Source organism: Stagnihabitans lacustris, assembly GCF_025950525.1.
Classification (GTDB): Bacteria; Pseudomonadota; Alphaproteobacteria; order Rhodobacterales; family Rhodobacteraceae; genus Stagnihabitans.
The window spans coordinates 1-52,776 of the sequence record NZ_JAPDGS010000009.1 but is presented as its reverse complement, the minus strand read 5'-3'; the positions used below and the strand labels follow the sequence as shown (position 1 = coordinate 52,776).

General features: G+C 63.7%; 67 protein-coding genes and 1 tRNA gene (1 of these 68 only partly in view). 17 read left to right on the top strand and 51 right to left on the bottom strand.

The genetic code is table 11. The features are described from left to right. From NX862_RS17025 to NX862_RS17015, 3 genes are all read left to right on the top strand, one after another. Positions 1-3,240 carry the 3' portion of a DNA translocase FtsK gene (locus tag NX862_RS17025; protein WP_264495135.1) on the top strand. 45 nt of this gene lie to the left of the window's left edge, so only the last 3,240 of its 3,285 coding nucleotides appear in the window; its start codon lies off the left edge, out of view; its stop codon occupies positions 3,238-3,240. Between the two features lie 197 nt (positions 3,241-3,437). Further along, positions 3,438-4,124, top strand: a complete 687-nt coding sequence (locus NX862_RS17020; protein WP_264495134.1) for a VPLPA-CTERM sorting domain-containing protein — start codon at positions 3,438-3,440, stop codon at positions 4,122-4,124. 110 nt (positions 4,125-4,234) lie between these two features. Then, positions 4,235-6,058 carry a heavy metal translocating P-type ATPase gene (locus NX862_RS17015; protein WP_413694584.1) on the top strand — a complete coding sequence of 608 codons (1,824 nt, stop codon included), beginning with the start codon at positions 4,235-4,237 and terminating at the stop codon, positions 6,056-6,058. On the opposite strand, the gene NX862_RS17010 is transcribed toward NX862_RS17015, so the two are convergent. The 7 genes from NX862_RS17010 to NX862_RS16980 all read right to left on the bottom strand — a co-directional run bounded on the left by NX862_RS17010 (position 6,055) and on the right by NX862_RS16980 (position 12,826). Further along, positions 6,055-7,446, bottom strand: coding sequence for a multicopper oxidase family protein (locus tag NX862_RS17010; protein ID WP_264495132.1), 1,392 nt, complete (start codon positions 7,444-7,446; stop codon positions 6,055-6,057). The genes NX862_RS17015 and NX862_RS17010 overlap by 4 nt on opposite strands. A 37-nt stretch (positions 7,447-7,483) precedes the next feature. Further along, positions 7,484-7,810, bottom strand: a complete 327-nt coding sequence (locus NX862_RS17005; protein ID WP_264495131.1) for a hypothetical protein — start codon at positions 7,808-7,810, stop codon at positions 7,484-7,486. A 33-nt stretch (positions 7,811-7,843) separates the two neighbouring features. After that, on the bottom strand, positions 7,844-9,064 hold the full coding sequence (locus NX862_RS17000; RefSeq protein WP_264495130.1) for a sensor domain-containing phosphodiesterase: 1,221 nt from the start codon (positions 9,062-9,064) through the stop codon (positions 7,844-7,846). A 153-nt stretch (positions 9,065-9,217) separates the two neighbouring features. After that, a tRNA-Arg gene (locus tag NX862_RS16995) sits at positions 9,218-9,294 on the bottom strand. Between the two features lie 59 nt (positions 9,295-9,353). Beyond that, complete coding sequence (locus NX862_RS16990; protein ID WP_264495179.1) at positions 9,354-10,706, bottom strand: sensor histidine kinase; 1,353 nt, start codon at positions 10,704-10,706, stop codon at positions 9,354-9,356. A gap of 78 nt (positions 10,707-10,784) precedes the next feature. Next, positions 10,785-12,137, bottom strand: coding sequence for a dihydrolipoyl dehydrogenase family protein (locus NX862_RS16985; RefSeq protein WP_264495129.1), 1,353 nt, complete (start codon positions 12,135-12,137; stop codon positions 10,785-10,787). Continuing rightward, on the bottom strand, positions 12,134-12,826 hold the full coding sequence (locus tag NX862_RS16980; protein ID WP_264495128.1) for a TVP38/TMEM64 family protein: 693 nt from the start codon (positions 12,824-12,826) through the stop codon (positions 12,134-12,136). The genes NX862_RS16985 and NX862_RS16980 overlap by 4 nt, the downstream gene beginning before the upstream one ends. A gap of 171 nt (positions 12,827-12,997) precedes the next feature. Here NX862_RS16980 and rpmH point away from each other — a divergent pair, with 171 nt between their 5' ends. From rpmH to yidD, 3 genes are read left to right on the top strand one after another with little or no spacing between them, the layout of a single operon-like run. Continuing rightward, positions 12,998-13,132 (top strand): 50S ribosomal protein L34, encoded by a 135-nt coding sequence (gene rpmH, locus NX862_RS16975; protein ID WP_168776515.1) that lies wholly within the window; start codon positions 12,998-13,000, stop codon positions 13,130-13,132. A 38-nt stretch (positions 13,133-13,170) separates the two neighbouring features. Beyond that, on the top strand, positions 13,171-13,599 hold the full coding sequence (gene rnpA, locus NX862_RS16970) for a ribonuclease P protein component (protein ID WP_264495127.1): 429 nt from the start codon (positions 13,171-13,173) through the stop codon (positions 13,597-13,599). Then, the gene (gene yidD, locus NX862_RS16965; protein WP_264495126.1) at positions 13,596-13,868 is read left to right on the top strand and encodes a membrane protein insertion efficiency factor YidD; all 273 of its coding nucleotides are present in this window, start codon (positions 13,596-13,598) and stop codon (positions 13,866-13,868) included. Before rnpA ends, yidD begins: the two co-directional genes overlap by 4 nt. Here the strand turns inward: yidD and NX862_RS16960 are convergent. Further along, a complete protein-coding gene (locus NX862_RS16960; RefSeq protein WP_264495125.1) occupies positions 13,849-14,415 on the bottom strand; it encodes a DUF3833 domain-containing protein in 567 nt (188 codons plus the stop codon). The genes yidD and NX862_RS16960 overlap by 20 nt on opposite strands. Before the next feature lie 108 nt (positions 14,416-14,523). On the opposite strand from NX862_RS16960, the gene ttcA reads away from it, so the two are divergent. The 5 genes from ttcA to yihA all read left to right on the top strand — a co-directional run bounded on the left by ttcA (position 14,524) and on the right by yihA (position 20,401). Beyond that, positions 14,524-15,405, top strand: a complete 882-nt coding sequence (gene ttcA / locus NX862_RS16955; RefSeq protein ID WP_264495124.1) for a tRNA 2-thiocytidine(32) synthetase TtcA — start codon at positions 14,524-14,526, stop codon at positions 15,403-15,405. A 151-nt stretch (positions 15,406-15,556) separates the two neighbouring features. Then, entirely contained in the window at positions 15,557-17,029 is a 1,473-nt protein-coding gene (locus NX862_RS16950) for a putative bifunctional diguanylate cyclase/phosphodiesterase (RefSeq protein ID WP_413694585.1), read from the top strand. 134 nt (positions 17,030-17,163) lie between these two features. Next, the gene (gene yidC, locus NX862_RS16945; protein WP_264495123.1) at positions 17,164-19,020 is read left to right on the top strand and encodes a membrane protein insertase YidC; all 1,857 of its coding nucleotides are present in this window, start codon (positions 17,164-17,166) and stop codon (positions 19,018-19,020) included. Further along, positions 19,017-19,754 (top strand): MOSC domain-containing protein, encoded by a 738-nt coding sequence (locus NX862_RS16940; protein WP_264495122.1) that lies wholly within the window; start codon positions 19,017-19,019, stop codon positions 19,752-19,754. The genes yidC and NX862_RS16940 overlap by 4 nt, the downstream gene beginning before the upstream one ends. Continuing rightward, the gene (yihA, locus tag NX862_RS16935) at positions 19,751-20,401 is read left to right on the top strand and encodes a ribosome biogenesis GTP-binding protein YihA/YsxC (RefSeq protein ID WP_264495121.1); all 651 of its coding nucleotides are present in this window, start codon (positions 19,751-19,753) and stop codon (positions 20,399-20,401) included. Before NX862_RS16940 ends, yihA begins: the two co-directional genes overlap by 4 nt. 81 nt (positions 20,402-20,482) lie before the next feature. On the opposite strand, the gene NX862_RS16930 is transcribed toward yihA, so the two are convergent. Further along, positions 20,483-21,214: an SDR family NAD(P)-dependent oxidoreductase gene (locus NX862_RS16930; protein ID WP_264495120.1), complete on the bottom strand. Its 732-nt coding sequence runs from the start codon at positions 21,212-21,214 to the stop codon at positions 20,483-20,485. Between the two features lie 90 nt (positions 21,215-21,304). On the opposite strand from NX862_RS16930, the gene argB reads away from it, so the two are divergent. From argB to NX862_RS16915, 3 genes are read left to right on the top strand one after another with little or no spacing between them, the layout of a single operon-like run. Then, complete coding sequence (gene argB / locus NX862_RS16925) at positions 21,305-22,204, top strand: acetylglutamate kinase (RefSeq protein WP_413694583.1); 900 nt, start codon at positions 21,305-21,307, stop codon at positions 22,202-22,204. 1 nt (position 22,205) lies between these two features. Next, a complete protein-coding gene (locus NX862_RS16920) occupies positions 22,206-22,829 on the top strand; it encodes a ferredoxin (RefSeq protein WP_264495119.1) in 624 nt (207 codons plus the stop codon). A 26-nt stretch (positions 22,830-22,855) separates the two neighbouring features. Then, complete coding sequence (locus NX862_RS16915) at positions 22,856-23,356, top strand: SixA phosphatase family protein (RefSeq protein WP_264495118.1); 501 nt, start codon at positions 22,856-22,858, stop codon at positions 23,354-23,356. Between the two features lie 190 nt (positions 23,357-23,546). Here NX862_RS16915 and NX862_RS16910 read toward each other — a convergent pair whose 3' ends face one another. The 31 genes from NX862_RS16910 to brnA all read right to left on the bottom strand — a co-directional run bounded on the left by NX862_RS16910 (position 23,547) and on the right by brnA (position 44,023). Beyond that, entirely contained in the window at positions 23,547-24,296 is a 750-nt protein-coding gene (locus NX862_RS16910) for an amino acid ABC transporter ATP-binding protein (protein WP_264495117.1), read from the bottom strand. Positions 24,297-24,319: 23 nt separating this feature from the next. Continuing rightward, complete coding sequence (locus NX862_RS16905) at positions 24,320-25,750, bottom strand: amino acid ABC transporter permease (protein WP_264495116.1); 1,431 nt, start codon at positions 25,748-25,750, stop codon at positions 24,320-24,322. Between the two features lies 1 nt (position 25,751). Continuing rightward, positions 25,752-26,996 (bottom strand): amino acid ABC transporter permease, encoded by a 1,245-nt coding sequence (locus NX862_RS16900; RefSeq protein WP_264495115.1) that lies wholly within the window; start codon positions 26,994-26,996, stop codon positions 25,752-25,754. Between the two features lie 96 nt (positions 26,997-27,092). Then, a complete protein-coding gene (locus tag NX862_RS16895) occupies positions 27,093-28,109 on the bottom strand; it encodes an amino acid ABC transporter substrate-binding protein (RefSeq protein ID WP_264495114.1) in 1,017 nt (338 codons plus the stop codon). A 220-nt stretch (positions 28,110-28,329) separates the two neighbouring features. After that, entirely contained in the window at positions 28,330-29,034 is a 705-nt protein-coding gene (locus NX862_RS16890; RefSeq protein ID WP_264495113.1) for an ATP12 family chaperone protein, read from the bottom strand. After that, the gene (locus tag NX862_RS16885) at positions 29,035-30,069 is read right to left on the bottom strand and encodes an RluA family pseudouridine synthase (protein WP_264495112.1); all 1,035 of its coding nucleotides are present in this window, start codon (positions 30,067-30,069) and stop codon (positions 29,035-29,037) included. After that, positions 30,066-30,413: a fluoride efflux transporter FluC gene (locus tag NX862_RS16880; protein WP_319800893.1), complete on the bottom strand. Its 348-nt coding sequence runs from the start codon at positions 30,411-30,413 to the stop codon at positions 30,066-30,068. Before NX862_RS16880 ends, NX862_RS16885 begins: the two co-directional genes overlap by 4 nt. A gap of 136 nt (positions 30,414-30,549) precedes the next feature. Beyond that, complete coding sequence (locus NX862_RS16875) at positions 30,550-31,845, bottom strand: replication-associated recombination protein A (RefSeq protein WP_264495111.1); 1,296 nt, start codon at positions 31,843-31,845, stop codon at positions 30,550-30,552. Between the two features lie 75 nt (positions 31,846-31,920). Next, the gene (gene rplQ, locus NX862_RS16870; RefSeq protein WP_264495110.1) at positions 31,921-32,337 is read right to left on the bottom strand and encodes a 50S ribosomal protein L17; all 417 of its coding nucleotides are present in this window, start codon (positions 32,335-32,337) and stop codon (positions 31,921-31,923) included. A gap of 150 nt (positions 32,338-32,487) precedes the next feature. Next, the gene (locus tag NX862_RS16865; RefSeq protein ID WP_264495109.1) at positions 32,488-33,504 is read right to left on the bottom strand and encodes a DNA-directed RNA polymerase subunit alpha; all 1,017 of its coding nucleotides are present in this window, start codon (positions 33,502-33,504) and stop codon (positions 32,488-32,490) included. Between the two features lie 115 nt (positions 33,505-33,619). Further along, positions 33,620-34,021 carry a 30S ribosomal protein S11 gene (rpsK, locus tag NX862_RS16860; protein WP_168776066.1) on the bottom strand — a complete coding sequence of 134 codons (402 nt, stop codon included), beginning with the start codon at positions 34,019-34,021 and terminating at the stop codon, positions 33,620-33,622. Between the two features lie 12 nt (positions 34,022-34,033). After that, positions 34,034-34,402: a 30S ribosomal protein S13 gene (rpsM, locus tag NX862_RS16855; RefSeq protein ID WP_264495108.1), complete on the bottom strand. Its 369-nt coding sequence runs from the start codon at positions 34,400-34,402 to the stop codon at positions 34,034-34,036. Positions 34,403-34,580: 178 nt separating this feature from the next. Next, complete coding sequence (locus NX862_RS16850) at positions 34,581-35,231, bottom strand: adenylate kinase (protein WP_264495107.1); 651 nt, start codon at positions 35,229-35,231, stop codon at positions 34,581-34,583. 98 nt (positions 35,232-35,329) lie between these two features. Next, on the bottom strand, positions 35,330-36,688 hold the full coding sequence (gene secY / locus NX862_RS16845) for a preprotein translocase subunit SecY (RefSeq protein ID WP_264495106.1): 1,359 nt from the start codon (positions 36,686-36,688) through the stop codon (positions 35,330-35,332). Between the two features lie 101 nt (positions 36,689-36,789). Continuing rightward, positions 36,790-37,263 (bottom strand): 50S ribosomal protein L15, encoded by a 474-nt coding sequence (rplO, locus tag NX862_RS16840; RefSeq protein WP_264495105.1) that lies wholly within the window; start codon positions 37,261-37,263, stop codon positions 36,790-36,792. Between the two features lie 127 nt (positions 37,264-37,390). After that, positions 37,391-37,675, bottom strand: a complete 285-nt coding sequence (locus NX862_RS16835) for a hypothetical protein (RefSeq protein WP_264495104.1) — start codon at positions 37,673-37,675, stop codon at positions 37,391-37,393. Between the two features lie 78 nt (positions 37,676-37,753). Continuing rightward, a complete protein-coding gene (locus NX862_RS16830) occupies positions 37,754-38,191 on the bottom strand; it encodes a GFA family protein (protein WP_264495103.1) in 438 nt (145 codons plus the stop codon). A gap of 71 nt (positions 38,192-38,262) precedes the next feature. After that, positions 38,263-38,802 (bottom strand): hypothetical protein, encoded by a 540-nt coding sequence (locus NX862_RS16825; RefSeq protein WP_264495102.1) that lies wholly within the window; start codon positions 38,800-38,802, stop codon positions 38,263-38,265. Positions 38,803-38,942: 140 nt separating this feature from the next. Further along, positions 38,943-39,134 (bottom strand): 50S ribosomal protein L30, encoded by a 192-nt coding sequence (rpmD, locus tag NX862_RS16820; RefSeq protein WP_264495101.1) that lies wholly within the window; start codon positions 39,132-39,134, stop codon positions 38,943-38,945. Position 39,135: 1 nt separating this feature from the next. Beyond that, on the bottom strand, positions 39,136-39,720 hold the full coding sequence (gene rpsE, locus NX862_RS16815) for a 30S ribosomal protein S5 (protein WP_264495100.1): 585 nt from the start codon (positions 39,718-39,720) through the stop codon (positions 39,136-39,138). Between the two features lie 11 nt (positions 39,721-39,731). Then, positions 39,732-40,091 (bottom strand): 50S ribosomal protein L18, encoded by a 360-nt coding sequence (gene rplR, locus NX862_RS16810; protein ID WP_264495099.1) that lies wholly within the window; start codon positions 40,089-40,091, stop codon positions 39,732-39,734. A gap of 12 nt (positions 40,092-40,103) precedes the next feature. Continuing rightward, positions 40,104-40,637 (bottom strand): 50S ribosomal protein L6, encoded by a 534-nt coding sequence (gene rplF, locus NX862_RS16805; protein WP_264495098.1) that lies wholly within the window; start codon positions 40,635-40,637, stop codon positions 40,104-40,106. Between the two features lie 10 nt (positions 40,638-40,647). Continuing rightward, positions 40,648-41,040 carry a 30S ribosomal protein S8 gene (rpsH, locus tag NX862_RS16800; protein ID WP_264495097.1) on the bottom strand — a complete coding sequence of 131 codons (393 nt, stop codon included), beginning with the start codon at positions 41,038-41,040 and terminating at the stop codon, positions 40,648-40,650. A 16-nt stretch (positions 41,041-41,056) separates the two neighbouring features. Continuing rightward, positions 41,057-41,362 (bottom strand): 30S ribosomal protein S14, encoded by a 306-nt coding sequence (rpsN, locus tag NX862_RS16795; protein ID WP_264495096.1) that lies wholly within the window; start codon positions 41,360-41,362, stop codon positions 41,057-41,059. A 16-nt stretch (positions 41,363-41,378) separates the two neighbouring features. Then, the gene (gene rplE / locus NX862_RS16790) at positions 41,379-41,939 is read right to left on the bottom strand and encodes a 50S ribosomal protein L5 (RefSeq protein WP_264495095.1); all 561 of its coding nucleotides are present in this window, start codon (positions 41,937-41,939) and stop codon (positions 41,379-41,381) included. After that, positions 41,939-42,244, bottom strand: a complete 306-nt coding sequence (rplX, locus tag NX862_RS16785) for a 50S ribosomal protein L24 (RefSeq protein WP_264495094.1) — start codon at positions 42,242-42,244, stop codon at positions 41,939-41,941. The genes rplE and rplX overlap by 1 nt, the downstream gene beginning before the upstream one ends. Beyond that, positions 42,244-42,612 carry a 50S ribosomal protein L14 gene (rplN, locus tag NX862_RS16780; protein WP_168776081.1) on the bottom strand — a complete coding sequence of 123 codons (369 nt, stop codon included), beginning with the start codon at positions 42,610-42,612 and terminating at the stop codon, positions 42,244-42,246. The genes rplX and rplN overlap by 1 nt, the downstream gene beginning before the upstream one ends. A 56-nt stretch (positions 42,613-42,668) precedes the next feature. Next, on the bottom strand, positions 42,669-42,917 hold the full coding sequence (gene rpsQ, locus NX862_RS16775) for a 30S ribosomal protein S17 (RefSeq protein ID WP_168776082.1): 249 nt from the start codon (positions 42,915-42,917) through the stop codon (positions 42,669-42,671). Between the two features lie 10 nt (positions 42,918-42,927). Continuing rightward, a complete protein-coding gene (gene rpmC / locus NX862_RS16770) occupies positions 42,928-43,128 on the bottom strand; it encodes a 50S ribosomal protein L29 (protein ID WP_264495093.1) in 201 nt (66 codons plus the stop codon). A gap of 147 nt (positions 43,129-43,275) precedes the next feature. Further along, a complete protein-coding gene (locus NX862_RS16765) occupies positions 43,276-43,707 on the bottom strand; it encodes a hypothetical protein (protein WP_264495092.1) in 432 nt (143 codons plus the stop codon). A 100-nt stretch (positions 43,708-43,807) separates the two neighbouring features. After that, positions 43,808-44,023 carry a type II toxin-antitoxin system BrnA family antitoxin gene (gene brnA, locus NX862_RS16760; protein ID WP_264495091.1) on the bottom strand — a complete coding sequence of 72 codons (216 nt, stop codon included), beginning with the start codon at positions 44,021-44,023 and terminating at the stop codon, positions 43,808-43,810. Between the two features lie 226 nt (positions 44,024-44,249). On the opposite strand from brnA, the gene NX862_RS16755 reads away from it, so the two are divergent. The 3 genes from NX862_RS16755 (at position 44,250) to NX862_RS16745 (ending at position 45,829) form a co-directional block, all read left to right on the top strand. Continuing rightward, positions 44,250-44,717 carry a hypothetical protein gene (locus NX862_RS16755; protein WP_264495090.1) on the top strand — a complete coding sequence of 156 codons (468 nt, stop codon included), beginning with the start codon at positions 44,250-44,252 and terminating at the stop codon, positions 44,715-44,717. Between the two features lie 78 nt (positions 44,718-44,795). Further along, the gene (locus tag NX862_RS16750; protein WP_264495089.1) at positions 44,796-45,392 is read left to right on the top strand and encodes an acyltransferase family protein; all 597 of its coding nucleotides are present in this window, start codon (positions 44,796-44,798) and stop codon (positions 45,390-45,392) included. Beyond that, the gene (locus NX862_RS16745; RefSeq protein ID WP_264495088.1) at positions 45,365-45,829 is read left to right on the top strand and encodes an acyltransferase; all 465 of its coding nucleotides are present in this window, start codon (positions 45,365-45,367) and stop codon (positions 45,827-45,829) included. The genes NX862_RS16750 and NX862_RS16745 overlap by 28 nt, the downstream gene beginning before the upstream one ends. On the opposite strand, the gene NX862_RS16740 is transcribed toward NX862_RS16745, so the two are convergent. The 11 genes from NX862_RS16740 to rpsJ form a co-directional block, all read right to left on the bottom strand. Then, positions 45,826-46,449 carry a TIGR02466 family protein gene (locus NX862_RS16740; RefSeq protein WP_264495087.1) on the bottom strand — a complete coding sequence of 208 codons (624 nt, stop codon included), beginning with the start codon at positions 46,447-46,449 and terminating at the stop codon, positions 45,826-45,828. The two genes, NX862_RS16745 and NX862_RS16740, sit on opposite strands and share 4 nt — an antisense overlap. 146 nt (positions 46,450-46,595) lie before the next feature. Next, positions 46,596-47,009, bottom strand: coding sequence for a 50S ribosomal protein L16 (rplP, locus tag NX862_RS16735; protein WP_264495086.1), 414 nt, complete (start codon positions 47,007-47,009; stop codon positions 46,596-46,598). Between the two features lie 12 nt (positions 47,010-47,021). Further along, positions 47,022-47,732 (bottom strand): 30S ribosomal protein S3, encoded by a 711-nt coding sequence (gene rpsC / locus NX862_RS16730; protein ID WP_264495085.1) that lies wholly within the window; start codon positions 47,730-47,732, stop codon positions 47,022-47,024. Next, a complete protein-coding gene (gene rplV / locus NX862_RS16725) occupies positions 47,732-48,112 on the bottom strand; it encodes a 50S ribosomal protein L22 (protein ID WP_168776090.1) in 381 nt (126 codons plus the stop codon). Before rplV ends, rpsC begins: the two co-directional genes overlap by 1 nt. Positions 48,113-48,115: 3 nt before the next feature. Next, positions 48,116-48,394, bottom strand: coding sequence for a 30S ribosomal protein S19 (gene rpsS, locus NX862_RS16720; protein WP_264495084.1), 279 nt, complete (start codon positions 48,392-48,394; stop codon positions 48,116-48,118). A gap of 3 nt (positions 48,395-48,397) precedes the next feature. After that, complete coding sequence (gene rplB / locus NX862_RS16715) at positions 48,398-49,237, bottom strand: 50S ribosomal protein L2 (protein WP_264495083.1); 840 nt, start codon at positions 49,235-49,237, stop codon at positions 48,398-48,400. 198 nt (positions 49,238-49,435) lie between these two features. After that, a complete protein-coding gene (locus NX862_RS16710) occupies positions 49,436-50,473 on the bottom strand; it encodes a hypothetical protein (RefSeq protein WP_264495082.1) in 1,038 nt (345 codons plus the stop codon). A 99-nt stretch (positions 50,474-50,572) separates the two neighbouring features. Then, positions 50,573-50,869: a 50S ribosomal protein L23 gene (locus NX862_RS16705; protein WP_264495081.1), complete on the bottom strand. Its 297-nt coding sequence runs from the start codon at positions 50,867-50,869 to the stop codon at positions 50,573-50,575. Next, positions 50,866-51,501 (bottom strand): 50S ribosomal protein L4, encoded by a 636-nt coding sequence (rplD, locus tag NX862_RS16700; protein WP_264495080.1) that lies wholly within the window; start codon positions 51,499-51,501, stop codon positions 50,866-50,868. Before rplD ends, NX862_RS16705 begins: the two co-directional genes overlap by 4 nt. Further along, positions 51,498-52,205, bottom strand: a complete 708-nt coding sequence (gene rplC / locus NX862_RS16695) for a 50S ribosomal protein L3 (RefSeq protein ID WP_264495079.1) — start codon at positions 52,203-52,205, stop codon at positions 51,498-51,500. Before rplC ends, rplD begins: the two co-directional genes overlap by 4 nt. Before the next feature lie 13 nt (positions 52,206-52,218). After that, positions 52,219-52,527, bottom strand: coding sequence for a 30S ribosomal protein S10 (rpsJ, locus tag NX862_RS16690; RefSeq protein ID WP_168776097.1), 309 nt, complete (start codon positions 52,525-52,527; stop codon positions 52,219-52,221). Positions 52,528-52,776: the final 249 nt, after the last annotated feature.

The window sequence follows — 52,776 nt, the reverse complement described above, 5'->3', positions numbered from 1 at the left end:
CGCGTCCAAGCCATGCTGGAACGCCGGGGGCGAGAGCTTTTCGGCCTGGCGCTGATCGCGGTCAGCTTTGCCTTTGCGCTGATGCTGTTGTCCTATTCGCCCTCGGACCCCGGTTGGATGGTGTCTTCGGACGAGCCGGTGAACAATGCGTTGGGGCGGCTGGGCGCGGCCATGGCCTCGACCTTGATGACGGTGGGGGGCCTCGGCGCCTGGGGGATTCCGGCGGTGCTCTGCGCCTGGGGTGTGCGCTTTGCGGCCCATGTCGGCGCCGACCGGGCGGTCAGCCGCGTGGTCTTTGCCGTGCTGGCGGTGGCCTTGGGGTCGATCTATGCCGCGACCCTGGTGCCGGATGCGGACTGGCCGCATGCCTTTGGCCTGGGCGGGCTCTTCGGCGACACGATCGCCCTCAGCCTTCTGACCATCATCCCGGGGACCACGGTCTTTGCGGTCAAGGTCCTGTCGCTGATCTCGGCCCTGGCCTTCGTCGCGATGTTCCTGTTTGTCACCGGGTTTTCGCTGCGGGAACTGGCGCGGATTGGCGGCTTCCTGGGCCTGGGGCTGATCTTTGGCTATCACAGCCTGATGCAGCTTTTGGGCAAGGGGGCGGTGGGGTCGGTCGCTGCGGCCTCGACCTTGGGCGCGCGGATGGCCGAGCGCCGCGCCGAAGCGGCCTCGCGCGCCGAGGCGGAACGGTCCGAGCGGCTGGCAGCCCGGCAGGCGGCCAAGGCGCAGGCGGTGGGCACCGCCCGCATGACCCATGCCGAAGAGGACGACGAGGCGACCGCCTATTCGCGACCGGAAAAGCTGGGCGCCAAGCCCGGTGCCCTGCGCGCAGAGCCCCGCGCCGTGGCCCCTGTGGTTGACGACGAAGAGCCGCGGTCGCTGCTGTCGCGCCTGCCGCAGATCATCCGCCGCGCGCCCGAACCCGAGCCCGAGTTGATCGAGCCGCCCTTGTCGGCCGATCTTGAGGCGCCCTCGGAGGACCGGATCAAGGCGCGGATTTCGTCCGTGATCCGGGCGCGGACGGCCGAGCCCGTGGCCCTGTCCGACATGTCGCCGATCTCGGCCGCCATCGCGGCGCGGCGTGAACCGGGGATGACCCGGCCCACAGCCAAGCCCCCCCTGCCCCGCAGCCCGCAACCGCTGGTGATCAAGACCGCCGTGGCGGCTGCGGCCGGGCTGGTGGCCTCGCGCCCCGCGCCGGTCGCCGAGGCCCCGCGCCGCATGGCCGAACCGCCCCTGACCAAGCCGCGCGCGGAGGCGGGCCAGATGACCGCGCAGCCTGCCGACTGGACCGCCGCGCCGGGCGCCCAACCGCGCTCTGCCGACTGGGCCACGGACGCCGAGGACAGCGTTTCCATCAGCCAAGACACCGGCACGGATGACGATTACGGGATGGCCGCCTATGAGTCCGAGGACTTCGGGGCGCCGGATATGGCGGCCCAAGACCATGCGGCCACTGGTTTCGCGGCCACGGGTTTCACGGGTCACGACCTGACCGCCGCCGAGGCGGGCGATCTTGACGCCCCCATCGGCGCCGATTGGCCCGACGAGGTCTCGGCCGATTGGGAGCCGGATTACGACCCGACCCCGGTGGCCCCCGTAAAACGTCCGCCGCTGGTGGCCACCCGCCCTGCCGCGCCTTTGGTGCAGGCCGTGACAAAAAAGCCCGCGCCCTCGCGCCAGGCCATCGCCGAAGAGCAACCCCGGCTGCGCTTTGAAGACCAGGTCTCGACCTATGAACTGCCGCCCCTGTCGCTTTTGACCTCGGCCTCGACCGTCACGCGCAACCAGCTGTCCACCGAGGCGCTGGAAGAAAACGCCCGCATGTTGGAAAACGTGCTGGATGACTACGGCGTGCGCGGCGAGATCACCTCGGTCCGCCCCGGCCCCGTCGTGACGATGTATGAGCTGGAGCCGGCGCCGGGCCTGAAGGCCAGCCGCGTCATCGGCCTGTCGGATGACATCGCCCGCAGCATGAGCGCCCTGTCCGCCCGGGTTTCCACCGTTCCGGGCCGCACCGTCATCGGCATCGAACTGCCCAATGCGACCCGTGAAAAGGTCGTGCTGCGGGAAATCCTGTCGGCGCGAGAGTTTGGCGACAGCTCGTTGCGTCTGCCTTTGGCCCTGGGCAAGGACATCGGCGGCGAGCCGGTGATAGCGAACCTGGCCAAGATGCCCCACCTTCTGATTGCCGGGACCACGGGTTCGGGCAAGTCAGTGGCGATCAACACGATGATCCTCAGCCTGCTGTATAAGCTGACGCCGGAAGAATGTCGCCTGATCATGATCGACCCCAAGATGCTGGAACTGTCGGTCTATGACGGCATCCCGCATCTGCTTTCCCCCGTTGTGACCGACCCGAAAAAGGCCGTCGTCGCGCTGAAATGGGTCGTCAGTGAAATGGAGGACCGTTACCGCAAGATGTCCAAGATGGGCGTCCGCAACATCGAAGGCTATAACGGCCGCGTCCGCGAGGCGCTGTCCAAGGGCGAGATGTTCAAGCGCACGATCCAGACCGGGTTCGACGAAAACACCGGCGAGCCCGTGTTTGAAACCGACGAATTCGCCCCGGTCGCCATCCCCTATATCGTGGTCGTCGTCGACGAAATGGCCGACCTGATGATGGTGGCAGGCAAGGAAATCGAGGCCTGCATCCAGCGCCTGGCGCAGATGGCGCGGGCCTCTGGCATCCACCTGATCATGGCGACGCAGCGGCCTTCGGTCGATGTGATCACCGGCACGATCAAGGCGAACTTCCCCACCCGGATCTCGTTTCAGGTCACGTCAAAGATCGACAGCCGCACGATCCTGGGCGAACAGGGGGCCGAACAGCTGCTGGGTCAGGGCGACATGCTGTATATGGCCGGTGGCGCGCGGATCACGCGCATCCATGGGCCCTTTGTCAGCGATGAAGAGGTCGAAGAGATCGTCGCCCATCTGAAGAGCTATGGCCCGCCGCAATATATGTCCGGCGTGGTCGAGGGCCCCGAGGACGCCGAGGCCGCCGAGATCGACACGCTGCTGGGTCTGGGCGCCGATGGATCGGACGACAGCCTTTACGATCAGGCCGTGGCGATTGTGGCGCGCGACCGGAAGTGCTCGACGAGCTATATCCAGCGCAAACTGGCGATTGGGTATCAGAAGGCCGCAAGGCTGGTCGAGCAGATGGAGGAAAACAGCGTGGTCACGGCAGCGAACCATGTGGGCAAGCGGGAGATCCTGATCGAGGAGCGCTAAGCCGCGACGGGGCCCGGTTGGGAAAGGGGCGGGGCCGCAGGGTCGCCGCCCTTTCCTTTGGCCAAATCCACCGGTTCCAATATGGAAACAATTGCAAGCCGATGAAAAGGTTCATGAGAATTTCACGCTGCGACTGCACGATCCATGATACCTAAAGGTTAATTTGCCTTCGTCTTAATTCGAGTAAAGGAACCTCCATGCGCCTTCTTTCTTTGACTGCCCTGCTTGCGACCCTGGCCCTGCCGGTCTCGGCCGCCACGCTGACCGACGAATTCACCTTCGCCTCCGGCCTGACCAACGCCGGGACGGCCACGGCCACTGGCTCCGGCACCGTGGGTTCGGGTCTGTATAGCTTTGCCAAGAACCAGGGCCTGACCGTTTCCCTTGGGTCGACCCTGACCGCCTGGTCCATCGTCTTCAAAGGCCAGATCGGCGAGACCAACGGCTATCGCAAGCTGATCGACCTGTCGGGTCTGGGCAGCGACAACGGGTTCTATAACCTGGGCGGCACGCTGAACTACTACAACGTCGCTTTCGTCAGCCCGATCACCATCCTGGCCGCGACGGATTTCGTGGCCGCGCTGACCTATGACGGCACCACCGCCAAGGGCTATGTGAACGGCGCCTTGCAGTGGAGCTTTGCTCCGGCGGGCGGCACGGGCCTTCCCGGGGCGCTTAGCACTTTCGTCATGGTCGAAGACGACTTCGTGACCAGGCAGGGCGAGGCTTCGGCCGGTGCTTTGGACTACGTGAAGGTCTATAACGGCGCCCTGACCGAGGCAGAGCTTGGCGGCACCGTCCCGACCGTGCCGGTGCCCGCTTCGGCGCCGCTGCTGTTGGCTGGTATCGCCGGGATCGCGGCCCTGCGTCGCCGCAAGGCCTGAGACCCCGCGGCGGGTTGAAACCCGCCCTACTCTTGCGGCGAGGTTGATATTCATCAACCTCGCCGTTGCATTTCCGTGCCAAGCTGGACCGACCTGACCCGGAGCCACCTTTGCCGCGCAATCCTGCCGACCAATTGAAAACCGCCCTGCTGTTGATCGCCCTCGCCGGATTGCTGGCGGGGCTGGCGCTTTGGGGCCAGCCCGCGGCCCCTCTGGCCTGGCAAGCCGCCACCCTGCCCGTCCTGGCCGCCCTGGTGGTCGAAATCCTGCGCAGCCTGGCGCGCGGAGAGGTGGGGCTTGATATCCTCGCCGCCCTGTCGATGTCGGCGGCCCTGGCCTTTGGCGAGCCCTTGGCGGCCTCGGTCGTGGCGGTCATGTATTCCGGCGGCACCTTCCTTGAATCCTTCGCCAGCGCGCGCGCCCGGGCCGAGATGGAAGCCCTGCTGACCCGCGTCCCCCGCACCGCCACCCGCCACAAGGACGGCGCGCTGGAGGATATTCCGCTGGACGCGATCCGCCCCGGCGACCTTTTGTTGATCGCCCAAGGCGCCACGGTGCCGGTCGATGGCACCCTGGCCAGCCCGATGGCCATGCTGGACACCTCTGCCCTGACCGGAGAGCCCCTGCCCCGCCGTCTGTCCCAAGGTCAGGCCACGATGAGCGGCGTGACCAATGCCGGAGAGGCCTTTGACCTGACCGCCACGCGGGCGGCGGCGGACAGCACCTATGCCGGCATCCTGCGGATGGTGCAGGCAGCCGGGGCGGCCAAGGCGCCGATGGCGCGGCTGGCCGACCGCTGGTCTCTGGGGTTCCTGGGCCTTAGCCTTGCGATTGCGGGCGCGGCCTGGGGGCTGACGGGCGATCCGGTGCGGGCTGTTGCGGTGCTGGTGGTGGCGACGCCCTGCCCGCTGATCCTGGCCGTGCCGGTGGCTTTGGTTGCGGGGCTTAGCCGGGCGGCGCAACTGGGCGTGCTGATCAAGGGCGCCGCCGCACTGGAGGCCATGGCCCGCATCCACACGCTGATCCTGGACAAGACCGGCACCCTGACCGAGGGGCGGCCGCAGATCACCGCCATTCACGTGCTGGACGGTGGCGATGCTGCGGGGGTCTTGCGGGTGGCGGCGGCGCTGGATCAGGCCTCGACGCATCCGATGGCGCAGGCCATCGTGGCCGAGGCCCGGGCGCGCGGCCTGGTGCTGCCCCTGCCCGAACAGGTGCAGGAATTCGCGGGCGAAGGTGTCGCGGGCCGGGTGGACGGTCAGGACGTGCTGGTCGGCGGCGAGGCGTTTGTGGCCGCGCGCACCGGGCGGCAACTGGCGCTTGCGGGGGTGGAGCCCGGCGCGGTCACGGTCTCGGTTGCGGTGGGGGGCAAGACGGCGGGGCGGCTGGTGATGGCCGATCCGCTGCGCAAGGGGGTGGGGCCGCTGCTGCGCCACCTGCGCGAGGGCGGCATCGCCCGCATCGTGCTGGCGACGGGCGACCGGGCGGCGGTGGCTGCGCGGCTGACCGAGGGGCTGGGGCTGACCGCGGTCCATGCCGACCTGACGCCCGCGGGCAAGCTGGCGCTGGTGGCGGAGGAACGGGCGCGCGGGCCGGTGATGATGGTGGGCGACGGGGTCAACGACGCCCCGGCGCTGGCCGCCGCCGATGTGGGCGTGGCCATGGGGGCGCGGGGCGCTGCGGCCTCGGCAGAGGCGGCGGATGTCGTTCTGCTGGTGGACCGGCTGGAGCCGCTGGCAGGCGGGCTGACCGTCGCGCGCCGCGCTCGGGCGATTGCGCTGCAAAGCGTGGCGGCGGGGATCGGCCTGTCCCTGCTGGGCCAGGTCGCAGCAGCCTTTGGCCTCTTGTCGCCCGTGCAGGGCGCACTTGCGCAAGAGGCCATCGACGTCGCCGTGATCCTGAACGCGCTGCGGGCGCTGCGGATCAAGGTCTAGCTCACGATGAACTCGGTCATCATGCCCGTGGCCAGATGCGCCATGTGGTGACAATGCAGCATCCAGGACGCGGCCTCGCCGGCGTCCAGCGCCACCGTCACCATGCCCATGGGCGGCACAAGCACCGTGTCGCGCAGCGCACCGGCAAAGCGGCCTGCGCCAGTGTCGACCACTTGGAACTTGTGGCCATGCAGATGCATCGGGTGGGACATCATCGACATGTTGTGGAACATGACCTCGACCCGCTGACCCGAGGTCGCCCGCAAGGGCTTGTGGTCGCCCCAGACCGCGCCATCCAGCGTCCAGCGATAGGGCATCATCTGCCCGCCCAGCATGACCATCGGCGTCTGGGTGGCAGGGCGGGGCGTCAGGGGCACCAGGGCACGCAGCGCGCTTTCCTGGGTCAGGTCGCTCCAGCCTGGCGTCAGGTCTCCGGTCGGGGCGACCTTGGCCACCTTGGCCCCCGGCGTGGCCAGGATGATCCCGGTCCGCTCGACTGCGCCTTCACGCAGCGCCAGGATCGGATGGGCGCCGCGTGGGATGTTCAGCCCCAGGTCCAGCCGCTGCCCCATCGCCAGGCCAAAGCGGGTGCCGGTCAGCGGTTGGACCTTTTCGCCATCCACCGCCAAAACCGTCGCCGTCAGCGCCCCGGTGTCGATCCAGAAGACCGTGGCCGAGCCCGCGTTGACGATGCGCAAAAGGACCTCGGCATCGGGATCGACGGTCACGACCTGCGGGTCATCCAGGGTGCGGTCATTGGCCAGATAGGCGTCAAAGTCGAAATCGTTCAGGTCCATGGCCATGCCGCCCATCTTGGACATGTCGTGACCCATCCCCTCCATATCCATCGCGCCCATGTCATGTCCCGCCATGGCCATGCCGCCGGTGATCGTGGCCAGGACCTCTTCGGCCGGGGTGAACGAGAAATCATGCAGGAAAAGCGTGACCTCTTGCCGGTCGGTGGCCTCGCGGACGATCAGGGGGGCGGCCAGAAGGCCCACCTCTTGCGCGGGGATATGGGCGTGCATCCAATGCGTGCCCGGGCGGGCGGCAAAGTCATAGGACCGCGTCTCGCCGGGGCGCAGCAGGGGCGCGGGCATCCCGGGAACGCCGTCCTGCGCATTGGGCGGGATCTGGCCATGCCAGTGGATCAGGGTTTCCATGTCCAGCGCATTGGTCAGGTCGACGGCAAACCGCGCGCCGGGGTCAAGCGTCAGGCCGGGGCGGCCCTGGGCATCGACCAGGCCAAGGACAGTGGCCGCGCGGCCGTTGATGTCCAGGACGCGGGTCGTGGCGGTCAGGCTGTGGGTGGCGGCCAGGCCGGGACGGGGAGAAAGGGCAAGGCAAGCGGCGCTGGCGATAAAGCCGCGGCGGGTCAGTTGGGGCATCATGGCCTCCTGTAAAGGGTGACGGGACGGGGTTCCGTCAGGCCTTGGGGGGCGGAGATTCCGGTTTGGTGATGCGCGAGGCGGCAAGGGCCAGCGCGGGCCGGGGCCAGGTCGTGACCGCACGGGCGGGCACGGGCGCGGCGGGCCAGATCACGGCGGCCATCTGGCAATGGATCTTGCAGGCCTGATGCAGGGCATGGCCGGCATCCTGCGGCGCCCCGGTTTGAAACGCCCCAGCCTGATGTTCCCCCGTATGGGTCATGGCGTGGTGCAATGGGGCGGTCATCTTGGCGCAATGGGCTGCAGCGGCCAGAACCGGCGCAAAGGCCAGAACGCCGATCAGCAGGGCCGCAACAAGGCGCATCCACCGGGTCATGCGTCAAAGATAGGCCCGCACCTAGGCCAAGACCAGCCCCGGCCGCACCATTTGCGGGCGGCCCAGCAAATATCCCTGCCCCCAGGTGATGCCATGGGCCAAAAGCCAGTCGCGCTCTTCGATCCGCTCGATCCCTTCGGCAATGACTTGCGTCCCGGTGGCGCGGGCGTAATCGGCCAGCGCCGCGACAAAACTGCCCTGCGCCGCCGAGCCCTCGATCCCCGAGATCAGCGCGCGGTCGATCTTCACGATATCCGGGCGCAGCTGCATGACATGGCGGAACGAGGCATAGCCCGCCCCCACATCGTCGATGGCCAGCCGGACCGCGCTGGCCTGGGCCCGCGCGACCCGGGCGGCCAGGCTGGCGTAATCGGCCACACGCTCGTGTTCGGTCAGTTCCAGCACCAGGCGGCCGGGCCCCACCTGGGCCAAAAGCGGCGCGGGGTCGAAATCCTCGAAGGTTGAGACCGACAGGTTCAGCGACAGAAAGGCATGCGGCGGGATCAGGGCCAGAACCTCGGGGGCGCGCTGAAGGATCACCTCCTCCAGGGGAAGGATCAGATCCAGGTATTTGGCGCGGCGAAAGACCTCTTCGGTCGGGCCGAATTCGGGGGCAAAGCGGGTGAACAGTTCGTAGCCGATGGGGGCGTCGCGGGCCATGTCAAAGATCGGCTGCAGGGCAAAGGCGAAATCCCCCGCGGCAATGGCGGCCTGAAGCGGCGGGTCGCGGTCGGCATCCTCGGCCTGGGCCGAGGTTTCGATATCGCGGGCCAGAAGGGCGGCGCAGAGTTCGAACATGGCCTGATCGCGCAGCGACAGCGTCAGGTCAGGCTTGCGGCCAAAGGCGCAAAGCATCCCGAAACAGCGCCCGTTCGACAGGCGGATCGGGACCGAGACATGGGCGCCGATGGGCCAGTCCCTTGTGGCGGCGATGTCTTGCACCGAAGCGACCGTGCGGGCGTCATGGATCAGGGCGGGCACCTCGCCCTCCAGGACGCGGAGGCAATAGCTGCCCTGCGCCGGCCCCCTTGCCCCGCGTGCAACCCCGGGGGGATCGAAGTCAAAGCTGCTTTCGACCTCGTCAAAAACCCGATCCCCGGCCTCGAATCGCGAGATGAAGGCCACCTCCATGCCGAAGGTTTCCCTTAGGGCATTCAGGACCTTGCGCTTTTTCCAGCGCAAGGCATCGGGCCCGGACTGGGCGTCAATCAGGAAAGCGTCTTTGATTTGGCCGGTGAACATTTGAAACGGGGCGCACATGTGAAATTCCGTCGCCAAGGCTAGTCGGCGCGCGGGCATCTTGCAACGAAAACACTCAACCGCAGGTTAATCTGCGACCGCGCCCGGACGCGATGCAAAACGAAAGGGCCGGTCTTTCGACCAGCCCTTTGGTAGTGGTGGACCCGGAGCGATTCGAACGCCCGACCCTTAGATTCGTAGTCTAATGCTCTATCCAACTGAGCTACGGATCCACTGTGCGGTGGGATTTAGGGCCTGGCGCGGATGGGCGCAAGGGGGAAAACGCATCGACCTAGCGGGTTTCTTCATCCCCCGCGAAATCGGGGCCGGCATCCTTAGGCAGGCGGATCACGAAAACCGTCCCCTCGGCATCGGACCGCAAAAGCTCTAGCGCGCCGCCGTGGCCGCGCACCAGTTCGGCCGAGATCGCCAGCCCCAGCCCCGTCCCCCCCGCCCGAACCGAGCCGGTAAAGGCCGCAAACAGATGCTCGCGCGCCTTGGGGGGAAGGCCGGGACCCGTGTCGCCGATGCGAATCCACCAGGCGGTATCGCTCTCGCCGCCGGCCAGTTCGATCGTGCCTTCGCCGCCCGTGGCCTCGATCGCCTGGCGGGCATTGCGCACCAGATTGCTGATGACGCGGTGCAGCTGTTCGACATCGGCGCGCAGCGTCAGGACCGGGGGGGCGTCGATCACGGTGCTGACATTGGTCCCCAGACCCTCGCCCTCCACCACGTCTTCCAGCAGAGCCCGCAGCGCGAATCGGGTCAGGCGGGGGGCGGCCTCTTCGGCGCGACCAAAGGCGAGGGTTGATTCGCACAGGTTGACCGCCCGGGTGATCGAATTCACCAGCTTGGGCGCGGCGCGGGCCACAGTGGGGTCGGCGGAGCCCTCGATCCGGTCGGCAAAAAGCTGCGCCGTGGTCAGGATGTTGCGCAGGTCATGGGCGATCTTGGCCACCGCAGAGCCCAGCTGCGCCAGACGCTCGCGCTGGCGCAGGGCCTGGGTCATCTGAGTCTGCATGGTCTGCAAAGCCTCTTCGGCGACCAGCAGTTCGACAACCCGCGCCGTGGGGGCGATGATCGACCGGGCGTCCTCGGGTGCGGCCGCATAGGCCTGCATGTGGCGCACGACGCGGCGGATGGGGACGACGATCAGCCTTTGCGTCGCGATGAACAGCAGCATCGCCGTCACCGCCGCGATCAGCGCCGAGATCACCAGGATCCGCGCGCCGTAATCCACCATGGCCTGACGCATCGGCGCGGTCTGCATCGTGACCTCGATCAGGATGCCGCCCTCCTGCACCGGGGCGCCGATGACGCGGATGACCTCGTCCTTGGGGTTCAACAGGGCCGCAAAGGCGTCATGGATCAGCGCCCAGGTGTCCGCCTCGCGCAGGTCATAGGTGGCCGCGATGGGCGAGGGGATGGGCGAGGACAGCACCAATTGCCGCACCTGATCGCGGCGCAGGACGACGTTATAGACCTCGGCATTTTTCAGCAGTTCGGCTTCAAGTTCCGGCGAGACCATATCCGGCGCGGCCAGTTGCGCCAGCGAGGCGATTTGCGCCTGTTTCAGTCGCGCATCCAGGTAGTCCAGGCGAAAGCGGGCGACCGAGGGGACAAAGATCAGCACCTCGGTCAGCATGACGAAGGCGAGTGTCAGAAGCAGGAAACGCCCCGACAGGGTCTGCAGAAACCGTCCCCTTTGCAATTTGGCCCTCTTTCACGGCACAAGCCGTTGCACCGTCCTGACGATAAGCTTCACGAGGCCGTTATCAAAGAGGCGGGGCGAAAAATATGTGCCCAAGGCCCGTTTGCCGGATTCGGACAGGGATGGATAGGGCAGGACGACCCCCGCCAGGGTCGAAAGCCGGGTGCGGGTGGCAAGGGCCAGGGTCCAGAAGCCGATCTGCTCTCCGGCGCCGGGGCCTGCGAGGGTGACGCCAGCCAGGCGGCCGCGGCGCAGCACCAGTTTGGCAAATCCCTGCGCCTGATCGGTGACGCCACGGTCGGTCTGCCCAAGGTCAAAGCGCAGGATCTGATCACCGGGTTCGCCCAAGTCACCGACCTGAGCCAATTCAGGCTCGGTCCAGATGGCGCGGGGGATCGGCGCCCGTGCCTTGGCGGGCAGGCCCAGGACGGCTTGGCGCAGGACCACCCCAGCATGATAGCCCGCCAGATGAGTGAACTGACCGCGCCCCGCGACATCCCCCATGGCAAAGATGCGGCGGTTGGTGGTGCGAAGCCGGTCGTCCGTGGTGACGCCCTGCGCCGTGACCGCCACGCCTGCCGCCTGAGGGTCAAAGTCCAGGTTGGGCTTGCGGCCGAGCGCCAGCAGCAGGTGGCTGCCCTCGGCCGCGCCGCCCGGCCAATAAAGCGCGCCCGGGCCAGCATGGGTGGGCTGCGCCTTGACGATCCGGATGCCCTCCTCCTGCAGAAGGCTGGTCAAAAGGGCGGCCGCCTCGGGGTCCTCGTTGCGCAGGGGGGCAGAGCGGTTGATCATTGTCACCTCTGACCCCAGCCGGCGGAAGGCCTGGGCCAGCTCGCAAGCCATGGCGCCGGCGCCCCAGATCACCAGATGGGTGGGGAGTTCGCTGAGGCTCCAGATTGTTTCCGAGGTCAGGGCTTGGTCCAGCCCCGGCAAGTCGGGGACCAGGGGCCGCGCCCCGGTGGCGATGGCAAAGCGGCGGGCCTGAATGGTCTGTTCCCCGGCCTGAACCGTATCGGGGCCGGTAAAGCGGCCAGCGGCGCGGATCACCGTGACGCCGAGGCTTTCAAAGCGCTCCTGGCTGTCATGCGGGGCGATGGTGGCAACAGAGGCCCGCACATGCGCCATGACTGCGGCGAAATCGACCTGTGGTGTGACCCCCGCCACCCCCGGCCCGCCCTTGCGCTGCGCCTGGGCCGCGGCGGCGGCATGGATCAGCGCCTTGGAGGGCACGCAACCGGTGTTCAGGCAATCGCCCCCCATCTCGCCGGGTTCCAGCAGGACGACCCGCGCCCCCATCTGCGCCGCCCCCGCCGCCAGCGACAGCCCCGCCGAACCCGCGCCCAGGATGCAAAGATCGGTTTTCATGATTTCTTTCCAAAAATGACCGGCAGGGATGCCAGCACCGCAAGCCCCAGCAGCGGCCCCCAGATGGCAGGCGAGGCCAAAAGCGACAGGTCCGGTTCCTGCCCCGCGTCAAAGATCGTCCCAAGCCCGGCGCCGATCTGGGTGATGACGATGGACCCGGGCAGGATGCCAAGGACCGTGGTGACGACAAAGGCCCAAAGCCTGACGCCCGCCGCCGCCGCCAGCAGGTTGGCCACGAAAAACGGCACGGCGGGCAGGAAGCGCATGGCAAAAAGGGCGGCGATCTCGTGTTGGTGCAGGCGGTCGTAAAGCCGTTCCGCCGCGCCCCCCTTTGCGCGGATGGTGCGGGCGACATCCTCGGCCAGGCCCAACCTTGCGGCCAGGAAAAGCGCCAGCGCGCCGAGGCTCGCGCCCGCCATGTTCAGGATCAGGCCGGGAAAGAGGCCGAACAGAAAGCCTCCGGTCAGGGAAAGCACCGTGGCGCCGGGGATCGAGGCCGCCACGACACCGATGTAAAGCGCGACGAACCCGGCGGCCAGCGCCCAAGGGGCCGCATCGCGCCAGGCCAAGAGCGTGGCCCGGTGGCGGGCGAGGGCATCAAGGCTCAGCGCCTCGTGGAAGGCAAAACCGGCCAGGGCCAGGGCCAAAAGCGCGATCAGCGGCAGTCGTTTCTTGAAAGTGTCACCCATGGCCGGCAAGGTGGCAGGGGAAAGACGGCGAGGAAAGGGGCTTGGAAGAAAATCCTGCCTTTTCCGCCTCTGATGCGTTGACTTGGAGCTTGGGGCCTCGTAATGACCGGGCCTCATGTTGCAGCGTGTCCGAATCCTTCGGTGCGCCACCCAAGCCTGCTGGAGATCGCGATGAAGCGCACTTTTCAACCGTCGAACCTCGTTCGCGCCCGTCGTCACGGGTTCCGCGCTCGCATGGCCACCAAGGGCGGCCGTCTGGTGCTGAACGCGCGTCGCGCTCGCGGCCGCAAGAAGCTGTCGGCCTGATCGCTTCCGGCCGGTCTGGTCGGATGACGGAGGTTCAGATGACACCGCCGAGGCAATTGGACACTGGGGTTCCCCTGACGTCCAAGATGCCTGCGGCGGTTTTGTCATGTGTGGACACGGCTTTGCCGACCACAGGGACGGTGCCAACGATCCGCCTGCGGGCCGATTACCTGTTGGCCGCCCAGGGGCGCAAGGCGGGGACGGGTGGCTTCCTGCTGCAGGGCCGCGCGCGGGGCGATGATCTGGGACCCCGCTTTGGCTTTACCGCCTCCAAGAAGATCGGCAACGCGGTCTTCCGCAACCGGGCCAAGCGGCGGATGCGGGCCCTGGCGCATGAGGTGCTGCGGCCCCTGGCGCGGGCCGGTTGGGATTATGTGCTGGTCGCCAAGCCGGGCGCGACGGTCGTGCGCGACTGGGCGCTGTTGCAAGCCGATCTGCGCGAGGCGGTCGCACGGGTTCACAAATGAACCCCGCCAAGTTTTCCGTCGGCGCTTGGGTCCTGTCCTTGCCGATCCGCGCTTATCGTTTGGTGTTGTCGCCCTATGTCGGCCATGGCTGTCGGTTCCAGCCCACCTGTTCTGTCTATGGGCTGGAGGCGCTTGAACGGCACGGCGCGCTGAGGGGCGGCTATCTGACCGCCCATCGCCTGTGTCGCTGCCACCCCTGGGGCGGGCATGGTTATGATCCGGTTCCGGGGGCGGACCCGGATCACGACGTCAAAGCTTCTCGAAAGTGATGCTGACGTCGCCCAAAGTGACGCCCCATTTCATCATATAGGCCCGGTTGAAGGCGCGGGTGTCCGACTGCAGCCAGATCCAGTCGTCAAAGCTGACGCGGGTCGTCTTGGCCGGACCCTCGGCCGAGGGGACCGGCAAGTCGATGGTGTATTTCCAGTTGAAACGGTCGCCGAGGATTTCGCCCTTGGCAATCCCGATGACGCCCGGCGCCGTGCCCTCCCAGGTCGTCTCGCCGGTCTTGTTCAGCGTCCAGATGCGCTGTTCGGTGGACCCGTCCTCATAGACGAAATCTTCGGTCAGGGTCAGGGTCTTGCCATCCCAGACGCCCATGATCTTGACCTCGAACTGGCGCCGCACGGTGCCAAAGCGGTCCTGAAACTGGCCGCGGGCGACCAGGGCTCCGTCGAAGAACTCTTCCAGCCGGAATTGGCGGGTCGAGAGCGGCGGATCGCTGGCGCCCGGATGGCTGGAGCAGGAGGACAGGACCGCCAGAGAGGCGGAGAGGACGGTGGCAAGGCTAAGGCTAAGCGTGGTTTTGCGACCCATGGTGATCTCCTTTTCCTGTATACGGGCGACGGGCCCAATCGGATTGCGCTTCTGGCCAAAGGGGCGGATTTCTGTCATAGGGCGGGTCAAATCAGGCGGAATCCCCCCATGCGCGACGAGTTTGACGACGATATCGGCGAAATCCACCCGCTGTTTCAGGGCGCGCCGCAGACGACCGAGTTCAAGAAGCTGCGCAAGCGGCTGGTGCGCGAGGTGCGCTCTGCCATCGACACCTATGGGATGATCGAAAAGGGCGCCCGCTGGCTGATTTGCCTGTCGGGCGGCAAGGACAGCTATACCCTGCTGGCCGTGCTGACAGAGCTGAAATGGCGGGGATTGTTGCCGGTGGACCTGCTGGCCTGCAATCTGGATCAGGGCCAGCCGGGCTTTCCCGCGACGGTTTTGCCCGAATTCCTGACCCGGATGGGGGTGGAACATCGCATCGAATATCAGGACACCTATTCGGTCGTGACCTCGAAGATCAAGCCGGGCGGGACGATGTGTTCCCTGTGTTCGCGTCTGCGGCGCGGCGCGCTTTACCGTGTGGCGCGCGAAGAGGGCTGTTCGGCCATCGTGCTGGGCCATCACCGCGATGACATCCTTGAGACGTTTTTCATGAACCTCTTTCACGGCGGACGGCTGGCCACGATGCCACCCAAGCTGTTGAACGAAGAGGGAGATTTGTTCCTTTATCGCCCCTTGGCTTTCGTGCCCGAGGCCGATTGCGACAAGTTTGCGCGGGCGATGAATTACCCGATCATCCCCTGCGACCTGTGCGGCAGCCAAGAGGGTCTGCAGCGCGCGCAGGTCAAGAAACTGCTGGACGACTGGGAGGTGCGGACCCCCGGGCGGCGGCAGGTCATGTTCCGGTCGCTGATGAACGTGCGGCCCTCGCATCTGGCCGACCCGGGGATTTTCGACTTCCTGGGGCTGATGCGGGGGGTGGCCCCGGAGGCGGATCAGCCGCCGCTTCTAAGGGGTGAGACTTAGGAGTCTATTTACTCTTCGTCCCTAGATTGTTCGTGACATGTTCCGTTACGCACTGGGGATGATGATGAGTTTTGGGTTTGGCCGCCGTGCCGCGAATTGGGGGCTTTTGCGCCTTTCCGCGGTTTCCGTGATCCTTCGGCGGCCGGAAATCATGGTCTTTGTCCCCGCCGTGACGCTTGGCGCCTTCTGGATGGGGGGTGAACGGGCCCTGATGCTGGTGGCTTTGGGCGCGCCTTTGGTGGCGGCGCTGGCCGGGGCCTTCCGTCAGGTGCAGGTGGGGCAGATGACCTTGCCCGACACGCTGAACGGTCTGGCGCTGCGGCCGCAAATCATTGGCCTGATGGACAAAATCCTGCGGGATACGCCGATCACCGGGCTGACGACCGGCTGTCTGGTCGTGCAGTTCGACGATATGGAAGAGGTGGTGGACCGCTATGGCCGCATCGCCCAGACCGAGGTTCTGACGCGCTGCGCCGAAAGGCTGTGCTCGGCCCTGCGGACGGGGGATGTGGTGGCGCGGCTGGAGGGGGGCGGGTTCGCCGTGGCCCTGGGGCCGGTGCGGCGGCTGGACCTGGAAACCGCGGTGCAGATGGCGGCGCGGCTGCAATCGGCGCTGACCTCGCCCATCAGCCTGAACGGCGCGCGGGTCTATGTCACGGTTTCCGTTGGATTTTGCTTGGCCGAGCGGGCGCCTGTCGCCAATGGCGCCGCGCTTTTGGATGCGGCCCAGATCGCGGCCGATGACGCGACGCGCAACGGGCCCGGGGCGATCCGCGCCTATGCGCCCGATATGTCGCGCACCCGCGCCGACCGCGACGCGATGCGCGAAGAGCTGGAACAGGCCCTGGACGAAGGCCAGATCCGCGCCCATTTCCAACCGCAGATCTCGACCGACACCGGCGCGGTTTCGGGCTTCGAATCGCTGGCGCGCTGGCATCATCCGACGCGCGGGCTGATCCCTCCGGCGGAATTCCTGCCCTTGATCGACGATTGCGGTCTGTCGTCGCGGCTGTGTGAGGTCATGGTGTTCAACGCCCTGTCGGCGCTGTCGCAATGGGACAAGGCCGGGTTCCATGTGCCGACCGTGGCGGTGAATTTCTCCAAGGCAGAGCTGCGGGCGCCGGGGCTGGCGTCGAAACTCCGCTGGGAGCTGGATCGGTTCGATCTGCAACCGGAACGCCTGACGATCGAGATTCTGGAAACCGTGGTGGCAGAGACCGACAGCGACGTGATCGTATCGAACATCGCGGCAATTGCGCAGATGGGTTGTGGCGTCGATCTGGACGATTTCGGCACGGGCCATGCCTCGATCACCTCGATCCGCCGCTTTGCCGTCGGTCGGCTGAAGATTGACCGCAGCTTTGTCACCCGCGTCGACGAGGACCGCGAACAGCAAAAGATCGTGTCGGCCATCCTGTCCATGGCCGAACGGCTGGAGATGGAGACCATCGCCGAAGGGGTCGAGACCCAGGGCGAACACGCGATGCTCAGCCAGTTGGGCTGCAACCATGTGCAGGGATATGGCCTGGCGCGCCCCATGGCCTTCGAGGAAACGGTGGAATGGATGCACCGCTATACCCAGCGTCAAACCACGACGCCGCGCATCGGCAACCGCACGAACTGAGGTCTGGCGTCGATTCGGCGGAAAACCTGCCCGGATTGGCCCGCACCGGGGGCCGAAAGGGCGAAAGCGCTTGACCTTCCTGCGGCCCTTCTGTTGAACGTCGCCTGATCAATATGACCAAAGGCGGCGGTGCCATGGAAGACCAGAACAAGAACCTCATCCTAGCCACGGTGCTGTCGGCGATTGTTATCGCTGTCTGGTTCATCGCGGGTCCGATGCTCTTCCCCGATTGGTTCCCCAAGGAAGACCCGACCCTGACCGCGCTGCCGGCCGATGCGACGGCGCCTGTCGTGGCCGACACGGCCACCACGGCCGAAAGCCTGACCGAGGCGCCCGTGGTCGCAGCCCCGCGCCTGACCATCGACACGCCGAAACTGGCGGGTTCTGTCTCGCTTTTGGGCGGGCGGATCGACGAACTGCTTTTGAAGACCTATCGACAAAGCGTTGATCCGGCTTCTGACCCGGTGACGCTGCTGTCGGCCGTTGGCAAAGCCACGCCCTATTACGCGATTTTCGGCTTCGCCCCCGGCAATGGCATGGATGCCGCCGATGTGCCCGACGCGAAAACCGTCTGGACGCTGGCGAAAGGCGACACGCTTGCCCCGGGCAAGCCCGTCACCCTGACCTGGTCCAACACCAAGGGCGTGACCTTCACCCGCGACATCTCGGTCGATGAGAACTTCATGTTCACCATCACTGACACCGTCGCAAACGCGGGCTCGGCCGAGGCACGCTTGGCGCCCTATGGCATCATCGCCCGCCACGGCCTGCCCAAGCTTGAGGGCGTCTATGTCGTCCACGAAGGCCCGGTCAGCCGGATCGACGGCAAGACTGCGGAACAGAAATACGCTGATCTGACCAAGCTAGAGCCCTTCGAGGGCGTGGTGGGCAAGGCGACCGAATCGCTGGGCGATGGCTGGACCGGCTTCACCGACCACTATTGGATGACGACGCTGATCCCCGAACAGGGCAAGCCCTTCACCGCGGTGGAAAAATACACGCCCGGCAACGACATCTACCAGATCGAGGTCCGCAAGCCGGTCCTCGCCGTGGCCCCCGGCGCAAGCGAGACGACGTCGATGCGCTTTTTCGCCGGCGCGAAGGAATGGGAAACCATCGTCGCCTACGAGAATTCGCCCTCCTGGTTCATGCGTTTGTTCGGTTACGCCGCAAAGGCCGATGTCGTGGCCGTCCCGGGCTTCGTCGATTCGATCGACTGGGGCTGGTTCTTCTTCCTGACCAAGCCGATTTTCTTCGTCCTGCACGAACTCCACAACCTGATCGGCAACATGGGCGTGGCGATCATCGTCCTGACCTTCATCCTGAAGCTGCTGGTCCTGCCGCTGGCCTATAAATCCTATGTCTCGATGGCGCGGATGAAGGAACTCCAGCCCGAGATGGAGGCCTTGAAAGAGCGCGCCGGCGAGGACAAGCAAAAGCTGCAAAAGGACATGATGCAGCTTTACCGCGACAAAAAGGTCAATCCGGCCGCGGGCTGCCTGCCGATCTTCTTCCAGATCCCGATCTTCTTCTCGCTGTATAAGGTGATCTACGTCACAATCGAGCTGCGTCAGACCGCCTTCTTTGGCTGGATCAACGACCTCTCCGCACCCGATACCTCCAGTCTTTTCAATGCCTTCGGCCTGCTGCCCTGGGACGCACCCGTCACCGGCACGCTTTTGCACACGGTGTTCATCGGCGTGTTGCCGATCCTTCTGGGCATCTCGATGTGGCTGCAGCAAAAGTTGAACCCGGCCCCCTCGGACCCGGCCCAGGCCACGATCATGGCCTGGATGCCCTGGGTGTTCATGTTCATGCTCGGCAGCTTTGCCAGCGGTCTGGTCATCTACTGGATCACCAACAACACGATCACCTTCACCCAACAATATCTGATCATGTGGAGCCACGGCAAACGCCCGGATTTGCTGGAGAGTTTCCGCCGCAAACCGGTTCCCGCGCCGGTCGTGGCCAAGCCCAAGGGCAGAAAATGAACAGGCTGGCGCTGATCACCCGCCACCCGATCAAAGCCCACGGACGCGAGTTTCTCGCGTCCGTTGTGCTTTCGGAGGGCGCCACCTTGCCCTTCGACCGCCGCTGGGCCATTGCCCATGAGGCCGCCAAGCTGACCCCCGGCTGGGTGTCGTGCAACAACTTCCTGCGCGGCGTCAAAACCCCGCAACTGATGGCAATCGAAGCCGCGATGGAGGGCGACAACGTCCGCCTGACCCATCCGACGCTGGGCACGATCACCGTAAATCCCGACGCGCCCGAAGATGCCAACCGCTTGATCTCCTGGGTGAAACCGCTGGTCCCCGCTGGCCGCGCCCAGCCTGTGCAAGTCGTCCGCCACGAAGGCGGCTTGACCGACAGCGACTATCCGACCGTGTCGATCCTGAACCTTGCCTCGCTGGCCGACCTGTCGCAGCGGATGGGGATTGACCTCTCTCCCCATCGTTTCCGCGGCAACCTCTGGCTTGAGGGCGCCGCCCCCTGGGCCGAATTCGACTGGATCGGCCGCCGCCTGCAGATCGGCGAAGCCGTCCTGGACGTCACCGAACGCATCACCCGCTGCCGCGCCACCTGCGTCGACCCCACCACCGGCGAGGTCGCGGGCGAGACCTTGACCGCGCTTGACCAGGCCTTTGGCCACAAAGATTTCGGCGTTTACGCCAAGGTCCTCCAGGGTGGCAAGATCGCCCTCGACGACGCATGGAGCCTCCTATGACCCTGACCTTCCCCCTTGCCCCCGAGCCTGAACCCTTTGCAAAGGAACGTGGGCGCCTGCTGTTTGCCGGTCCCGTCGATTTCGTCAAAGGCGTCACGGCGATGGTGAACCTGCCGCCGCCCGACCGGTTGGAGGTCTGTTTTGCAGGCCGGTCGAACGTTGGGAAATCAAGCCTGATCAACGCCTTGACCAATCGCAAGAACCTGGCGCGGGCCTCTAACACCCCGGGTCGGACGCAGGAAATCAACTACTTCGCACTGGGCGAGGAAAAATACCTCGTCGACCTGCCCGGCTATGGTTATGCCGAGGCGCCGAAAGCCATCGTCGAAAAGTGGCAGCGGCTGTTGAAGCAGTTCCTGCAGGGCCGCCAGACGCTGCGCCGCGCCTTTGTGCTGATCGACACGCGCCACGGCGCGAAAGAGGTCGACGAAGAGATCATGAATTTGTTGAACAAATCGGCCGTCACCTTCCAGGTCGTCATGACCAAGTCTGACAAGGTGAACGGCGCGACGCGTGCCGCCAACCTTGCCCAGGTCCAAGAGACGCTGAAAAAGCACCCCGCCGCTTACCCAGAGATCGTCATGACCTCGTCGGAAGAGGGTCTGGGGATCGAAACCCTGCGCGCGATCATCGCGAATATGACCTGAGGGCCGATTCGCGGGGCGGGCGATCCTGCACGGCCTGCCCCCCAAGCGTCCAATCGTCCCCGCGCTGGCGGGACCCTTTGGTCACACCTGCTGCCCGCCGTTCACCAAAAGCTCGGAGCCGGTGATATAGCTCGACTGGTCCGAACACAGGAACCAGATCGCGTCGGCCACCTCCCGCGGCTGTCCCAGACGCTGCATCGGCAGTTTCTCGACGATCTTGTCCGTCCCCGGCGATAGGATCGAGGTCTCGATCTCTCCGGGGGCAATCGCATTGACGCGCACCCCCAAGGGCCCGAAATCATGGGCCATTTCCCGCGTCAGGGCCGCCAGCGCCGCCTTGGACGTCGCATAGGCCGCCCCGGCAAAGGGATGCACGCGGCTCCCGGCAATCGAGGTCACGTTCACCACCGACCCTTTGGCGGCCTGCAACTCCTCCATCAACCCGCGCGCCAGCACGATCGAGGCAAAGAAGTTGACGTGAAACACCTGCCCCCAGGTCCGCAAATCGGTCGTCAGCGTCGACAGCCGCGCCCCATTCGGCCCTTTCGGCGAAATCCCGGCATTGTTCACCAAGGCATCCAGCCGCCCGCCGATCTTGGACTTGATCACCTCGATGGCCGCGATGGTCTTGTCGGGCGAGGCCAGGTCGATCTGGATGTGATTCTCCTCGCCGCCCGGCCAGGGGCAGCGCGCATCGAAGGGTTGGCGCGAACAGGTCAGCACGCGCCACCCCTCGGAGGAAAACCGTTTCACGGTGGCATGGCCGATTCCGCGCGAAGCCCCTGTCAGGACGAGAGTTTTTTGATAGGTCATACGCGCAGTCTACGCCCCTTGGCGGGTCATGCAAGCCGCTTGGCACAGGCCTGCAAAAGCCCTAAACGGGGCCAAACCCCGGAGAAAATGATGAAAGCCCATACCGTGAGCCGTGAAGCTGCCCTCGCCACCGCCAAAATGCTCTCCGAGGCCCTGCCCCACCTGCAACGCTTTTCCGGCGCTGTGGTCGTGGTCAAGTTCGGCGGCAATGCCATGGGCGACGATGCCGCCATGGCGGAATTCGCCCGCGACGTCGTTTTGATGAAACAGGTCGGCGTCAACCCGGTCGTGGTTCATGGCGGCGGGCCGATGATCAACGAGATGCTGACCAAGCTGGGCATCAAGTCGGAATTCGTGCGCGGCAAAAGGGTGACGGACAAGGCCACGGTCGAGGTTGTGGAGATGATCCTCTCGGGCCTGGTGAACAAGCGGATCGTTCAGGCGATCAACGATCAGGGCGGGCGCGCGGTCGGCATCAGCGGCAAGGACGACGACCTGATGGTCTGCGAGGCCGACGATCCCGAACTGGGCTTTGTCGGCCGGCCGGTCGAGATGAATGTGCAGGTTCTGCGCGACCTTTACGCCGCCGGTATTATCCCGGTGGTGGCCCCCGTGGCGACCGGAATGGCGGACAACGAGACCTTCAACGTCAACGGCGACACGGCCGCCGGGGCCATCGCGGGCGCGCTGAAGGCCGACCGCCTGCTTCTGCTGACCGATGTTCCGGGCGTGAAAAACGCCGCCGGAGAGGTCCTGACCCAGATCACCCCCGACGAGATTCGCGGCATGATCAAGGACGGCACGATTTCGGGCGGAATGATCCCCAAGGCCGAAACCGCGCTTGACGCCCTGGAACAAGGCGTTCGCGCCGTCACGATCCTGGACGGGCGCCTGCCCAATGCCGCAATCCTGGAGCTTTTCACCGATCACGGCGCGGGCAGCCAGATCCGCTCGACCGAGCCGCGCGTGAAGCCCCGCGTGCGGCGCTAAGATGTTCGCCGCCCATCACCTTGAAATCTTGGGCGGTTTTCATCCCCAGCCCGACGAAGAGGGCTTCCCCCCGGGGACCCAGACCCTGCTGTTGCTGGGCCCCAAAGAGCCCGGCTTTTGGGCCCATATACAGGCCCAAGCTGATTGGACCCACCCGGACCCGATCGACGACTGGTCGCGCCGCACCATCGGCCGCATCGCCTGCGACATGGGCGCCAAGGCGATTTTTCCCTTCGGCGGGCCGCCCTATCATCCGTTTTACCGCTGGGCGCTGCGCAGCGGCCGCGTCTGGGAAAGTCCGGTCAAGCTGTTGGTCCACTCTGACCAGGGGCTTTTGGTTTCGTTTCGGGGCGCCCTGGCGCTGAAGACCCGGGTCGAGATCCCCCCGCCCCTGCCCCGCCCCTGCGACACCTGCCCTGCGCCTTGCCTGACCGCCTGCCCCGCCGCAGCCCTTGGCGCCACGGGCTACGACGTCCCGGCCTGCCATAAGTGGTTGGACGACAAGGGCTCCGCCTGCCTGTCCGGCGGTTGCCTCACACGCCGCGCTTGCCCCGCCTCCCATGCCTATGCAAGACTTGAGGTGCAATCGGCCTATCACATGGGCCGGTTCCACAAGACGGGGTGAACCCGTCACGTCCTGGGAGGTAGGGGATGAAGCGACTGATTCTGACGCGCCATGCGAAATCAAGCTGGGATGACCCCAATGCGCCCGACCACGACCGCCCCCTGAACGAGCGCGGCCATGCGGCGGCCAAGGACCTTGGTCAGTGGCTGGCCAGCCGCGGCTATGTCCCCGGCGAGGTGCTGTGTTCGGACGCGCTGCGCACCCGCGAGACCTGGGCCGGCATCGCGCCCGCCCTGCCCGAGGCGCCCGAGCCGACGCTGAAGCCGACGCTGTATCACGCCGGCCCCGATGTTATGCTGGCCGTGCTGCGCCATGCGACGGCGGATGTGGTGATGCTGGTGGGCCATAACCCCGGCATCTCGGAATTCGCCAGCCGCATCGTGGCCATGGTGCCGACCCATGACGGCTTTGCCCATTACCCGACCGGGGCCACCCTGGTTTGTGATTTCGCGGTCGACAGCTGGGATCAGGTCACTTGGGGTCTGGGCGTTGCCGATGACTTCATCGTGCCGAAGGAAATCGCCTGACGGTTCCAGGAGCGGGATTGGCAAGAGCTGCGGGTTAAAGCCCGACCCTTGCCAAATCCCCACGCCATGACCTTGGGCGCCGGGGTGGGGGTCCGGGGGAGGGGCTTGCCCCTCCCCCGGCTTGGGCCCGCCGGGCGGCAAAACGGGTTTCCCGTTTTGCGCTTTGGGCCCCTCGCCTAGCGCTTTGGGCCTAGTGCCCCAGGATTTGCGACAGGAACAGCTTGGTCCGCTCCGACTGCGGGTTGTTGAAAAACTCGCGCGGCTCGTTCTGTTCGACGATCTGCCCCTTGTCCATAAAGATGACCCGGTTCGCAACCGCCTGGGCAAAGCCCATCTCATGCGTGACGCACAGCATCGTCATCCCCTCTTGCGCCAAGGCGATCATCGTATCCAGGACCTCCTTGATCATCTCGGGGTCCAAGGCACTGGTCGGCTCGTCGAACAGCATGATCCGCGGTTTCATGCACAGGCTGCGGGCAATCGCCACCCGCTGCTGTTGCCCGCCCGAAAGCTGACCGGGGTATTTATGCGCCTGCTCCGGGATCTTGACCTTCTCCAGGAAGTGCATCGCCGTCTCTTCGGCCTCTTTCTTCGGGACCTTGCGGACCCAGATCGGCGCCAGCGTGCAATTCTCCAGGATCGTCAGATGCGGAAACAGGTTGAAATGCTGGAACACCATCCCGACCTCTGAGCGCACCTTGTCGATGTTCTTCAGGTCGTTGGTCAGCTCGGTCCCGTCCACCACGATGCGCCCGGCCTGATGTTCCTCCAGCCGGTTGATGCAGCGGATCAGCGTCGACTTGCCCGACCCCGAGGGTCCGCAGACCACGATCCGCTCGCCCCGCTGCACCGTCAGGTCGATGTCGCGCAGCACGTGAAAGGTGCCATACCACTTGTTCATGCCCGTGATCTGCACGGCCACTTCTTGAGAAATTTTCATAGCGGCTTCAGCCATTTGACACCTCAGCGATGATCGGTTTTCAGCCGGGCTTCCAGATAAAGCGCATAGCGGCTCATCCCGAAACAGGCGACGAAGAAGATGGCGGCGACGAAAAGATAGGGCTCCCAATAGGCGCCCTTCCAGTCGATATCGGCGCGCACGATGGCGGTGACGCCGCGCAAGGGGTCCATCAGGCCCACAAAGCTGACCAGCGTCGTGTCCTTGAACAACCCGATGAAGACGTTGACGATTCCGGGGATCGAAATCTTCAGCGCCTGGGGCAGGATGATCAGCCTTTGCGCCTGCCAATAGTCCAACCCCAGCGCATCCGCGGCCTCTTGCTGGCCCTTGGGCAGGCCGGCAAGCCCGCCGCGGATCACCTCGGCGATATAGGCGGCGGAAAAGAACGTGACCAGGATGATGACGCGCAGGACGGTTTCGAACTGCACCTGCGGCGGCAGGAAATATTGCAGCAAGAGCGAGGCGGTGAACAGCAGCGTGATCAGGGGCACGCCGCGAACGAATTCGATGAAGCCGACCGACAGCTTGTTCACGATGAACAGGTCAGACCGCCGCCCCAGGGCCAGAAGTATCCCCAGCGGCAAGGCCATGCTGATGGCCGAAACCCCGATGACAAAGGCCAGGAGGAAGCCGCCGATGTTCTCGGAACCGACCTGCGCAAGGAAAGCCAGGTCCCCGGGCAGGCTTGCCGCAATCTGCGGCTCCAGCATCGTCCACCAGACAAAGGCCGCGACGATGCCAAGCCCGGCCGACAGCGGCACGCCCAACCTGCCGCTGAGCAATCGGACCACCATCCCAAGGATGACAAGCCCCAGCAGCGCCATGACCGGCCCGGCCAAGCTGCCGCCCCACAAAAGCCAGACGGCAACGAAGGGATAAACCCCGGTCCAGGGCAAGAGCCGCAGCGGTTTGGCCGAAATCGCCAGCGCCCCGACAAAGATCACCGCGCCGATTACGCAGGCCGCCACCGGCGCCGAGGCCAGGACCATCAGCACCAGGGTCAGAACGCCCACCGGCACGATCACCCGCCGGGCATTGCGCACATCATCCGAAAACAGCGGCGCCACAAAGGCCAGCATCATCAGGCCAAAGCAGAAGACCGGCCGCCACCACTCCTCGACCGGATAAAAGCCGAAGATGAACTGGTGCCACCGCTCGCGGATCACCGCCCAACAAGGACCCGAAGCTTCGGGGCCGTAATAGGCGAGGATGATCTCCTGACATTCCAGATAGCTGTCTGCCGTCCAAACCCCGTGCAGCAGCCAGGTTACGGCCATATTTGTGAAGGCTCCAAGAGCGATCCAGGTCACAAAGGTCAGCGCGATGTTCAGCGGGCTGGAAAACAGGTTTTCGCGCATCCACCCTTGCCAGCCGTGTTGCGAGGCCGGCGGCGGCGAGGCTTCCAGCATTTCCTTGCGCACAAATGCGATCATGTCAGCGCTCCTTCAGCTTGACGGAGGCGTTGTAGAAATTCAGCAGGCCAGACAGGATCAGCGAGATCGACAGGTAGATCCCCATCATCAGCAGCATACATTCCAGCTCGCGCCCCGTCTGGTTCGAGGTGATGCCGCCCAGCGTGCCACGCAGGTCCAAATAGCTGGCCGCGATGCCCAAAGAGGTGTCCTTGACCAACGACAGGTAGTTGGAAATCTGCGGCGGGATGATGACCCGCAGCGCCTGGGGCAGGATCACCAGGCTCATGGTGCGGCCCGGACGCAGGCCCAGGGCGAAGGCGGCCTCGGACTGCCCGCGGCTGATCGCCTGGATGCCACCGCGCACGACTTCGGCCGTGACGGCGGCGTAATACAGCGACAGCGATATCACCATGGCGGTGAAAGCATGGGACAGTTGCAAGCCGCCCTTGAAGTTGAAGCCCTTGAATTCGGGGTAATCAAGGTGAAAGCCCATGGTGATCAACAGCGTCACGACGGGCAAGACCAGCACGGCGGCCCCCGGCCAAAAGGTGCCGGGACGGACGCCGGTCGCCTCTTGCACGCGGGTCGCGCGGCGGCGGATCAGGCTTAGCACCCAGAACGAGGCCATCAGCACCAGGATCACCGCAAGCCCCGAGGTCGGAACCCCGGCGATTTCGGGCAAGGGCCGGTCCAGCGTCGGAGCAGGCATCGTGGTATACCGGTTGGTGACGGCGGCGATGCCAAGGAACATCTCTTGCTTGGCCACCCCGTCCACAACCTTGAAATCCTTGGGCTCTGGCGCGGCCTCGGACAAGATCGCATAGGTCAGCACGATCCACAGAACCAGCGGGATATTGCGCAAAAGTTCGACATAGGCGCCCATCAGGCGCGACACGAGCCAGTTCTTCGACAGACGCAGAACACCGATCAGCACCCCCAGCACCGTCGAAAGAAAAGCCGCCAAAAGCGCCACGACAAGCGTGTTCACCAGGCCGACCATCGCCGCGCGAAAGTGGTTGTCGTCGTTGGTATAGGGGATCAGCGTCTGGCCGATGTCATAGCCGGCGCGGCTCCACAAAAAGGAAAAGTCGATGTCCTTGCCCTTGGCGGCCAGGTTGGCGCTTAGGTTGCCCAAAAGCCAGGACAGGGCGGCGATCACCAGCACCAAGGTCACGACCTGGATCGTGATGCCGCGATAACGTGTGTCGTAGATGAGTTGGCTCAGCCGAAACCCTTGGGTCGGCGGCTCTGTGGCATAGGCCATTTATTTCCCCCTTGGACGCTCCGCCGGTTCATGCCGGTCTGTTACGAGCGTTATGGTTGGGGCGCGACCTGATCCGGTCGCGCCCCTTTTTTCAGATCACCGGAAGGGCGGAGCGTATTGCAGACCGCCTTGGGTCCACAGCGCGTTCAGACCACGGGCCAGTTTGATCGGGGTTGCAACACCGATATTGGCCTCAAAGATCTCGCCATAGTTGCCGTTGGCGGCAATCGCGGCCTTGGCAAAGGTGGCGTCCAGGCCCAGCATCTTGCCGAGATCGCCTTCCAGGCCCAGGATACGCTTGATTTCCGGGTCTTGGGTCGAGGTGGCGACTTCTTCGATATTGGCCTTGGTGATGCCCTTTTCCTCTGCGGTCAGCAGCGCGAAATAGGTCCAGCGGATCACGTCACCCCAGGCATTGTCGCCATGACGGACGACCGGGCCCAAAGGCTCTTTCGAGATGATTTCCGGCAGAATGATGTAGTTGTCCGGATCGGGCAGCGTCGCGCGGGTCGAAGCCAGACCCGAAGCGTCGGTCGTATAGGTGTCGCAAGCGCCGGCGGTGAACTGGCGCAGCGCCTCGCCGTCGTCGGCCACGTTCACCGGGGTATAGGTGATGTTGTTGGCCTTGAAGAAGTCGGCAAGGTTCAGCTCGGTCGTGGTGCCGGTCTGGATGCAGACGGTCGCGCCATCAAGCTCTTTGGCCGAAGAAACGCCGAGGTCTTTTTTGACCATGAAGCCCTGGCCGTCATAGTAGTTCACGGCGACGAAATCGAACTTAAGGTCGGTGTCGCGCGAATAGGTCCAGGTCGAGTTGCGGACCAGCACGTCGACTTCGCCCGAAGCCAGCGCGGTGAAACGGGTCTCACCGGTCAGCGGCACGAACTTCACCTTGGAGGCATCGCCGAACACGGCAGCGGCGACGGCCTTGCACAGGTCGACGTCAAAGCCATGCCATTCGCCCTTGTCATCCGGCGCCCCGAAACCGGTCAGGCCGGTGTTGGAGCCGCAGTTCAGCTCACCGCGCGCCTTGACGTCCTCCAGCGTGCCGGCCTGGGCCACGGCCCCGGTCAGCGCGGCGGCGGCAAGAGTGCCGAGAAAGAGGGTCTTGTTCATCCATGTCTCCCTGAATGCTCTGTTTGGCAGAGCGGTTATCTATGCCTGATTTTGCACCAGGCAAGGACGAGTTACCCCGTCAGTGTCGTGCATGATCGGTCAAAGCGGTTTCATTGGTCAAGAATATAACAATGCCCGCGGCGAATGCGGCATTTTTGGTCGCTTTTGCTGTGGAGGACGAAAAGAACCCCCTGCGCTGCCTTCCTGTCAGGCAATAAACTTACCCGGCAAGGGCAAAGAAGCGCGCAGCCGACAGGAAGTCGGCACGTTTGAGGGCGGCGATCTCTGCGGCTTCTTCGTCCTCGCCCCATTCTTCGGCCTGAAAGGCCTCGTCGATTCGGGCGAGTTCCCAGGCCTCTGTGGCGGCAAGGCGCGACTTGGCCACGGCCAGCGCCAGGATCAACGAGCCCGAGATGGCCACAAGGTCATGGAACGCGGCCAGGTGAAAAGGACCATAGGTCCGCACATGGGCCCGCAGCGCCTCAAGCGTCTGGGGCGGTTGGGCGACGTGGATGACGCCCTGGGTCACGGTCAGCCGCGCGCCCAGGTGGTCGGCGGCCCAGTCCAGCAGCGGGTCCCAGGCCTCGGCATGGCGGCGGACCAGAGCCGCAGGCTTTTCGGCGCGATAGCACAGAAGGTCGCTGCCGCCATATTCCGCCAGGTGATCGGCCACGGCGGGCACCATGGGCGACACCTTGTCCAGCGCGGAATTGGCCATCCGAGTGGCAGGCATGGCAGAGGGGTCGATCTTGCCCGTCTGCGCATCCCATTCCGCAGCCACAAGCTGCGCCAGCCCCTCGGTCGGCAGAACCAGCGGCGTCTTGGCCGGGGTCTTGACCGGCCGTGTGTCCAACAGCACCGCCCAACCGTCCGGCAAGGCCTGAACGGTGGCGGTTTTCCAAAAGCGTTTCGGGGCCCAGCTCATTTATTGCCGATAGGTGAAAGGGTCCGCGGGGACATCGTTTTCTTTCCAGTCAAGCATCTTCCAGGTCTTGGCCATGTGGTCGGGCAAAGGCGCGGTAAAGGTCATGACCTTGCCGGTCACAGGATGTTCGACCGTCAGCATGCGGGCATGCAGATGCAGCTTGCGCGACATGTCGCCGCCGGTGCCTGCGCCCCAGCCATCGCCCATGTTTTCCGCCGTCGACCCACCATATTTGCCGTCACCAATGATCGGATGCCCAAGCTCTGCCATATGGGCGCGCAGTTGGTGGGTGCGGCCCGTCACGGGCTCCAGGGCCATCCACGACATGCGGGTGCTAAGGAACCACAGCGTGAAAAAGTCGGTCTGCGCCCGTTTCGCATCGGGATAATCGCCCATCTTGGCCGGATGGATGCAGATCATCTTGTCATCGCCGCGCCCGGCCGAGGTCTTCATCAGGCCAAACTTGACCGAACCCTGTTTCGGGTTGGGCACACCGGCGACCAGCGCCCAATAGATCTTGCGCGCCTCGCGGTGGCGCAGGGCCTCGGACAGGCGGCGCGCCACGCGGTCGGTGCGCGCCAGCATCAGAAGGCCAGAGGTGTCCTTGTCCAGACGGTGCACCAGCTTGGGCTTGTCCTTGTAGCCGAACTTCAACGCTTCGGCGAGGCCATCCACGTGACGCTCTCCAAGGCCGGAACCGCCTTGAGACGGCAGGCCCGGCGGCTTGTTCAGGACGATCATGTGTTCGTCCTTCCAGATCACGCAGTCCTGGATCATCTGGGCGTCGGACTTCGACATGCCAGCGTTTTCATGCTCGGGCGCGGGGGTGTCGGGCAGTGGCGGGATGCGGATCTCCATCCCCGGGGCCACGCGGTCGCTGGCCTTGACGCGGCCCTTGTCCACCCGGATCTCGCCCTTGCGGCACATCTTTTCGATGGCGCCTTGCGTGATCTGGGGGAAGTGCTTTTTCATCCAGCGGTCGAGGCGGCTTTCGCCCTCGTCCTCGGTGACGGTGATCAGTTGCACGGCGGTCATGGCAGCAGCCTTTGAGTCAGGGCGGCGCCGATTGCGACGGCGGCCAGCGAGAGAAGAACGGAGGCGCCGGCGTAAAGCGCGGCCTCGGCCAGGCGGCCGGATTGGGTCAGCCTGAGAGTATCCAGCGAGAAGGCTGAAAATGTGGTGAAGCCGCCCAGAAGGCCGGTCAGGAACAGCGGGGCCAGCGGGTGTCTGGCCAGAAGCGTGGCCAGGACGCCCATGGCAAAGCAGCCTGCGACATTGACCGCGGCCGTGCCCCAAGGCGCCCCGACCGTGGAAACGGTCAGATAACGCAGGACAGAGCCCGCCGCGCCGCCAAGCGCGATCTGAAGAAGGGTGAACATCAGGTTTCCTTGGGGCGGACGGTGCGAAATGTCAACCGTCGCGGGGGCCAGCCCCCGCACCCCCGGAATATTTATGCCAGTATGAAAGAGAAAGAGCGGCGCTTCTTGATCCGACGACAGTGTTTCGGCTGATTGCCTACTCGGCGTTGCGACGGGCGCGGAGCTTGGCAAAATAGTCGATGCGCTTGATCAGCTCGCGTTCAAAACCGCGTTCGGGTGGGGCGTAATAGACCGGGCGCTTCATGCCGTCGGGGAAATAGTTCTGGCCCGAGAACGCATCTTCCTGGTCGTGGTCATAGGCATATTCGGCGCCGTAGCCGAGCTGCTTCATGAGTTTCGTGGGGGCGTTGCGGATATGCAGGGGTGGGGGATGAGAGCCGGTTTCACGCGCCGCCACCCGGGCGGCCTTGTAAGCCTTGTAAACGCCGTTGGATTTCGGGGCCAGCGCCAGGTAGACGACCGCCTGAGCGAGGGCCAGTTCGCCTTCGGGGGAGCCGAGGCGTTCATAGGTCTGCCAGCTTGCGAGGCAGAGTTCCTGCGCCTGGGGGTCGGCCAAACCGATGTCCTCGACCGCCATGCGGGTCAGGCGGCGGGCGAGGAAACGGGGGTCCTCACCGCCCTCCAGCATACGGGCCAACCAGTAGAGGGCGGCATCGGGGTCAGAGCCGCGGATGGATTTGTGCAGGGCGGAGATGAGGTTGTAGTGCTCTTCGCCCGATTTGTCGTATTTGGCCGCGCGGCGCATCAGGCGGGTGGAAAGCGCCTCGGGGGTCAGCGGTTTGTCGATGGTCCAGGCCGAGACCTGCTCGATCAGGTTTAAAAGCGTGCGGCCGTCGCCGTCGGCCATCTCGATCAGCGTCTCACGCGCGGGACCCGTCAGGGGGAGGGGGCCGGTTTCCGCCTCGGCGCGCAGGGTCAGGCGTTCGAGGTCGGCGGGCGTCAGGCGTTCCAGGACGATGACCTGGGAGCGGGAGAGAAGCGCGGCGTTCAGTTCAAACGAGGGGTTTTCCGTCGTGGCGCCGACCAGAAGGATCGTGCCGTCCTCCATATAGGGCAGGAAGCCGTCTTGCTGCGCCTTGTTGAAGCGGTGGATCTCGTCGACGAAAAGCAGAGTGCCCTTCTGGCGAAGTTTCGCGGCCTCAAAGACTTTCCGCAGGTCGGGCACGCCGGTGAAGATCGCCGAAATCTGCACGAAGGCGAGGTCGGTCTCCTGCGCCAGAAGCCTTGCGATGGTCGTCTTGCCGACGCCAGGCGGACCCCAGAGGATCAGCGAAGACAGGGAATGGGCGGCCAACATGGCACCAAGCGGACCCTCGGGACCCAGAACATGCGCCTGGCCGATGACCTCTGACAGGCTCTGCGGGCGCAGGCGGTCAGCAAGGGGACGCGTGGCTTCGGTCTTGGGCTTGGGGGAGTCGAAAAGGTCGGACATGGGCAGAGCCTAACCGGGCCGGCAGAAATGCAAAAGGCCCGCATGACGCGGGCCTTTCGGTAAAGTCGCGAGCGATTACTCGGCAGCGTCCTGCGCTTCAAGACGCGCGCGGTCGATGGCGCCCTTGGCGTTCGGATCGCGGTCAACGAACTCGATGATCGCCATCGGCGCCATGTCGCCATAGCGGAAACCGGCCTTCAGGACGCGGACATAACCACCCTGACGGTCCTTGTAGCGCGGCCCAAGGATTTCGAACAGACGGGCCACCAGACGCTCTTCCTTCAGAGCGGCCGAGGCTTGGCGACGGGCGTGCAGGTCGCCGCGCTTGGCCAGCGTGATCAGCTTTTCGACGATCGGACGCAGTTCTTTCGCCTTCGGCAGGGTCGTCTTGATCTGCTCATGCTCGATCAGCGAGCCCGACATGTTGGCGAACAGCGCCTTGCGGTGTTCGTGGGTCCGGTTGAGGCGGCGATAGCCAGCACCATGGTTCATGATAGTCTCCTATTCCATTTTGTTTTGTCTGGCGGGGGATCGTTCTTTCCCCGTCCGTTGGGCCAGCAAGGCCAAAGTTCCCCGGCAGTCCGGGCATTTTAGTTTGACGGCAAGCACGGCATCGGGTGCCGTGCTTGCACGCACCATTCGTTAGAACTGGTCTTCGAAACGCTTGGCCAGGTCTTCGATATTTTCCGGCGGCCAGTCTTCGACTTCCATGCCCAGATGCAGCCCCATGCCCGACAGCACTTCCTTGATTTCGTTCAAGGACTTGCGGCCGAAGTTCGGGGTGCGCAGCATCTCGGCTTCGGTCTTCTGGATCAGATCGCCGATATAGACGATGTTGTCGTTCTTCAGGCAGTTGGCCGAACGGACCGACAATTCCAGCTCGTCGACCTTCTTCAGCAGCAGCGGGTTGAATTCCAAACCGCTGTCTTCCACGCCCTTGCCGGCCGCTTCCGGCTCGTCGAAGTTGACGAAGACCGCCAGCTGGTCCTGAAGGATGCGCGCGGCATAGGCCACGGCGTCTTCGGGGGTCAGCGAGCCATCGGTTTCAACGCGCAGCGTCAGCTTGTCATAGTCCAGCACCTGGCCCTCACGGGTCGGGGTGACTTCGTAGGACACCTTTTTGACCGGCGAGAAGATCGCATCAATCGGGATCAACCCGATCGGCGCATCTTCAGGACGGTTCTTGTCGGCCGAGACATAGCCCTTGCCGGTGTTGACCGTCAGTTCCATGTAAAGGTCGGCGCCATCGTCCAGGTGACAGATCACGTGGTCGCGGTTCAGGATCTCGATCCCCGAAGTCTCGGAGATGTCGCCAGCCACCACGACGCCCGGGCCCTTGGCCGAGATCGACAGGCGCTTCGGACCTTCGACATCCATCTTCAGACGGACACCCTTCAGGTTCAGGACGATGTCGGTGACGTCTTCACGCACGCCCGGCACCGAGGAGAACTCGTGCAACACGTTGTCGATCTGCACCGAGGTGATCGCCGCGCCTTGCAGCGAGGAGAGCAGAACCCGACGCAGGGCATTGCCCAGGGTCAGGCCAAAGCCGCGCTCCAGCGGTTCCGCGATCAAAGTCGCCGAACGCTGCGCATCGGGACCATGCTTGGTCGCCAATTGCATCGGCTTGATCAATTCTTGCCAGTTCTTGTGGATCATGCTGTCGCCTCCATACCTGCCCGCTGCCCATGTCCTTGACGGCGGACGCCCGAGGGTCGTTGAATAGCCAAACCGGGCCGCAGAGAACCTGCAGCCCGGCGGTCGTCAGTAATGCTTAGACGCGGCGACGCTTGGGCGGGCGGCAGCCATTGTGCGCCAGCGGGGTCACGTCGCGGATCGAGGTGATGTTGAAACCAACAGCAGCCAGAGCGCGCAGAGCCGATTCACGACCCGAACCCGGGCCCTGAACTTCGACTTCGATCGTCTTGACGCCATGTTCCTGAGCCTTGCGGCCCGCATCTTCGGCAGCCATCTGAGCGGCATAGGGGGTCGACTTGCGCGAACCCTTGAAGCCCATCGTGCCAGCCGACGACCAGGAGATCGCATTGCCCTGGACGTCCGAGATCAGAATCTTGGTGTTGTTGAACGAAGAATTGACGTGAGCAACGCCGGCGGCGATGTTCTTGCGCTCTTTCTTCTTGCCACGCGAAGCGGCGGACTTGGTATCCTTGGCCATCTGATCTACCCCTTACTTCTTCTTGCCGGCGATCGGCTTGGCCGGGCCCTTGCGGGTGCGGGCGTTCGTGTGGGTGCGCTGGCCGCGGACCGGAAGGCCCTTGCGGTGACGCAGGCCGCGGTAGCAGCCAAGATCCATCAGACGCTTGATGTTCATCGAAACTTCACGGCGAAGGTCGCCTTCAACGGTGAAGTTCGCGTCGATGTGTTCGCGGATCGCGAGCACTTCGGCATCCGTCAGCTGGTTGACACGGCGAGCGCGGTCGATGTTCAGGGCCGAGCAAATCTGCTCGGCAACATGTGCGCCGATGCCGGTGATGTATTGGAGCGCGATCGGAACGCGCTTCGCGGTGGGGATGTTGACGCCAGCAATACGTGCCACGCGTAGCTTCCTTTACAGTTGCGGTTCCGTATCACCAGAACCTTTTTTCACAACCGGGGCATGAGCCCCGAACGATCCCTCTTCCGCTTGCGCAAAAGAGAACCCCGGGCCGATTCCGCCCCGGGACACCGCGCTTTATGGGCTTTTCAGCCACAGGTCAAGGGGCGGAACCCTTGATTCAACGCTTGTCAAGAAGTTTCGCGACAGCCGTGGCCACCTGGTCAGGCTCGGCCATGCCATCGACGCCATGCAGCTGACCCTTGGCGTAGTAATAGCCGATCAGCGGCGAGGTCTTCTTGTAATATTCCACCAGCCGCGTGCGCAATGCATCCGCATTGTCATCGGCGCGGCGGTTCAGCTCGGTGCCACCGCAGTGGTCGCAGACGCCGGACGCCTTGGTCGGCTTGGTCTCGTCATGATAGACCTCGCCGCAGGTGCGGCAGGTAAAGCGGCCCGAGATGCGCGCCACCAGGGCCGCATCATCCACCTGTATCTCGATCACGGCATCCAGGGTCTTGCCCTTACGCGCCAGAAGCTCACCCAGGGCATCGGCCTGTTTCAGCGTGCGGGGAAAGCCGTCAAAGATGAAGCCGCCCCCCGAGGCGCCGTTCAGCTTCTCTTCGATCAGGCCGATGACGATGTCGTCGGTCACAAGCTCGCCACGCGCCATCACATCGGCCACGCGCTTGCCCATTTCGGTGCCCGAGGTCTTGGCCTCGCGCAGCATGTCACCGGTCGACAGCTGCACCATCTGGCGGTCGTCAACCAGACGCTTGGCCTGCGTTCCCTTGCCTGCACCGGGCGGACCCAGAAGGATGATATTGGTCATGATTCAGGTCCCTCCCCATTCACTTACGCGTTCACTTCCGCGTTAACGCAAGAAGGGGCCACTTTCCAGCGGCCCCTTGGATCGCGTGACGTTTTGCCTCAGCGCCGCGCCGGCGCTTTGGGCGCCGTGCGCTTGCGGCCGCGCAGCTGCGACTTCTCGATCAGGCCCTCATACTGGTGCGCCAACATGTGGGACTGGATCTGGTTGATCGTGTCCATGGTCACCGACACGACGATCAGAACCGAGGTCCCGCCGAAGTAGAAGGGGATGTTCATGTAATAACGCAGGATTTCCGGCAGGAAGCAGACCGCGACCAGGTAGGCCGAGCCGATGACCAGCACCCGGTTGACGACATAGTCCAGGTAATCCTGGGTCTTCTTGCCCGGACGGATGCCCGGCACAAAACCACCCTGCTTTTGCAGATTCTCGGCCACGTCATCGGTCTTGAACGAGACGTTATGCGTGTAGAAATAGGCAAAGAAGGCAATCAAACCGCCCTGCAGCACCAGATACAGCGGCTGACCCGCGCCCAGATAGGCCAGGATCGTCGCCAGGATCGGATTGGTGGTCGAACCGGAAAAGGTCGCCAGCGTCGTCGGCAACAGCAACAGCGAAGAGGCAAAGATCGCCGGGATCACGCCCGCCGGGTTCACCTTGATCGGCAGATGGCTAGAGCCGCCGTCATAGATCTTCATGCCCACCTGACGGCGGGGATACTGGATATGGATCTTGCGGAGCGCGCGCTCCATGAAGACCACAAAGAAGATGACCGCGACGACCAAGACCATGGCCAGGACGATGACCCACCAGGGGAAGACGCCCGACCGGCCTTGGCTCAGGAACTGCGCCAGGGCGCCAGGGATTTCCGCGACGATGCCGGTAAAGATGATCAGCGAGACGCCGTTGCCGATGCCGCGCGAGGTGATCTGCTCGCCCAGCCACATCAGGAACATCGTGCCGCCGACCAGCGTCACCACGCAGGACAGCTTGAAGAACAGCGTCGGATCATGGGCCAGCCCGCCCGCCACGATCGAAGCCGCAATCGCCCAGCCCTGAAAGGCGGCAAGGAACACGGTCGCGTAGCGGGTGTATTGGTTCATCTTCTTGCGGCCCTGCTCACCCTCTTTCTTGAGGCTTTCCAGGGCAGGCACCATCGAGGCCAGAAGCTGCACGATGATCGAGGCGGAGATATAGGGCATGACGCCCAGGGCAAAGATGCCCATGCGGGCCAAGGCGCCGCCGGTAAAGAGGCTGAGCATGCCACCCAGGCCTTGCCCCTGCCCCTCCATGAAACTTTTAAGCGCGGTCCCGTCGATGCCGGGAACCGGGATATAGGTGCCCAGACGATAGACCATCAACACCAGGATGGTGAAGAAAATGCGCTGGCGCAGGTCGCTGGCCTTGCCGAGCGCACCCCAGCTGAGGTTCGCCGCCATCTGCTCTGCTGCGGATGCCATATTGGGACTTCCCGTTGACGTTGTGATAACGCCGCCGAACCGGTTTCACCGGTCGGCGGCGCGAAGATAGATGTAGGCAGACCGTGGCCCGCCCGCAAGCCTTATTCGGCAGCCGCCGCGGACGTGACGGTCAGCGAGCCACCAGCGGCCGCAACCGCTTCGATGGCCGAGGCCGAGGCGCCGGTAACAACCAGAGTGACCTTGGAGGTCAGAACGCCCTTGGCCAGGATCCGGATGCCGTCATGCTTGGACTTGGTCAGGCCAGCGGCGACCAAGGCGTCCTCGGTGATGGTGCCCGAGATGTCCAGCTTGCCGGCGGCCACGAACTTCTCGATCAGGCCGAGGTTGATGACAGCGAATTGCTTTTGGTTGGGCTTGTTGAAGCCACGCTTCGGCAGGCGCCGATACAGCGGCATCTGACCGCCTTCGTAGCCACCCAAGGCGACGCCCGAACGGGACGACTGACCCTTGATACCGCGGCCGGCGGTCTTGCCCTTGCCCGAACCCGGACCACGCGCGACGCGCTTTTGCTTTTTGGCGGCGCCGGGATTGTCGGAAAGTTCATGAAGCTTCATGTCGCATTCTCCTATGCCGGAACTGCCTGGGCTGCGACGGCGCAGGCAAACACGGCGTTGATGATTCTTATGGCGATAGGACGCCACCGGGGGCGTATAGAGGGGTTGGGGCTGCGGGGCAAGGGCGTCAGGGGCAGCAATTCCCGCAAGTCTTGCTGAAATCCGCGTCTGGCCTGCCCTGAACCTCCGACATAAGGCGACGCAATTCCACGATGCTGACGCCACAGAGCTTGACGTAGCCGCGCTCCGTATAAGCACCAGGCTTCACCTTCTCCGACCGGATGCCCCCACATTGTGCCCGATGCAGGACCGCGTAATCCCCGGATAAACTGCGTGAGAGGTTGACCACATAGCCGTCTGGATGTGCGTTCAGCCAGTCAAGATAGGCGGCATCGTCGTCTTTGAACAGCATGGACACACCCTGTTTGACCTGGGTAGGGCGGGGTTCACCCCGCCGCTACCGTTGTCGGTGGGTTGCACCCACCCTACGCTAGTGACCCGCCGGCCAGACAAACTCCGGCCGCAGACCGCCAAACACCGGGCGGCCGTCTTGGGGCGCCGGATAGCCCTTCGTCTCATCCCAAAACGCATGGTAGCTCGCCTTGGGGAAGGTCGCGTCGTCGTAGCCCATCACGTTCGGCACCGCGACACGGATGCGGCCCACTTTGTCGTCCAGCATCAGGACGGCACCGCAATCGGTGCACAAGCAGATTTCCAGCGGGCCATCCGGGTTCTGCGCGTTGAAGGGCACCCTTTTGATCTTTTCGGGGTGGTCGACCTTCACATCGTCATGGTTGAAGAAGGCGACATGGGTCGTGTGCTGACCCGTCACAGCCTTGCAAACATTGCAATGGCACTCGTGGTTGTCGATGGGCTCGGCGTCGATCGTGACATGGACATGGGCGCAACCGCCCGCATATTTGGACATGATTTCCTCCCGGTTCGGGCTTGTCGCCCAAGACGAGCCTACCACGGGACGCGAGCGCCGATAGCGGGATTCTAGTGGACGGCGCGCAGGCAGCCCAGGGCGTCGATCACGCGTTGCGCCTCGGTCCGGCACTGCGGACAGACGACAAAGTCGATGCCCTGCGGCGCCAGGGCGTGGTGGATTTCGGCCTCCTCCCAGGTGCTGCCCTGCCGCCAGCGCAGACACTGGCCGCAGCACACCTGAGCCCCCGGGGGTGGCGCAGAGGCAGGCTTGCGGCGGCTCCGAATCTCCAGTGGCAGGTGGGACAGGCGGACGGCATTGTCCTCCAGCGGCTCGATCTGCAGTTGGAAGAGGCGCCGTTCCGCCAGACCATCGCAGCGATAGCGCACCGAAACCTTGCGGCCGGCATTGCGCGTCGCAAAAATCAGCGCATTCAGATAGCTGCGCGTGTCCAAGCCCGAGACGAAATCCCAGATCGGTCGCCCCAGCACGGCATGGGACAGGGCATCGGCGCCGCCGTTCGTTCGCGCAAAAGGGTCCCAGTTGTCGGACACCGAAAGGATGCGATTCTGGGCTGAAAGCTCATAGACACGCACAGCAGATCTCCCCATTCCTCAGATGAAGAATTCCGGTGAAATCTTAACAAAGCGTTAATTGGACGACCAAACTGGGGGGCCATTCAATAAGATTGCGTAAAGAAAAGGCGCCCCGGTTTGACCCGGGGCGCCTTTCTGTTCAATGCGAAGATCGCTTAGCCGCGCTCTTCGATGATCTTCACCATGTGAGAGACCGCGTTCACCATGCCGCGCACGGAAGGCGTATCTTCCAGCTCACGGGTGCGACGGATCTTGTTCAGGCCCAGACCCTTGAGGGTCGCGGTCTGAACGGCCGGACGGCGTGCGGCCGAGGCATATTGCTGGACGACGATGGTCTTCTTGGTCATCTCAGGCCTCCACCACTTCGGATTCCGGCTTGCGGAGGATTTCCGCGACCTTCTTGCCACGACGTGCCGCAACCTGACGCGGCGAGGTTTCGGACTTCAGCCCATCCACCGTCGCACGGATCATGTTGTAGGGATTGGTCGAGCCGATCGACTTGGCCACGACGTCCTGCAGACCCAGCATTTCGAAGACGGCCCGCATCGGGCCACCCGCGATGATCCCGGTGCCGGCCACGGCCGTCCGCATCACGACTTTCCCGGCGCCATGGCGCCCTTCCATGTCGTGGTGCAGGGTGCGGCTGTCCTTCAGCGGAACCTTGATCAGGCTGCGCTTGGCCTGCTCGGTTGCCTTGCGGATCGCCTCGGGCACTTCTTTCGCCTTGCCCTTGCCGAAGCCAACACGACCGCGCTGATCACCGACAACCACCAGGGCTGCAAAGCCGAAGCGCTTGCCGCCTTTCACGGTCTTGGAGACGCGGTTGATCGCAACCAGGCGTTCGCCGAACTCGGAAGCTTCTTCGCGGTTGTTATCGCGGTTCTGGCCACGGCCATTGCCACGATCGTCCCGGCGGTTTTCACGTTCTGCCATTTAAATTCTCCTCAGAACTTCAGGCCGCCTTCACGGGCAGCGTCGGCCAAAGCCTTGATCTTACCGTGAAAGAGGAAACCACCGCGGTCGAAATAGCACTCTTCGACCCCAGCCGCTTTGGCACGTTCCGCGATCGTGGCGCCGACTTTCGCAGCCGCCTCGACGTTGTTCTTGCCGACGAAGCCCAGTTCTTTCTCGAGCGTCGAGGCAGAGGCCAGGGTGACCCCTTTCACGTCGTCGATCAGTTGGACCATGATATTCTTGGACGAGCGGTGGACCGACAGGCGAAGACGCCCATGAGCCACTGCTTTGATCCGGTTCCGCACACGCACACGGCGCTTGAGGAACAGCTCTCGCTTGTTGTTCGCCATTTCTCTCGCCCCTTACTTCTTCTTGCCTTCCTTGCGGAAGATGAACTCGCCCTTATAGCGGATGCCTTTGCCCTTGTAGGGCTCGGGCTTGCGCCATTCGCGGATGTTCGCGGCGACCTGACCAACGAGCTGTTGATCGATGCCTTCCACCACAAGTTCGGTCTGCTTCGGGGCAGCGACGGTCACGCCGGCGGGAACCTCGAACACGACTTCATGCGAGAAACCGAGCTGCAGTTGGACATCTTTGCCCTTCATGGCAGCGCGATAACCCACGCCCTGGATTTCCAGCTCCTTCTTGAAACCGGTGGTGACACCGGTAACCAGGTTCTGGATCATCGAGCGGGACATGCCCCACTGCGAACGGGCGCGCTTGGACAGGCCACGCGGGGTGACCTTGATCATTTCGCCTTCGACCGTCAGCGTCACATCGTCGCCAGCGGTAAAGGAACGGACCCCTTTGGGACCCGTCACAGAGATGGTCTGACCCGAGACCGAGGCGGTGACACCCTTGACCAGGGCGACGGGCTTTTTGCCGATACGAGACATCTTGCCCTCCTCAGAACACGGTGCAGAGGACTTCGCCGCCAACATTGGCCGCACGGGCATTGGCATCGGTCATCACGCCCTTGGGGGTCGAGACGATGGCGATACCAAGACCATTGCGCACCTGGGCGATGTCCTTGATGGAGTTGTAAACGCGACGGCCAGGCTTGGACACGCGCTTGAGTTCACGAATGACCGGGGTGCCTTCATAATACTTGAGGCTGATGGTCAGTTCGCCTTGGCCGTTCGACGTTTCGGCCTTTTCATATCCGCGGATATAGCCTTCGGACACGAGCACATCCAGGACCCAGGCCCGCAGCTTGGAAGCCGGGGTCGAGACGGTGGATTTGCCGCGCATTTGGGCGTTGCGGATGCGGGTCAGCATATCGCCGAGAGGATCGTTCATCATCTTGCGATACTCCTTACCAGCTCGACTTCACCATGCCGGGGATCTGGCCAAAGGAGGCGAGATCACGCAGCATGATGCGGCTGAGCTTGAGCTTGCGGTAGAACGCGTGGGGACGACCGGTCAATTGGCACCGGTTGTGGATACGCGTCGCGGAAGAGTTGCGGGGCAACTGGGCAAGCTTGTGCGTTGCCTTGAAGCGCTCTTCCATCGGCTTGGTCTGGTCGGCGATCACCGTCTTGAGTGCCGCGCGCTTTGCTGCGTGCTTCTGCACGAGCTTGGCGCGTTTCACTTCGCGGTTCACCATGGATTTTTTGGCCATACTTGGTTTCCTCGCGTTACGACGTGAAGGGCATCTTGAAGTGCTTCAGCAGCGCCTTCGCTTCAGCATCCGACTTGGCGTTGGTGCAGATGATGATGTCCATGCCCAGAACTTCGTCGACTTTGTCGAAGTTGATTTCCGGGAACACGATATGCTCTTTCAAGCCCATCGCGTAGTTGCCACGACCATCGAACGCCGTGCCCTTGACGCCGCGGAAGTCGCGGACGCGGGGCAAAGCCACGGTGATCAGGCGATCAAGGAATTCATACATCCGGTCGCCCCGAAGAGTGACCTTGGTGCCCAGCGGCATCCCCTCACGAACGCGGAAGCCCGCGATCGAGTTCTTGGCCTTGGTGATCACGGCCTTTTGGCCCGCGATCAGCGTCAGATCCTCGGAGGCCTGCTTGACCTTCTTGGTGTCCTTGACGGCTTCGCCGACGCCCATGTTCAGGACGATCTTGTCCAGACGGGGGATCTGCATGTCGTTCGTGTAACCGAACTCTTCTTTCAGCGCGGCGCGGATGGCGGCCTTGTATTCGGCCTTCAGGCGCGGCGTGTAGGTGGCAGCGTCCAACATCAGATCGCCTCCCCGGTGGTCTTGGCGTAGCGGACCTTGGCTTCGCCTTCGATACGGAAGCCGACGCGGGTCGCTTTGCCATTGGCATCAACGATGGCGAGGTTGGACAGGTCGATCGGCATCGCCTTGGCGATACGACCACCCTGCGAGGCCGCCGATTGCTTGGTATGGCGGATCGCCATGTTCAAGCCGTCAACGATGGCCTTGCCGTCCTTGGGCGACACGGACGAAATCTCGCCCTGCTTGCCCTTGTCCTTGCCGGTGAGCACGACGACCTTGTCGCCCTTGCGGAGTTTCGCAGCCATTACAGCACCTCCGGCGCGAGAGAGATGATCTTCATGAAGTTCTTCGCGCGCAGTTCGCGCACGACCGGCCCGAAGATACGGGTGCCGACCGGTTCGCCCTGATTGTTCAGGATGACGGCGGCGTTCCGGTCAAAACGGATCGCGGTGCCGTCTTCACGGCGGACTTCTTTGGCGGTGCGGACGACGACGGCCTTGCGGACGTCCCCCTTCTTCACCTTGCCTTTGGGAATTGCTTCCTTGACCGACACCACGATGATGTCGCCCACGGATGCATAGCGGCGGTGCGAACCGCCCAGAACCTTGATGCACTGAACTCGGCGAGCGCCCGAGTTGTCAGCAACATCCAGGTTGGTCTGCATCTGGATCATTGGTTGTCTCCGACCTTTGGGGACTTATCTGCCCCAGGGTTTCGTTCAGTTCGTGTTCACGCCGTCGCTTGGGCGACGTCGGTGATCACAATCCAACGCTTCGATTTCGAAATCGGTGCGCATTCCTCGATGCGGACGACATCGCCTTCCTTGAACGTGTTCAAGGGGTCATGGGCCCGGTATTTCTTGGATTTGCGGATCGTCTTCTGCAGCACGGGGTGCTTGAAGCGGCGTTCGACCAGAACCGTGACGGTCTGTTCGTTCTTGTCCGAGGTGACGACACCTGAAAGGATACGCTTGGGCATCTGTCTCTCCTCAGTTCGCAGCCGCGGTGGCCATTTCGACCAGCACGGTTTTCACGCGGGCAACGTCCTTGCGGACCTTGTTGATGCGTGCAGTATTTTCGAGTTGGTTGGTCGCGGCCTGAAAGCGCAGGTTGAAGGCTTCTTTCTTCAACGCCACCAGCTGCTCGCGCAGCTGATCAGGGGTCTTGGAGCGCAGATCTTTGGCGTCCATGTCGTCCTCTTTCTCTGTCACCAGACGGCCCCAAGGGTAACCGTTGTCCTGGTGGATGAATATAACACGACGATTCCGAGTCGCCCCGGAACCGCAGATGCGCCCGTATAGGGGGGTTGCGCCTGTGGGGCAAGGGGGAAATGGGGGTCAGCACCGGCTTGGCTTTGGGACGACACGACCATAGGCATCCAGCGCCTTCTCGCGTTTGGCTGGAGAGCCCATGTAGTCGGTTTCGGTCGACTTCCCTGCACGGTCCTCAACTAGTATGGTAAAGCCCGGTCCCACCGTGTCGACACGATAGACGACTTCCGCCCGGTGGAAGTCATCCCACGAGACACCGGCTTTTGTGCATTGTGCCGCAAGAGCCTCTGGAACGCGTTGCAGGGCCGCAATCAGATTTGCCCGCGCATCTCCCTCCATCACGACACCACCCAAAAGGTCAAGTCTGAGGGTCTTCCCTGGCGAGTTGTGGGCGTCCCTATAGACATCCAGGTCGTAGAAACCTGTCATGAGGCTGATGCCACTGCCGAGAGAGTCAGCGACGTTGTGAACGATGGCCTGCAACTTCGCGTGTTTCATATCTCACCCCTCCATCTTGGGCTAACGCCCGCGCGACGATCATGCCGAGCCATGATCGAAGCTCACCAAGATCAACTCTTCCTCGGCCTCTCGCAACCACCTACCCCAGCTTCTCTGCAATCCACATCTTGATCAGAGACTGCCGGGTGACGCCCAGGCGCCCGGCTTCCTTGTCCAGACCCGAGACCATCCAGGCCGGGAAATCCACATTAACCCGCCGCGCCTCAAGATTGGGGCGGCGTGCCGTTGACCAATCGACATGGGCGCTGATGTCCTCGCCTTTGTCGAACTTTTCGTCAAACTCTTCTGCTTTCATCTTCGTTGACCTCAAGCTCTGCGGGTCGGCATCATGGGTAGGGTGCGTGATTCACGCACCTCTCCCTAACACGAATGGTGCGTGAAATCACGCACCCTACCCAAGCGCTTTCAACGCCGACTTCTGGACATTCCCCCGGCCAAGGTCATCCTTGCCCCCCGCCCCCGTCAACCATTTCGCCAATCTTCTCCCGCATGATCCCCCCCGACCCAACCCGGAGCCCACCTTGCGCCTGACCCTTGCCTGCCTCCTAACCCTCTCCCCCCTGCCCGTCCTCGCCCAGGAGGTCGATCTCTCCTGGCTGATGGAGGCGCATTACGCCGCCATCTCGACCACTTCGGAAAGCGTGACGGGGGATATCGACCTTTCGGCCGAAGACTGGGTCTGGACCGTCGATTTCCAGGGGGGCGCCAGCCTGGACGCCAGCTTTGTCGAGCAGCGCTCTTCCGCCTGGATGCCCGGCGACGGAGAGGTCTGGGCCGGCGCCGTGCTGGCGGTCGAAGAGGACCCGGGCGAGCTGGAAAACGGCAACACAATCTGCGGCGAGGACGAGGCCAGCTTCATCGTTTTCACCCCCATCGACGCGGCCCAGATCGGCGCCGAGCTGCAAATCGCCGTCTTCTCGGGTGAGACCCCGCCCGAAAACATCGAAGATCCCAGCCTATGTGGCACCTATAATTACGCGATCCGCTAGGCTTGGGCCAAATCCGGCGCGTGATTGACAGGCAACGGGCCGGGGCCTAGCCTTGGCCATGCCCTTGCGGACCCATCCATGAAACATGACGCGCTTTCGGGCCAGCCCGCTTTTGACTGGCTGCGCTTTGTCCTGGCTTTGCTGGTCCTCCTGGGCCACGAGAAGATTTTCGAATACCCGCCCTTTGACCCGGGCCATGCGGTCGATGTCTTCCTCGCGCTCAGCGGCTGGTTGATCGGCGGCATCCTGCTGTCGACCCAGGTTCAAGACCTGCCGCGCTTTTTCTACAACCGCGTCACCCGGGTCTGGCTGCCCTATTTCGTCGCCGTGGCAGGGCTTTACCTCTTTGCGGCCCTGCGCGACGGGATCGACGCCTTCTGGGTCAAATACCTGTTCTTTGACCTGACCTTCACACATTACACCTTCACGATCTTCCCCCAGGCCCATGCGGAACTTCCCCTGCAAGGCACCGGCAACCACTTCTGGAGCATTTCGGTCGAGGAGCAATTCTACCTGATGTTGCCGCTGGGGCTGGCGTTGCGGCAATGGCTGGGGCGCGACTGGCCCTGGTTCGTGGCGGTCGCCCTCATCATGCTTTGCGGAGACAGTTTCCGCCCATCGCCTTTGGCGTGCTGGCCATCACCTCTGTGCGCCGCTACGGAGATTGGCACCTGACGCTGATCGGTCGTTGGGGGATACGCGCCGTGGCGCTTGGCATCGGCGCGCTTTTTGCCCTCGGCTATGTCTCGATCTGGCTGAACGCGGCCTTTGGGGTTGCCGTCGTCATGGCGTTGTCCATGCCCGGGCGCCGCTCGGGCTTTGGGCAAGTGCTGGGCGGGATGTCCTATCCGCTGTATCTCAACGCCTGGGTCGGCGCCTTTGCGGCCAACTTCATCGCCAAGCGCCTTGATCTGCCCGCGGCGGCCCATCACGCGCTGGTCTGCGCCCTCGCCGTCCTGGTGGCCTTTGTCCTTTGGGCCTGCGTTGACCGGCAAATCCTGGCGCGACGCAATGGCTGGTATCGGCCTTGGGCGGGTCAGACTGCCGCCCTGTCCGGCTATGTGCTGACGGGGATCGGGCTGATCGGCGGCCTCTGGATCTTTGCGCCCTAGGCCCAGTTGTAGTTGAAGCTGACCGAGATCCGCTCTTCCTCGGCCATGTTCATCGGCACCTCGTGGCGCAGCCAGCTTTCCCAAAGCAGGACCTCACCGACCGAGGGTTTGACATAGACAAAGGGTTGCAGGCTTTGATCCGCCGTCTTCAGCCGCAGCGGCCCGTTCATCATCATGGCGTGGCGCGGGTCTTCCAGCTTCAAGGCCGAGGTCCCTTCCGGCATCGACACATAGGTCGTCCCCGAGATCACCGCATGAGGATGGATATGCGACCCATGCGAGCCGCCTTCGGGAAGGATGTTGATCCAAAAGCTGTCACATTTCAGCTTCTTGCCAGCCAGGTCAAAGCCCAGATCCTCGACAAAGGCCGCGACATGCTTGTCCAGCGCCTTTTGCAGATCGGCAAAGATCGGCGCGCGCCAGGGCAGGTCGTTCAACGAGGCATAGGACGTATAGCCCGGATAGCCGTTTTCCTCGCACCAGGCCTGGCCCGCCTCGTCATCCTCGGCCATGGCCTCGCAGGTCTGGCGCAGCTCCTTGTAGTCGACCTTGGGCTTGGCCAGGTCGTTCAAAGTGGCGTGATACAGGCGGGTGACAAACAGCGACGAGATTTCGGCCATGGGAGTCTCCTTTTGCCCCGCTTACACCCGCGCCCCCTGCCCCGACAAGCGCTCTGCATCCGCTGCGTAGCCCGGGGCATGCCCCGGGTCCAAAAGCAAAGGGCCGAGGTTTCCCCCGGCCCTTTCCGAAACATGGCAAGCGAGGCTTACCAGTCTTCTTTGGTGATGATCCGCGAGGTGACCGGCAGCTTCATCGCACCGAGGCGCAGGGCCTCACGCGCGATGACTTCCGACACGCCGTCGATCTCGAACATGATCCGACCGGGCTTGACCTTGGCCGCCCAGTAGTCGGTCGAGCCCTTACCAGAGCCCATCCGGACTTCGATCGGCTTGGCCGACACCGGGACGTCCGGGAAAATCCGGATCCAGACACGGCCCTGACGCTTCATGTAGCGGGTGATCGCGCGGCGAGCCGCTTCGATCTGCCGCGCCGTGACGCGCTCGGGCTCGGTGGCCTTCAGGCCGAAGGAACCGAAGTTCAGCAGGAACCCACCCTTGGCTTCGCCATGGATGCGGCCCTTGTGCATCTTGCGGAACTTGGTGCGCTTGGGTTGCAGCATCTCTTCTCTCCCTTATGCGCGTTCGCGGCGCGGAGCGCGCGGCGCGGGGCTGTCAGCTTGTTCAGCCAGACGACGGTCATGGGCCTGGGGATCATGCTCAAGGATTTCGCCTTTGAAGATCCAGACCTTCACACCAATGATCCCATAGGGGGTCTTGGCTTCGGACAGCGCATAGTCGATGTCGGCGCGCAGCGTGTGCAGCGGAACGCGACCTTCGCGATACCATTCGGTCCGCGCGATTTCTGCACCACCCAGACGACCACCGACGTTGACCCGGATCCCCAGGGCGCCGATGCGCATCGCGTTCTGCACGCCGCGCTTCATCGCACGACGGAAGGACACGCGACGCTCCATCTGCTGAGCGATCGACTCGGCCACCAGCTGAGCGTCAAGCTCGGGCTTGCGGACTTCGACGATGTTCAGGTGCAGTTCCGACTTGGTGAAAACCGCAAGCTTCTTGCGCAGGGTTTCGATATCGGCGCCTTTTTTGCCGATGATCACGCCCGGACGCGCGGTGAAGATCGTGACGCGGCACTTCTTGTGCGGACGCTCGATGATCACCTTGGAGATGCCGGCCGCCTTGCACTCGGTATGCACGAAGTCGCGCATCTTGAGGTCTTCCAGCAGCAGGTTGCCGTAATCTTTCGATTCAGCGAACCAACGGCTGTCCCAGGTGCGGTTGACCTGCAGACGCATCCCGATCGGGTTGACTTTCTGACCCATTACGCAGTCTCCCCGACTTGGCGCAGCTTGATGGTAATTTCCGAGAACGGCTTCATGATCTTGCCGAAGCGACCACGAGCGCGCGGACGGCCACGCTTCATCACGAGATTCTTGCCGACCCAGGCTTCCGCAACCACCAGGGCGTCAACGTCCAGGTTGTGGTTGTTTTCAGCGTTGGCAATTGCCGACTGAAGGCATTTCTTCACGTCATTGGCGACACGGCGCTTCGAGAAGGTCAAATCGGCCAAGGCCTTGTCGACTTTCTTGCCGCGGATCAGACCGGCGACGAGGTTCAGCTTCTGTTCCGACCCGCGCAACATGCGCAGAACGGCCATAGCCTCATTGTCCGCCACACGGCGCGGAGCTTTTTCCTTACCCATGGCTTATTTCCTCTTCGCTTTCTTGTCGGCGGCGTGGCCGTAGTAGGTCCGGGTCGGCGAATATTCACCGAACTTCTGACCGATCATATCCTCGGACACGTTGACCGGGATGTGCTTCTTGCCGTTGTAGACGCCGAAGGTCAGACCGACGAACTGCGGCAGGATGGTGGAACGACGCGACCAGATCTTGATCACTTCGCTTTTGCCCGAAGCGCGGGCTTTCTCGGCCTTCGTCAGAAGGTAGCCGTCGACGAACGGGCCTTTCCAGAGGGAACGTGCCATGGATTAGCGCCCTTTCTTCTTGGCGTGACGCGAGCGGACGATAAGCTTGTCCGACTGCTTCGGTTTGCGGGTCTTGTTGCCCTTGGTGCCCTTGCCCCACGGCGTAACCGGGTGGCGGCCACCAGAGGTCCGGCCTTCACCACCACCATGCGGGTGGTCGATCGGGTTCATGGCAACGCCGCGCACTGTCGGGCGGATGCCCATCCAGCGCGAACGACCGGCTTTACCGAAGTTCTGGTTCGAGTTGTCGGGGTTCGACACGGCACCGATGGTGGCCATGCATTCCTGACGGACCATGCGCAGCTCGCCCGAGGACAGGCGGATCTGAGCGTAGCCACCGTCGCGGCCGACGAATTGTGCGTAGGTGCCAGCGGCACGCGCCAGCTGACCGCCCTTGCCGGGCTTCAGCTCGACGTTGTGAACGATCGCACCGATCGGCATGCCCGAGAAGGGCATCGCGTTACCGGGCTTCACGTCGACCTTGGCGCCAGCGATCACTTGATCACCAACAGCCAGACGCTGCGGAGCGAGGATATAGGCCAGCTCGCCATCGGCATATTTCACCAAAGCGATGAAGGCCGTGCGGTTGGGGTCATATTCGATACGCTCGACCGTGGCGGCCACGTCGAACTTGGTGCGCTTGAAATCGACGACGCGGTAGAGGCGCTTGTGACCGCCCCCCTTGTGCCACATCGTGATGCGGCCCGTGTTGTTACGCCCGCCCGTCCCGATCAAACCTTCGGTCAGCGCCTTGATGGGGCGACCTTTGAAAAGATCCGAACGGTCGATCAGAACCAACCCGCGTTGGCCAGGCGTCGTCGGCTTATACGACTTAAGTGCCATGCTTTCTGTCTTCCGTCGTTGTGGGGTCTTGCGACCCAAAAGGAGCGCCGAAGCTCTCCGGTTTCATAGGGCGCCGAAGCTCCCAACGTAAACGCAATAGCCCCGGAACGAATCCCGGGGCGCAGGCGATGCGCTCAGATAGTGGAGTGCAGGGGGGAGGTCAAGCGCTTGGAACCGAGTTTTCCAAGGCCGGATGGGCTACCGAAGTGGTCGCTCCCGATTCTTGTCTTGCTCAAAGGGAAAGACCGGAGCCAACAGAGGATTTCTTTGGGCAAGTTGGTGACCCAAAGAGTCCTTCGGTGCCATGATATCCGAAGGCGGCGGCGGAAGACCAGTGCCGTCCCGTGCGGCATGGAGGATGAGATGGCTGCCGATCACAAATCCGAACGCCTCGGCCTCTGGCCAAGCAAGGCGATACTCCGGTCCGAGGCAAAGTGCCCGCTTGGGCGTATCAGGCAAGCCACGCCAGAACCAACTGTGGTTGGTCCACATGATATTGAGCGGCTCGGTGATCTCAGCGTAGACAACATCCAAATCTTGGCACAGGCGATCAAAAAGTGCCGCTGCGTCACATGTGGCCTTAAGTTCGAAGCTGACCGTGGCCAAAAGGAAATGGCTTCGGATCAAGTGTCCATATTTCCCATCGGCAAATGTGCTTTCGCAGGGAATCGACATCAAGATGTCTCCGAAGGGCGCGCCCGCCTTGAGGAACAAGTTAGGATCCTGCGCAAAGGCTTCCAAAAGCGGCTTCATCTCACCGTCGATCACCTTGCCCTGAAGGCCTTCCCCGTTTTCGAAGCGACGCGGCAAGGCTTCAGGCATCACCTCGGCCAAGGTTTCGAGCATACGCGCCAGGCCGTGCGCATGAAACGCTTCCCCGTCCGTGAACCAAAACGTCATCCAGCAAGGGTCCGTCACGCGACCAACGGGGAGCTCGCCACGTTTCGTCGCGGTTTGATAGCTGCCCCGCTGATGGTCAATGAGCACACCTTTGGTCCGGACCAAGGCCTCGGTGAGCCAGGCGTCAACCCTGCTCCAGTCCCCTTCGCTTGCCCTTCCCTCGAAAGCGATCTGCCACATGAACCGTCGCGCGCCGACAACTTTCGACTCGGACGGCAGGATGTCCTCGGCCTCGCAAGAAAACGGTCCGGAGACGGAAAGCGACGCGCCCCGAAAGGGTTCAGTCACCGGAAGGATCGCGGGTTTGGCCGCGTAAAGGATGAAATCGTAGCTCATGCCCCGCCCCTGTTCCGCACAGGTTAGAGGGAGCTAGCCCAAAAAGAAACCCCCAGCACCTTGCGGTGCCAGGGGTCCCAATGCCTTACCACCTGCGGCTTACAGCCCGGTCGTCACGTCAATCGTGTGGCCGCTTTCCAGCGTCACATAGGCTTTCTTCACGTCGCTGCGCTCGCCGGGGCGGCCGCGGAAACGCTTGGTCTTGCCCTTGGTGATCGTCGTGTTGACGGCCTTCACCTTCACACCAAAGACAGCCTCGACGGCTTCCTTGATCTTGGGCTTGGTGGCGTCCATCGCGACTTTGAAGACGACGGCACCGTTTTCAGAGGCCAGGGTGGCCTTCTCGGTGATGATCGGCTTCTTGATCAGGTCGTAGTGTTCGGGTTTCGCGCTCATTTCAGACCCCCTTGGCCAAGACGGGCCTCCAAAGCTTCGATACCTGCCTTGGTGATCACCAGGGTGTCACGCTTCAGGATATCATACACATTGGCGCCGATCGCGGGCAGAGCGTCGATGCCTGCGATGTTGCGCGCGGCCAGGGCGAAATTCGCCTCGATCGCAGCACCATCGATGACCAGAACGCGCTTCCAACCCAGCTCCGACACCTGCTTGGCGAGGATCGCGGTCTTGGCTTCGGCGAGCGTCGCCACGTCCAGGATCACCAGCTCACCGGCCTTGGCCTTGGCCGACAGCGCATGACGCAGGCCCAAAGCGCGGAATTGCTTGGGCAGGTCATGGGCGTGGCTGCGGGGCGTCGGGCCCTTGTAGACGCCACCGTGACGGAAGATCGGAGCCTTCTTGGAACCGTGGCGAGCGCCGCCGGTGCCCTTCTGGCGATAGATCTTCTTGGTCGAATAGGAGACGTCCGACTTGCCCAGCGTCGAGTGGGTGCCGGCTTGCGCCTTGGCGCGCTGCCAACGGACCACGCGGTGCAGGATGTCTGCACGGGGTTCCAGACCGAAGAGGGCCTCGTTCAGCTCGATCGAGCCGGCGGTGCCGCCGTCCAGAGTGATCACATCGAGTTTCATGCTTCACCCCCATCAACCGCAACCACAGCAGCAGCGCGGACAGCCGCCGGCAAAGGCAGACCAGCCGGAGCGGCCTTCTTGACGGCGTCCTTGATCGTGACCCAGCCGCCGGCATGGCCGGGGACAGCGCCCTTGATCATCAGCAGGCCGCGTTCGGCATCCGTGCGGACCACTTGCAGGTTCTGCGTGGTCGAACGGACGGCGCCCATGTGGCCAGCCATCTTCTTGCCCTTGAACACCTTGCCGGGGTCCTGGCACTGGCCGGTCGAACCGTGCGAACGGTGCGAAACCGACACACCGTGCGAGGCGCGCAAGCCGCCAAAGTTGTGCCGCTTCATGGCACCGGCGAAACCCTTACCGGACGAGGTGCCGGCGATGTCCACGAACTGGCCTGCCAGATAATGGTCAGCGGTGATTTCCGCGCCCACATCAATCAAGCAATCCGGGGTCACGCGGAATTCGGCAACCTTGCGCTTCGGAGCCACGTTCGCCTTGGCGAAGTGACCGCGCTGCGCGGCGGTTGTGTTCTTGGCTTTGGCCGTGCCGGCGCCGAGCTGGACGGCGGTGTAGCCATCCTTGTCAACGGTCCGTTGTGCGACGACCTGAAGCGAATCGAGTTGAAGAACGGTCACAGGAACCTGCGTGCCGTTTTCCAGGAACAGCCGGGTCATGCCCAGCTTCTTTGCAATCGTGCCCGAGCGCATGTCTGTTGCTCCCTTACACTTTGATCTCGACATCCACGCCAGCGGCGAGGTCGAGCTTCATCAGCGCGTCCACGGTCTGGGGGGTCGGATCAACGATGTCGAGAAGACGCTTGTGCGTGCGGATTTCCCACTGGTCGCGCGACTTCTTGTCGATGTGCGGACCACGGAGAACCGTGAACTTTTCGATCTTGTTGGGGAGCGGGATGGGACCGCGAACCGTGGCGCCCGTGCGCTTGGCCGTGTTGACGATTTCCTGGGTGCTGGCATCCAGCACGCGGAAGTCGAAGGCCTTGAGCCGGATGCGAATGGTTTGACCTTGCATCTGTTCTTCCTTCGGAACGTAGAGCGAGCGACATGCCCGGTCCATAGGTTCCCTGTTTATGGTCGTAACACTGCTTGTGGGCAGTAAGACGAGGGCGGGGATTACCCCCGCCCTGCGCAAACATCAAGATGATTCGAAGAGCGTGACGGCCTTATTTTCAAAGCCCGTCCAGGGGCGGGGCGAACCCCGCCGCTGCTTACTTCAGGATCTTGGACACGACGCCTGCGCCGACGGTGCGGCCGCCTTCAC

Bases quoted from the DNA above. Each gene is read 5' to 3' on its own strand.
- NX862_RS17020 (WP_264495134.1), top strand. From the start codon at position 3,438: ATGCGCCTTCTTTCTTTGACTGCCCTGCTTGCGACCCTGGCCCTGCCG.
- NX862_RS17010 (WP_264495132.1), bottom strand. From the start codon at position 7,446: ATGCCCCAACTGACCCGCCGCGGCTTTATCGCCAGCGCCGCTTGCCTT.
- NX862_RS17005 (WP_264495131.1), bottom strand. From the start codon at position 7,810: ATGCGCCTTGTTGCGGCCCTGCTGATCGGCGTTCTGGCCTTTGCGCCG.
- NX862_RS17000 (WP_264495130.1), bottom strand. From the start codon at position 9,064: ATGTTCACCGGCCAAATCAAAGACGCTTTCCTGATTGACGCCCAGTCC.
- NX862_RS16990 (WP_264495179.1), bottom strand. From the start codon at position 10,706: ATGCTGACCGAGGTGCTGATCTTTGTCCCCTCGGTCGCCCGCTTTCGC.
- NX862_RS16985 (WP_264495129.1), bottom strand. From the start codon at position 12,137: ATGAAAACCGATCTTTGCATCCTGGGCGCGGGTTCGGCGGGGCTGTCG.
- NX862_RS16980 (WP_264495128.1), bottom strand. From the start codon at position 12,826: ATGGGTGACACTTTCAAGAAACGACTGCCGCTGATCGCGCTTTTGGCC.
- rpmH (WP_168776515.1), top strand. From the start codon at position 12,998: ATGAAGCGCACTTTTCAACCGTCGAACCTCGTTCGCGCCCGTCGTCAC.
- rnpA (WP_264495127.1), top strand. From the start codon at position 13,171: ATGACACCGCCGAGGCAATTGGACACTGGGGTTCCCCTGACGTCCAAG.
- yidD (WP_264495126.1), top strand. From the start codon at position 13,596: ATGAACCCCGCCAAGTTTTCCGTCGGCGCTTGGGTCCTGTCCTTGCCG.
- NX862_RS16960 (WP_264495125.1), bottom strand. From the start codon at position 14,415: ATGGGTCGCAAAACCACGCTTAGCCTTAGCCTTGCCACCGTCCTCTCC.
- ttcA (WP_264495124.1), top strand. From the start codon at position 14,524: ATGCGCGACGAGTTTGACGACGATATCGGCGAAATCCACCCGCTGTTT.
- NX862_RS16950 (WP_413694585.1), top strand. From the start codon at position 15,557: ATGGTCTTTGTCCCCGCCGTGACGCTTGGCGCCTTCTGGATGGGGGGT.
- yidC (WP_264495123.1), top strand. From the start codon at position 17,164: ATGGAAGACCAGAACAAGAACCTCATCCTAGCCACGGTGCTGTCGGCG.
- NX862_RS16940 (WP_264495122.1), top strand. From the start codon at position 19,017: ATGAACAGGCTGGCGCTGATCACCCGCCACCCGATCAAAGCCCACGGA.
- yihA (WP_264495121.1), top strand. From the start codon at position 19,751: ATGACCCTGACCTTCCCCCTTGCCCCCGAGCCTGAACCCTTTGCAAAG.
- NX862_RS16930 (WP_264495120.1), bottom strand. From the start codon at position 21,214: ATGACCTATCAAAAAACTCTCGTCCTGACAGGGGCTTCGCGCGGAATC.
- argB (WP_413694583.1), top strand. From the start codon at position 21,305: ATGAAAGCCCATACCGTGAGCCGTGAAGCTGCCCTCGCCACCGCCAAA.
- NX862_RS16920 (WP_264495119.1), top strand. From the start codon at position 22,206: ATGTTCGCCGCCCATCACCTTGAAATCTTGGGCGGTTTTCATCCCCAG.
- NX862_RS16915 (WP_264495118.1), top strand. From the start codon at position 22,856: ATGAAGCGACTGATTCTGACGCGCCATGCGAAATCAAGCTGGGATGAC.
- NX862_RS16910 (WP_264495117.1), bottom strand. From the start codon at position 24,296: ATGAAAATTTCTCAAGAAGTGGCCGTGCAGATCACGGGCATGAACAAG.
- NX862_RS16905 (WP_264495116.1), bottom strand. From the start codon at position 25,750: ATGATCGCATTTGTGCGCAAGGAAATGCTGGAAGCCTCGCCGCCGCCG.
- NX862_RS16900 (WP_264495115.1), bottom strand. From the start codon at position 26,996: ATGGCCTATGCCACAGAGCCGCCGACCCAAGGGTTTCGGCTGAGCCAA.
- NX862_RS16895 (WP_264495114.1), bottom strand. From the start codon at position 28,109: ATGAACAAGACCCTCTTTCTCGGCACTCTTGCCGCCGCCGCGCTGACC.
- NX862_RS16890 (WP_264495113.1), bottom strand. From the start codon at position 29,034: ATGAGCTGGGCCCCGAAACGCTTTTGGAAAACCGCCACCGTTCAGGCC.
- NX862_RS16885 (WP_264495112.1), bottom strand. From the start codon at position 30,069: ATGACCGCCGTGCAACTGATCACCGTCACCGAGGACGAGGGCGAAAGC.
- NX862_RS16880 (WP_319800893.1), bottom strand. From the start codon at position 30,413: ATGTTCACCCTTCTTCAGATCGCGCTTGGCGGCGCGGCGGGCTCTGTC.
- NX862_RS16875 (WP_264495111.1), bottom strand. From the start codon at position 31,845: ATGTCCGACCTTTTCGACTCCCCCAAGCCCAAGACCGAAGCCACGCGT.
- rplQ (WP_264495110.1), bottom strand. From the start codon at position 32,337: ATGAACCATGGTGCTGGCTATCGCCGCCTCAACCGGACCCACGAACAC.
- NX862_RS16865 (WP_264495109.1), bottom strand. From the start codon at position 33,504: ATGATCCACAAGAACTGGCAAGAATTGATCAAGCCGATGCAATTGGCG.
- rpsK (WP_168776066.1), bottom strand. From the start codon at position 34,021: ATGGCCAAGGATACCAAGTCCGCCGCTTCGCGTGGCAAGAAGAAAGAG.
- NX862_RS16850 (WP_264495107.1), bottom strand. From the start codon at position 35,231: ATGACCAATATCATCCTTCTGGGTCCGCCCGGTGCAGGCAAGGGAACG.
- secY (WP_264495106.1), bottom strand. From the start codon at position 36,688: ATGGCATCCGCAGCAGAGCAGATGGCGGCGAACCTCAGCTGGGGTGCG.
- rplO (WP_264495105.1), bottom strand. From the start codon at position 37,263: ATGAAGCTTCATGAACTTTCCGACAATCCCGGCGCCGCCAAAAAGCAA.
- NX862_RS16835 (WP_264495104.1), bottom strand. From the start codon at position 37,675: ATGCTGTTCAAAGACGACGATGCCGCCTATCTTGACTGGCTGAACGCA.
- NX862_RS16830 (WP_264495103.1), bottom strand. From the start codon at position 38,191: ATGTCCAAATATGCGGGCGGTTGCGCCCATGTCCATGTCACGATCGAC.
- NX862_RS16825 (WP_264495102.1), bottom strand. From the start codon at position 38,802: ATGGGGAGATCTGCTGTGCGTGTCTATGAGCTTTCAGCCCAGAATCGC.
- rpmD (WP_264495101.1), bottom strand. From the start codon at position 39,134: ATGACCAAGAAGACCATCGTCGTCCAGCAATATGCCTCGGCCGCACGC.
- rpsE (WP_264495100.1), bottom strand. From the start codon at position 39,720: ATGGCAGAACGTGAAAACCGCCGGGACGATCGTGGCAATGGCCGTGGC.
- rplR (WP_264495099.1), bottom strand. From the start codon at position 40,091: ATGGCGAACAACAAGCGAGAGCTGTTCCTCAAGCGCCGTGTGCGTGTG.
- rplF (WP_264495098.1), bottom strand. From the start codon at position 40,637: ATGTCTCGTATCGGCAAAAAGCCCGTCGCCCTGGTCAAGGGTGTCACC.
- rpsH (WP_264495097.1), bottom strand. From the start codon at position 41,040: ATGAACGATCCTCTCGGCGATATGCTGACCCGCATCCGCAACGCCCAA.
- rpsN (WP_264495096.1), bottom strand. From the start codon at position 41,362: ATGGCCAAAAAATCCATGGTGAACCGCGAAGTGAAACGCGCCAAGCTC.
- rplE (WP_264495095.1), bottom strand. From the start codon at position 41,939: ATGTTGGACGCTGCCACCTACACGCCGCGCCTGAAGGCCGAATACAAG.
- rplX (WP_264495094.1), bottom strand. From the start codon at position 42,244: ATGGCTGCGAAACTCCGCAAGGGCGACAAGGTCGTCGTGCTCACCGGC.
- rplN (WP_168776081.1), bottom strand. From the start codon at position 42,612: ATGATCCAGATGCAGACCAACCTGGATGTTGCTGACAACTCGGGCGCT.
- rpsQ (WP_168776082.1), bottom strand. From the start codon at position 42,917: ATGCCCAAGCGTATCCTTTCAGGTGTCGTCACCTCGGACAAGAACGAA.
- rpmC (WP_264495093.1), bottom strand. From the start codon at position 43,128: ATGGACGCCAAAGATCTGCGCTCCAAGACCCCTGATCAGCTGCGCGAG.
- NX862_RS16765 (WP_264495092.1), bottom strand. From the start codon at position 43,707: ATGAAACACGCGAAGTTGCAGGCCATCGTTCACAACGTCGCTGACTCT.
- brnA (WP_264495091.1), bottom strand. From the start codon at position 44,023: ATGAAAGCAGAAGAGTTTGACGAAAAGTTCGACAAAGGCGAGGACATC.
- NX862_RS16750 (WP_264495089.1), top strand. From the start codon at position 44,796: ATGAAACATGACGCGCTTTCGGGCCAGCCCGCTTTTGACTGGCTGCGC.
- NX862_RS16740 (WP_264495087.1), bottom strand. From the start codon at position 46,449: ATGGCCGAAATCTCGTCGCTGTTTGTCACCCGCCTGTATCACGCCACT.
- rplP (WP_264495086.1), bottom strand. From the start codon at position 47,009: ATGCTGCAACCCAAGCGCACCAAGTTCCGCAAGATGCACAAGGGCCGC.
- rpsC (WP_264495085.1), bottom strand. From the start codon at position 47,732: ATGGGTCAGAAAGTCAACCCGATCGGGATGCGTCTGCAGGTCAACCGC.
- rplV (WP_168776090.1), bottom strand. From the start codon at position 48,112: ATGGGTAAGGAAAAAGCTCCGCGCCGTGTGGCGGACAATGAGGCTATG.
- rpsS (WP_264495084.1), bottom strand. From the start codon at position 48,394: ATGGCACGTTCCCTCTGGAAAGGCCCGTTCGTCGACGGCTACCTTCTG.
- rplB (WP_264495083.1), bottom strand. From the start codon at position 49,237: ATGGCACTTAAGTCGTATAAGCCGACGACGCCTGGCCAACGCGGGTTG.
- NX862_RS16710 (WP_264495082.1), bottom strand. From the start codon at position 50,473: ATGAGCTACGATTTCATCCTTTACGCGGCCAAACCCGCGATCCTTCCG.
- NX862_RS16705 (WP_264495081.1), bottom strand. From the start codon at position 50,869: ATGAGCGCGAAACCCGAACACTACGACCTGATCAAGAAGCCGATCATC.
- rplD (WP_264495080.1), bottom strand. From the start codon at position 51,501: ATGAAACTCGATGTGATCACTCTGGACGGCGGCACCGCCGGCTCGATC.
- rplC (WP_264495079.1), bottom strand. From the start codon at position 52,205: ATGCGCTCGGGCACGATTGCAAAGAAGCTGGGCATGACCCGGCTGTTC.
- rpsJ (WP_168776097.1), bottom strand. From the start codon at position 52,527: ATGCAAGGTCAAACCATTCGCATCCGGCTCAAGGCCTTCGACTTCCGC.